Origin of the sequence: Eudoraea sp. (assembly GCF_049669105.1) — a bacterium.
Taxonomy (GTDB): Bacteria; Bacteroidota; Bacteroidia; order Flavobacteriales; family Flavobacteriaceae; genus Eudoraea.
This window is the reverse complement of sequence record NZ_JBATKE010000068.1, coordinates 115343-173013: the sequence shown is the minus strand read 5'-3', so window position 1 is coordinate 173013 and position 57671 is coordinate 115343. Positions and strand designations below refer to the sequence as shown.

Annotated in this window: 50 protein-coding genes and 2 tRNA genes (2 of these 52 running past the window's edge); 25 read left to right on the top strand and 27 right to left on the bottom strand. The window is 37.9% G+C overall.

Translation table 11 applies throughout. The features are described from left to right. A protein-coding gene (folE, locus tag WBM60_RS06280; RefSeq protein WP_424259310.1) for a GTP cyclohydrolase I FolE crosses the window boundary here: on the bottom strand, positions 1-228 show its 5' end (the start). The gene continues 477 nt to the left of window position 1, outside the view; only the first 228 of its 705 coding nucleotides appear in the window; its start codon is at positions 226-228; its stop codon lies off the left edge, out of view. Positions 229-619: 391 nt separating this feature from the next. Between folE and WBM60_RS06275 the strand changes: the two genes are divergently transcribed. Continuing rightward, on the top strand, positions 620-724 hold the full coding sequence (locus tag WBM60_RS06275) for a Lacal_2735 family protein (protein WP_424279054.1): 105 nt from the start codon (positions 620-622) through the stop codon (positions 722-724). Positions 725-1116: 392 nt separating this feature from the next. On the opposite strand, the gene WBM60_RS06270 is transcribed toward WBM60_RS06275, so the two are convergent. Continuing rightward, on the bottom strand, positions 1117-2229 hold the full coding sequence (locus tag WBM60_RS06270) for a glycoside hydrolase family 88/105 protein (RefSeq protein ID WP_424278146.1): 1113 nt from the start codon (positions 2227-2229) through the stop codon (positions 1117-1119). Further along, complete coding sequence (locus tag WBM60_RS06265) at positions 2226-3086, bottom strand: alpha/beta hydrolase (protein WP_424282865.1); 861 nt, start codon at positions 3084-3086, stop codon at positions 2226-2228. The genes WBM60_RS06270 and WBM60_RS06265 overlap by 4 nt, the downstream gene beginning before the upstream one ends. A 379-nt stretch (positions 3087-3465) precedes the next feature. On the opposite strand from WBM60_RS06265, the gene WBM60_RS06260 reads away from it, so the two are divergent. Further along, positions 3466-4083 (top strand): hypothetical protein, encoded by a 618-nt coding sequence (locus WBM60_RS06260; protein ID WP_424262408.1) that lies wholly within the window; start codon positions 3466-3468, stop codon positions 4081-4083. 353 nt (positions 4084-4436) lie between these two features. Beyond that, positions 4437-5513: a glucokinase gene (glk, locus tag WBM60_RS06255; RefSeq protein ID WP_424262410.1), complete on the top strand. Its 1077-nt coding sequence runs from the start codon at positions 4437-4439 to the stop codon at positions 5511-5513. Positions 5514-5654: 141 nt separating this feature from the next. On the opposite strand, the gene WBM60_RS06250 is transcribed toward glk, so the two are convergent. Then, the gene (locus WBM60_RS06250) at positions 5655-6215 is read right to left on the bottom strand and encodes a hypothetical protein (RefSeq protein ID WP_424282864.1); all 561 of its coding nucleotides are present in this window, start codon (positions 6213-6215) and stop codon (positions 5655-5657) included. A gap of 402 nt (positions 6216-6617) precedes the next feature. Next, positions 6618-8747, bottom strand: coding sequence for a glycoside hydrolase family 97 protein (locus tag WBM60_RS06245; protein WP_424262414.1), 2130 nt, complete (start codon positions 8745-8747; stop codon positions 6618-6620). 196 nt (positions 8748-8943) lie between these two features. Here WBM60_RS06245 and ggt point away from each other — a divergent pair, with 196 nt between their 5' ends. The 3 genes from ggt to dapB are packed head-to-tail and all read left to right on the top strand — an operon-like array spanning position 8944 to position 13719. Further along, positions 8944-10641, top strand: a complete 1698-nt coding sequence (gene ggt / locus WBM60_RS06240; RefSeq protein ID WP_424276834.1) for a gamma-glutamyltransferase — start codon at positions 8944-8946, stop codon at positions 10639-10641. 34 nt (positions 10642-10675) lie between these two features. Further along, a complete protein-coding gene (locus tag WBM60_RS06235; RefSeq protein WP_424278247.1) occupies positions 10676-12955 on the top strand; it encodes an aminotransferase class III-fold pyridoxal phosphate-dependent enzyme in 2280 nt (759 codons plus the stop codon). After that, positions 12952-13719, top strand: coding sequence for a 4-hydroxy-tetrahydrodipicolinate reductase (gene dapB / locus WBM60_RS06230; protein WP_424262419.1), 768 nt, complete (start codon positions 12952-12954; stop codon positions 13717-13719). Before WBM60_RS06235 ends, dapB begins: the two co-directional genes overlap by 4 nt. A gap of 14 nt (positions 13720-13733) precedes the next feature. Here the strand turns inward: dapB and WBM60_RS06225 are convergent, their stop codons facing one another. The 4 genes from WBM60_RS06225 to mutS form a co-directional block, all read right to left on the bottom strand. Continuing rightward, complete coding sequence (locus WBM60_RS06225) at positions 13734-14570, bottom strand: hypothetical protein (RefSeq protein ID WP_424262421.1); 837 nt, start codon at positions 14568-14570, stop codon at positions 13734-13736. A 460-nt stretch (positions 14571-15030) separates the two neighbouring features. Further along, positions 15031-15114 (bottom strand) — tRNA-Leu (locus WBM60_RS06220). Between the two features lie 55 nt (positions 15115-15169). After that, positions 15170-15242 (bottom strand) — tRNA-Gly (locus WBM60_RS06215). 276 nt (positions 15243-15518) lie between these two features. Continuing rightward, positions 15519-18101, bottom strand: coding sequence for a DNA mismatch repair protein MutS (mutS, locus tag WBM60_RS06210; RefSeq protein ID WP_424262427.1), 2583 nt, complete (start codon positions 18099-18101; stop codon positions 15519-15521). Between the two features lie 233 nt (positions 18102-18334). Here mutS and WBM60_RS06205 point away from each other — a divergent pair, with 233 nt between their 5' ends. Beyond that, positions 18335-18877, top strand: a complete 543-nt coding sequence (locus WBM60_RS06205; protein WP_424276858.1) for an RNA methyltransferase — start codon at positions 18335-18337, stop codon at positions 18875-18877. Positions 18878-19084: 207 nt separating this feature from the next. Here the strand turns inward: WBM60_RS06205 and folK are convergent, their stop codons facing one another. Beyond that, entirely contained in the window at positions 19085-20224 is a 1140-nt protein-coding gene (gene folK / locus WBM60_RS06200; RefSeq protein ID WP_424278248.1) for a 2-amino-4-hydroxy-6-hydroxymethyldihydropteridine diphosphokinase, read from the bottom strand. 171 nt (positions 20225-20395) lie between these two features. Here folK and sppA point away from each other — a divergent pair, with 171 nt between their 5' ends. The 3 genes from sppA (at position 20396) to WBM60_RS06185 (ending at position 25753) form a co-directional block, all read left to right on the top strand. Next, positions 20396-22153 carry a signal peptide peptidase SppA gene (gene sppA / locus WBM60_RS06195; RefSeq protein WP_424282863.1) on the top strand — a complete coding sequence of 586 codons (1758 nt, stop codon included), beginning with the start codon at positions 20396-20398 and terminating at the stop codon, positions 22151-22153. A 4-nt stretch (positions 22154-22157) separates the two neighbouring features. After that, entirely contained in the window at positions 22158-22868 is a 711-nt protein-coding gene (locus WBM60_RS06190; protein ID WP_424259474.1) for a queuosine precursor transporter, read from the top strand. A 131-nt stretch (positions 22869-22999) separates the two neighbouring features. Further along, complete coding sequence (locus WBM60_RS06185; RefSeq protein ID WP_424282862.1) at positions 23000-25753, top strand: AsmA-like C-terminal region-containing protein; 2754 nt, start codon at positions 23000-23002, stop codon at positions 25751-25753. Here WBM60_RS06185 and WBM60_RS06180 read toward each other — a convergent pair. Beyond that, the gene (locus WBM60_RS06180; RefSeq protein ID WP_424259476.1) at positions 25746-26540 is read right to left on the bottom strand and encodes a DUF2797 domain-containing protein; all 795 of its coding nucleotides are present in this window, start codon (positions 26538-26540) and stop codon (positions 25746-25748) included. The two genes, WBM60_RS06185 and WBM60_RS06180, sit on opposite strands and share 8 nt — an antisense overlap. A 79-nt stretch (positions 26541-26619) precedes the next feature. Between WBM60_RS06180 and WBM60_RS06175 the strand changes: the two genes are divergently transcribed. Together WBM60_RS06175 and WBM60_RS06170 are read left to right on the top strand one after the other, a co-directional pair. Next, positions 26620-28134: a GH3 auxin-responsive promoter family protein gene (locus tag WBM60_RS06175; RefSeq protein ID WP_424259477.1), complete on the top strand. Its 1515-nt coding sequence runs from the start codon at positions 26620-26622 to the stop codon at positions 28132-28134. 160 nt (positions 28135-28294) lie between these two features. Next, positions 28295-28861, top strand: coding sequence for a hypothetical protein (locus WBM60_RS06170; protein ID WP_424259478.1), 567 nt, complete (start codon positions 28295-28297; stop codon positions 28859-28861). On the opposite strand, the gene clpX is transcribed toward WBM60_RS06170, so the two are convergent. The 6 genes from clpX to WBM60_RS06140 all read right to left on the bottom strand — a co-directional run bounded on the left by clpX (position 28836) and on the right by WBM60_RS06140 (position 34321). Then, positions 28836-30071 carry an ATP-dependent Clp protease ATP-binding subunit ClpX gene (gene clpX / locus WBM60_RS06165; RefSeq protein ID WP_424259479.1) on the bottom strand — a complete coding sequence of 412 codons (1236 nt, stop codon included), beginning with the start codon at positions 30069-30071 and terminating at the stop codon, positions 28836-28838. The two genes, WBM60_RS06170 and clpX, sit on opposite strands and share 26 nt — an antisense overlap. 96 nt (positions 30072-30167) lie before the next feature. Next, positions 30168-30848: an ATP-dependent Clp endopeptidase proteolytic subunit ClpP gene (clpP, locus tag WBM60_RS06160; RefSeq protein WP_424259480.1), complete on the bottom strand. Its 681-nt coding sequence runs from the start codon at positions 30846-30848 to the stop codon at positions 30168-30170. 84 nt (positions 30849-30932) lie between these two features. Continuing rightward, the gene (tig, locus tag WBM60_RS06155; RefSeq protein WP_424282861.1) at positions 30933-32255 is read right to left on the bottom strand and encodes a trigger factor; all 1323 of its coding nucleotides are present in this window, start codon (positions 32253-32255) and stop codon (positions 30933-30935) included. Positions 32256-32350: 95 nt separating this feature from the next. After that, a complete protein-coding gene (locus WBM60_RS06150; RefSeq protein WP_424282860.1) occupies positions 32351-32701 on the bottom strand; it encodes a phage holin family protein in 351 nt (116 codons plus the stop codon). A 136-nt stretch (positions 32702-32837) separates the two neighbouring features. Beyond that, positions 32838-33608, bottom strand: coding sequence for an alpha/beta fold hydrolase (locus WBM60_RS06145; RefSeq protein ID WP_424259483.1), 771 nt, complete (start codon positions 33606-33608; stop codon positions 32838-32840). Further along, the gene (locus WBM60_RS06140; protein WP_424276855.1) at positions 33608-34321 is read right to left on the bottom strand and encodes a pyridoxine 5'-phosphate synthase; all 714 of its coding nucleotides are present in this window, start codon (positions 34319-34321) and stop codon (positions 33608-33610) included. Before WBM60_RS06140 ends, WBM60_RS06145 begins: the two co-directional genes overlap by 1 nt. A 93-nt stretch (positions 34322-34414) precedes the next feature. Here WBM60_RS06140 and WBM60_RS06135 point away from each other — a divergent pair, with 93 nt between their 5' ends. The 8 genes from WBM60_RS06135 (at position 34415) to murI (ending at position 42713) form a co-directional block, all read left to right on the top strand. Then, a complete protein-coding gene (locus WBM60_RS06135) occupies positions 34415-35071 on the top strand; it encodes a CBS domain-containing protein (RefSeq protein WP_424259485.1) in 657 nt (218 codons plus the stop codon). Between the two features lie 87 nt (positions 35072-35158). Next, positions 35159-36040, top strand: coding sequence for an NAD kinase (locus WBM60_RS06130; protein ID WP_424259486.1), 882 nt, complete (start codon positions 35159-35161; stop codon positions 36038-36040). Between the two features lie 114 nt (positions 36041-36154). Continuing rightward, the gene (locus WBM60_RS06125) at positions 36155-36841 is read left to right on the top strand and encodes a DUF6089 family protein (protein WP_424259487.1); all 687 of its coding nucleotides are present in this window, start codon (positions 36155-36157) and stop codon (positions 36839-36841) included. Positions 36842-36849: 8 nt separating this feature from the next. Next, positions 36850-37590, top strand: coding sequence for an isoprenyl transferase (locus WBM60_RS06120; protein WP_424259488.1), 741 nt, complete (start codon positions 36850-36852; stop codon positions 37588-37590). 4 nt (positions 37591-37594) lie between these two features. Next, positions 37595-40201 carry a BamA/OMP85 family outer membrane protein gene (locus WBM60_RS06115; RefSeq protein ID WP_424276854.1) on the top strand — a complete coding sequence of 869 codons (2607 nt, stop codon included), beginning with the start codon at positions 37595-37597 and terminating at the stop codon, positions 40199-40201. A 99-nt stretch (positions 40202-40300) separates the two neighbouring features. Further along, complete coding sequence (locus WBM60_RS06110) at positions 40301-41122, top strand: OmpH family outer membrane protein (protein ID WP_424259492.1); 822 nt, start codon at positions 40301-40303, stop codon at positions 41120-41122. 48 nt (positions 41123-41170) lie between these two features. Then, positions 41171-41680: an OmpH family outer membrane protein gene (locus WBM60_RS06105; RefSeq protein ID WP_424259490.1), complete on the top strand. Its 510-nt coding sequence runs from the start codon at positions 41171-41173 to the stop codon at positions 41678-41680. 244 nt (positions 41681-41924) lie between these two features. Continuing rightward, entirely contained in the window at positions 41925-42713 is a 789-nt protein-coding gene (murI, locus tag WBM60_RS06100; RefSeq protein ID WP_424259491.1) for a glutamate racemase, read from the top strand. 84 nt (positions 42714-42797) lie between these two features. On the opposite strand, the gene WBM60_RS06095 is transcribed toward murI, so the two are convergent. Together WBM60_RS06095 and WBM60_RS06090 are read right to left on the bottom strand one after the other, a co-directional pair. Further along, positions 42798-43298, bottom strand: coding sequence for a dihydrofolate reductase (locus WBM60_RS06095; RefSeq protein WP_424278345.1), 501 nt, complete (start codon positions 43296-43298; stop codon positions 42798-42800). Next, positions 43298-43681 (bottom strand): 2TM domain-containing protein, encoded by a 384-nt coding sequence (locus WBM60_RS06090; protein WP_424276851.1) that lies wholly within the window; start codon positions 43679-43681, stop codon positions 43298-43300. Before WBM60_RS06090 ends, WBM60_RS06095 begins: the two co-directional genes overlap by 1 nt. A gap of 61 nt (positions 43682-43742) precedes the next feature. Between WBM60_RS06090 and WBM60_RS06085 the strand changes: the two genes are divergently transcribed. Together WBM60_RS06085 and WBM60_RS06080 are read left to right on the top strand one after the other, a co-directional pair. Next, on the top strand, positions 43743-44828 hold the full coding sequence (locus WBM60_RS06085) for an aminotransferase class V-fold PLP-dependent enzyme (protein ID WP_424276850.1): 1086 nt from the start codon (positions 43743-43745) through the stop codon (positions 44826-44828). Between the two features lie 153 nt (positions 44829-44981). After that, complete coding sequence (locus tag WBM60_RS06080; RefSeq protein ID WP_424258638.1) at positions 44982-45278, top strand: isoamylase early set domain-containing protein; 297 nt, start codon at positions 44982-44984, stop codon at positions 45276-45278. Between the two features lie 52 nt (positions 45279-45330). Here the strand turns inward: WBM60_RS06080 and WBM60_RS06075 are convergent, their stop codons facing one another. From WBM60_RS06075 to WBM60_RS06040, 8 genes are all read right to left on the bottom strand, one after another. Continuing rightward, positions 45331-45612, bottom strand: coding sequence for a DUF427 domain-containing protein (locus tag WBM60_RS06075; RefSeq protein WP_424258636.1), 282 nt, complete (start codon positions 45610-45612; stop codon positions 45331-45333). Positions 45613-45614: 2 nt separating this feature from the next. Further along, positions 45615-46583, bottom strand: coding sequence for an L-histidine N(alpha)-methyltransferase (gene egtD / locus WBM60_RS06070; protein ID WP_424282859.1), 969 nt, complete (start codon positions 46581-46583; stop codon positions 45615-45617). A gap of 16 nt (positions 46584-46599) precedes the next feature. Further along, positions 46600-47760: an ergothioneine biosynthesis protein EgtB gene (egtB, locus tag WBM60_RS06065; protein WP_424258632.1), complete on the bottom strand. Its 1161-nt coding sequence runs from the start codon at positions 47758-47760 to the stop codon at positions 46600-46602. Between the two features lie 58 nt (positions 47761-47818). Next, positions 47819-48643, bottom strand: a complete 825-nt coding sequence (locus WBM60_RS06060) for a thymidylate synthase (RefSeq protein ID WP_424258630.1) — start codon at positions 48641-48643, stop codon at positions 47819-47821. A 109-nt stretch (positions 48644-48752) separates the two neighbouring features. After that, the gene (locus WBM60_RS06055) at positions 48753-50213 is read right to left on the bottom strand and encodes a NupC/NupG family nucleoside CNT transporter (protein WP_424258628.1); all 1461 of its coding nucleotides are present in this window, start codon (positions 50211-50213) and stop codon (positions 48753-48755) included. 18 nt (positions 50214-50231) lie between these two features. Beyond that, complete coding sequence (locus tag WBM60_RS06050) at positions 50232-50861, bottom strand: bifunctional nuclease domain-containing protein (protein ID WP_424258626.1); 630 nt, start codon at positions 50859-50861, stop codon at positions 50232-50234. 85 nt (positions 50862-50946) lie between these two features. After that, on the bottom strand, positions 50947-51915 hold the full coding sequence (locus tag WBM60_RS06045) for an electron transfer flavoprotein subunit alpha/FixB family protein (RefSeq protein ID WP_424258624.1): 969 nt from the start codon (positions 51913-51915) through the stop codon (positions 50947-50949). A gap of 59 nt (positions 51916-51974) precedes the next feature. After that, entirely contained in the window at positions 51975-52721 is a 747-nt protein-coding gene (locus WBM60_RS06040; RefSeq protein WP_424282858.1) for an electron transfer flavoprotein subunit beta/FixA family protein, read from the bottom strand. A 185-nt stretch (positions 52722-52906) separates the two neighbouring features. Between WBM60_RS06040 and WBM60_RS06035 the strand changes: the two genes are divergently transcribed. The 3 genes from WBM60_RS06035 to WBM60_RS06025 form a co-directional block, all read left to right on the top strand. Next, a complete protein-coding gene (locus WBM60_RS06035; RefSeq protein ID WP_299164159.1) occupies positions 52907-53884 on the top strand; it encodes a pyruvate dehydrogenase complex E1 component subunit beta in 978 nt (325 codons plus the stop codon). 159 nt (positions 53885-54043) lie between these two features. Next, positions 54044-56536 carry a DUF5686 family protein gene (locus WBM60_RS06030; RefSeq protein ID WP_424276848.1) on the top strand — a complete coding sequence of 831 codons (2493 nt, stop codon included), beginning with the start codon at positions 54044-54046 and terminating at the stop codon, positions 56534-56536. A gap of 87 nt (positions 56537-56623) precedes the next feature. Beyond that, positions 56624-57671, top strand: the 5' end (the start) of a protein-coding gene (locus WBM60_RS06025) for a sodium-translocating pyrophosphatase (RefSeq protein WP_424260696.1). Its footprint extends 1331 nt past the window's final position; the window shows 1048 of its 2379 coding nt (coding positions 1-1048); its start codon is at positions 56624-56626; its stop codon lies beyond the right edge, outside the window.

The following is a 57671-nucleotide window of genomic DNA, read 5'->3' as shown; positions in this document are numbered from 1 at the left end:
TCTAAGTGAATCATCACTCAGGTCCAAGCCCATAACATCCATAATTTGAGCAAATAATTGTGCAATACGTTCCTTTTTTGTTTCATCACTGATTGCAAAGGCGTTTGGCTTCATAGGAGTTTCTAATCCGGTGAAGAGGTGATCATCACCTATTTCTTCATGTGTATACCCGTTTAATAATTCTTCTGATTCAATTAGTGTATTTAATAGCATATCCTGATCTTTCATATGGTAGTATTATTAAGTAATTTCATTATCTGTTTTTAAGCAAATTTTTAGTTCTAAACGGGGGATTTATTTTTTAGAAACTCATTTACTTCAGTAAGGGTAAAGATAAAATTAATGTTTAAGAAAGAATGTTAAAGAATAAACAAAAAAATATCTCTAATAGAAGAGGGAGGGAGTAGTGGTAATAGAATATGAGATCTTAACAATAAATTACTGGATTAATAAGTTAGAATGTTTAAAAAAAAAGCATAAAAAATGAACGTTTATTACTTTTGTGCTACTCGTACAACAGTATCAAGGAATTGTTGTTTTTTCAAAAAACCCATGCTATTTTCGGAATCTTTAAAAAAAAACTCAAAAGCAATTACTTCAGGAGAAATATCGAAAATTGATGGAACACGTACATCGCCTGTCAAAATCGAAACGTAAGTTGAGTGATGACAAGGTTTTCGAGGCAGAAGAAGTTATGAAGGAAATAGAGAAGCTATTAGGATAATTTTATGCTTCTTTTATTAATGCTGCCAAATTAATCATATTTAGCTCGCTGAATGTATCACAGAACAAATAGGACCACTATCTTTTTCTTTTTAGCTTTTTAAAAAGGTATTTATTCAATATAAAGATATAATATCATCAACCCTCATCGGTTCAAGATAAATTCGCTTTGAGTTCCTCTGGAGATGTTCTGAAATAAAATTTAAAAGTTAGACCTTCTTTGCTTTTTTATTTCTTTTAGCTTCTTTTTTTTCTTTTGCAGTTAAGAGCGGTTCTTTTTTGACGTTTTTCTTTGAGTCTTTACCTTTTGACATAATTAAAGTTTCTTTTAATTATAAAGTTAGGGATAATTATCAAGCAGAATCAAACTTTATTTTGCGGCTAGGCCGGGTTCTATTTTCCTCCATACAATTTGTATACTTCTGAACCGGCACTTAAAAATGCTCCGGTTCCATATACTTCAGTCTTATCTTCCCAAGCCTTGCCGGGAGCTGCTCCAATGGGTTGGACAAAGCCTAGCATCCCATCTTTTGTTACATAGCTAACCATAGCTTCCCATCCTTTTTTTACTGCTAAGCCATAAGTCTCTCTATCTAAAATTCCCTTGTTTATACCCCACGCCAAACCATAGGTATAAAATGAAGAACCGCTTGTTTCAGGTGTAGGATAAAACTCCTGCCCCAATAAACTCATTGCCCAATGACCTGCCGGTGTTTGAATTTGGAGTATCTTTTTTGCCATTTTTCTATAAATCCCACGGAAATACTTGTACTCCTTACTCTTAGGATTCAACTCATTCATAATATTCGTTAGTCCGGCAAATACCCAGCCATTCCCCCGTGACCAAAATATTTTGGTACCATGGTCCAATTGGCCCATATAGCTTTCGTCCCGGTAATACAAATGCTCTTCTTTATCAAATAAAAAATCAGTGGTGGCTTTATATTCAGCCATCATAAAATCGAGATATTTTTGTTCTCCGGTAATCTTAAAAAGCTTTGCCCATACCGGAGGTGCCATAAACAAGGCATCGCACCAATTCCAGCGATCCTGGTGATACGGGGTATTCCACTTTAATGAAGTTTTTGCGGGGTGAAGCATGATAAAATTGAACTGTTCTTTTGTTGGTTCAATCATATTTGGATCCTGATACTTGCGATATAGTTCAAGATACATCTGACCTACAGTATGATCGTCTGCAAAGTATTTTCGAAAGTGCAATTTCCACTCATATTTTTCCCCGATATCTACAAGCCAATTGTAATACTTTTCATTATCAGCCATTGCGGCCCATTTCACCATTCCAACGTATAAGGCGCCATTGGTCCAATCCAATGGGTGATGGGGTTCTTCAGATCCACTGTATAAATCGGTGAAATGTGCAATCTGCCAATCGGCCACCCGTTCCATGATTTTTTTTACCTCATCGGGTTTTATTTCCTGAGCCTGACACAGGTAGGTCATTGTTAACAAAGTAAGGATTCCAAAAATTTTTAACGGTTTCATTTATCGGTGTTTTTCTTTTCAATAATTCTTTGAACTTCTTTTAGTAATAGTGGAAAAGCAGGTTCGGTCATCCCATGGCCATATCCGTCTAATTCATAGAGTTTGGTCTCTTTATGACCTGCAATTTTCATCATTCGCATTAGGTATGCATTTTCCTCATACCTTCCTAAAAGTTCCAAGTCCCTGTCGCCCGTAATTAGCAATAAGGGTGGTGCATCGGGACGAACATGATAAAGGGGAGCTAAACTGTCAACTACCGGCTGGAATCCGGGTATGCCCCTTTCCTCACGAATGGTAAAATGGGTAATAGCATGCCCGCTAAAAGGAATAAGTCCTGCAATACTATTGGCATCAATACCATGTTTGTTTAACCAGGATTTGTCCAGGCCAATCATACTGGCCAAATATCCTCCCGCCGAGTGACCGGAAACAAAAATCAATGATGGGTCACCACCCAAGCCGTTAATGTTATTAAAAACCCAGCTAACAGCCGCGGCCGCATCATCAATATATAAGGGGGCCTTTACTTTTGGATACAATCGATAATTGACAGCAACTATACAAACTCCTTTCTCCATTAATTGTCCGGGAATATCTTTGTTGCCACCGGTTAATCCGCCTCCATGGAACCAGACTATTGTGGGAAAATCCTTTGCATCCTTCGGGTAATAAATATCTAAAACACAACGCTCATTTCTGTACTCATCGGCCCGGTTAATCGCAGTATTGTAATAAGGAATATTCTGCTTGGTTTCATATTGAATTTCCTGTGAATAAACGGTCAGAACTAATCCGAAAGCTAAAATTGATAATAGCTTTATCCTGTTTTTAATAGCTGTTTTTGCAATATGAAACATTTTACACTTTTATAATAATGATCCTTCTAAGATAAAAAATCTTAGGTGTCTTTAGTATTTTAAATAATTGTAAGATTCAATGTCACGATTTTATCCAAAACGGATATGGAAATCGACCGGACTTTAAATTAACAAGATTTCGACAATGACGAATATTAGATAAATAAATAGACCCATTGGGACAAAAAATTGGAGGTTCCGTCACTTTCTGCTTGGTTTTTACTCAAATTAAAACTAGAATAGCACACTAATGAATATATCTTAATGATAAATGAGTCCTTCTGAGTTGAAATAATTTACGATATTCAGTAGATCTTGGAATATGTTCTATGTGTGTGATCTCTTGCTAAAATTCACGCCAATTTAAAATTACTTTTCAATGAATCTGGTAATTCTTATTTATGTAAACGTTTTAGTAAAAACCTTTTATACTTTGCAAGCCAAGGAGGTTCCAATTGAGCGTTATTTCAATTATGATGGACTTAGTGAATTGGTAACGTTACTACTGCTTTTATGTATTACATTGATTGTTGTAGTTACTCCCTTGTTCTTGCTATTATGCTGGATTTACTATTCTAAGGAATATGTGAAAAAATTCAGGTACCACAAAGATTTAAGCGGGTCTTTAACCAATAATAAACTTTCTTATAATAATGAATTAATAAAATCTTATAAAGTTGCGTATAGCAAAACATATAGCAGGATGTTTGGGTTTGGTTTGAGTATTATAGCCTATGGAATTTCCAGCAATGTCTATATGTTCCTTACATTTAGTGAATTCAAGGATGCCCTGATTAATTATTTTAGTTTTCCATTTAGAGTTTTCAGAAGCTTAAAAATCTTGGAAAGAATTCCCACGAACAGTATACCACTTACTGAAGTGTGGAGTGCTATGCTGATTATTGTAGGCATATCTGCTGCTGTATTTGTCATTGGGTATTTTATTGGTAAAATAATTGTAACCATGCGATTTGGTAAGGAACCACAGGTAGTTTAGTCTTTTCCTATTAAATTAGGAATTCCTCTGCATCACTATATTCTTTCGTAGTTCTATGATTTAACCAGAACATTCAAAAACCCCATTCCGGTTTTCTTTTGCCTTCTCATAACTTTGCTCATAGTATCCGTTTTCTTAGTTAGTTCAACCATGGATAGGACTTATTTTGTAATTGGTTAAACTTTGTACCTGATGACCTATATCATTTTAAAATTCTGACTTCGGGGAGATATTTGTATTTAAACAGGTATTGGCAATAGCTGTCCGGGGAGTCCTGACCAAAAGTGTTACCCGTTCTGAGGATCTTTGATATTTAAGACAAGAGCATTGCGATAACCCTTTAGATCACTACCATGAAAAAGCAGGAAAGTTTTTCGTTACCCTTAACCAATGAGTCCCAAATTCCGCTGGCTTTTTTGGGAAATAAAAATGCAGAAAATACCAGTGGAGTGATTTTAGCCGGGGATATTGGGGCAACCAAAACGAACCTGGCTCTTTTTGAAATTAATAAAGGACAACTTTCCTTGGTTAAAGAGAAAACATTTCACACCAGAGATTACAATGCTTTTACGGATATGGTCCGGTCTTTTCACAGGAATAAGTTGCCTGTCATAAATGGAATCTGTCTGGGTGTAGCCGGTCCGGTAACCAGGGGTAAAGTTAAAGGGACAAATTTTCCGTGGGAAATAGATAGTGAAGAAATTAGCATTGAACTCCGGGTTCATTCGGTCACGCTCATCAATGATATGGAGGCCAATGCCTATGGCCTGATGGCGCTTCCAAATTCAGACTTTGAAATTCTAAAAGAAGGATCTGATATACCAGGGAATGCCGTTATAATTTCCCCGGGCACAGGCCTTGGAGAGGCCGGACTTTATTGGGATGGGGCACAGTATCACCCCTATGCCACCGAAGGGGGGCATTGCGATTTTAGTCCCCGTAACGAGCTGGATTGGGAACTATGGAAATCCCTCCATCAAAAGTATGGGCATGTGAGTTGGGAACGAGTCGTATCCGGCCCAGGTATTTATGGTATCTACCAATTTTTAAGGGGTTACAGGGGAAACGCGGAACCCAAATGGCTTACCGATAAAATCCAACAGGGCGATGCCGCTGCTGTAATAACTGCTGTTGCGCATGAAAAAAGCGACCCGATTTGTATAGAGACCCTGGATTTATTTGTGCGGTACCTGGCTATAGAAGCTGCCCAGTTTGCCTTAAAGACCAAGGCTACGGGAGGGGTTTATTTAGGAGGAGGGATTGTTCCAAAAATACTCAGGATGATAAACCGGGAACTATTTACTGAAAACTTTATTGCGGCCGGACGTATGAATCCCCTGCTTCAACTAATGCCGGTACGGGTAGTTTTAAATGATAAAACCCCTCTCCTGGGAGCGGCTTACTATGGGGCTATGGCACTTATGAACTAGTGGAATGGTGTATTATGGATTGCCTTTGGATTTGCATATCTGTACACGAGACGGGGCTAAGCTGATGCGAGTCCCGGTTTGTACATCTTGAAAAAGAAGAAACCAGCGCATAGTACTGGTTTTTTGAATAGGATAAAAGAATCAGTATATGATCCAGCCAGTAGAGGTATGGGATTCATGACCCGTCAGCAAGTTAACGACCATATCATGATAATCGAACCTTCCTGTTGCATTCACGAACCTACCAGTACCGCCCGGTACTATATTGGAACCTCCGGTAATTGTAGCAATTGGGTCATTAGGATCAGTGGGAAAAGTAATTGTAATTTCTCCTTCGGTCTTTAATATGTCTCCGTTTGCCGCGTAGGTGGTATCATCTGAGGTGATTGTTAAAGTGCCATCGGTATTATAGGTACATGATGTATTAATGGTGGTGCCATGAACTTTACCAAGATGGCTCGTGGTACTATAGAAAACAGCTCTCCCGCCAGCAGGTGGGAAGTCACTAGGTGTACAGGTAAGTGGTGGAAGGTCTGTTCTAGGATCACTTTCAAGGGAATTCTTAATTGGTACGGCATGCTTTTTACCTTTGGCGCTGGTAGCGGTCAAATCTTCTGTGGTACCGTCTGTAACGCTTTCCTGGGTACAGGATAGGGCCAGTAAAAGAACGGTGGTAAGTGCTAATTTAAAAATTGTTTTCATAATTAATTGTTTTGGTGTTAGATGAATAATAGGATGCGTAAGCAATAAAGGGGGATAATATATCCGTCTTCTTTTAAAGATGGATTGGGAAAGAAATTTTACTAGGACCAAAAAACTGAAGTGAACGCCGGTACTTTTATAAAATCCCTTTGTGCTATATTAACGATAAAGAAAAAGTGTAGGTGAAATAGTTTTAAAGGACCAATGGCTCCTTTAAATGTCCCAGGGTTTATTTTTTATGTCCCAATGAACTATATTCTTAAAAATAGTTGGTATAATGGCCTCTTAATCAAGCAAAAAATGGAATGGCAGACAAAGGAAGATGCACCAATGCACTCTATTTTCAGGCGAAAAAGTTTAAATAGTCAACCAATTTAGTCAACAGCCTGGGCCATCACCGTATTATTCAACAGGCATCAAACTTATGGCCGCCCCACCTCCCGGTGCCAGTTGGAGTTTTAGTGTAGTTGTATGATCTACCTCTTTCTCCTCAATGGAAATGTCCAGGGGATTATCGTTCCAGTGCGCATTTTCCCCATCGGTGTACAAAATGGCTTTATACTTCTGAGATGGCGCTAAAAAATCCAGATTGATGGATACTTCACGCGCATTTTCATCGGTAATGGATCCGATAAACCAATTTTCGGTTCCCCTTTCCTGCCGGGCTATGGTTGCAAAGTCGCCTATTTCCCCATCAAGTACCTTGCTCTGTTCCCAGTCCACGCCTACATCCCGTATGAATTGAAAGGCAGCCTGCCCTTCATAATTTTCAGGGAGATCTGCAGCCATTTGTACAGGGCCATAGATAACCACATACAAGGCAAGCTGTTGTGCAAGGGTGGTGTTTATTTGATTATCCGCTTTATCCGGCGCCAGTTTTATTTTAAAAATACCGGGCGTAAAGTCTATAGGTCCGGCGAGCATTCGTGTAAAGGCCACAATAGGCAAATGTTCAGGTGGATTCCCGCCATCTGTTGCCCAGGCATTAAATTCCTGGCCCCGCAAACCTTCCCGCGCAATGGCATTGGGGTAGGTTCTCCGTATCCCGGTAGCTTTGATGGGCTCATGTGCATTGATGGCCACCTTGTGTTCTGCCCCTTTTAACAGGGCCCTTCTGTAATGGTTCACCATCCATTGCCCGTGGTGGTATTCCCCTTTCGGGATCAGTTTACCCACATAGCCAGTTTTAACGGCGTGAATTCCTAAGGACTCCATCAATTCATAGGCCGCATCCATTTGCTGATCATAGGTTCTTGGTGCTGCAGAGGTTTCATTGTGCATGATCAGATCTACTCCCTTTTCTTTTCCGTACCGCACAACCTCTTCAAGGTCATAGTCCGGATATGGGGTAACAAAATCAAAAACACCCTCTCTGTCTTCAAACCCTATCCAATGTTCCCATCCCGTATTCCAGCCTTCTACCAATACTCCTTTAAGCCCGTTTGCGGCAGCAAAATCAATATATCTTTTGGCATTTTCCGTTGTTGCACCATGATTACCTGTGGGCTTTGCATTGGAAAGATTCTCCCAGCTGTTCATATCCTGGGTGCCTGCATAGTCCCATGTACTCCTGCCAAGGTGCATCTCCCACCAGATGCCCACATACTTCATGGGTTTTATCCAGGAAACATCGCCCAATGCATTTGGTTCATTCAGGTTTACAATCAATTTTGACTCAATGAGGTCACCTGCTCTGTCGGCAATTTGAATGGTGCGCCAGGGGGTACTGAAAGGGGTTTCCCTTTTTACTTTGTATCCGGTAATGTCTGACCCTACCAGCTCACTTTGCATGGAAAGGTTGAGGGTGTCCACTTTTAACGTCATTCCTGCATAATCTGTAAGATTGGCTTCATGAAAACTCAGGTATAAGCCATTTTCCGTTTTCATGGTTACGGGTGTATTCACCGCATTTTCAGGAATGTAGGTGGCTGCCAGATCGGGATGATTCCGTTTACTGGTTGCATCAATCTTATTGAATGGCGTGGTACTGTAAAGTTGTTCATAAATGTCCCAATCTCCGGGTATCCACCAAACCATAGGATTGCCGGTAAGCTGAAACTGCGTATTTTCATCCATAATGATGACTTCTGAGAGCGCCTCTTGCTTTGGGAAATGATACCGGAAGCCGATACCATCATCATAGACTTTGAAAATCACATCAAATTTTCTTTTGGGCGCCACCTTTTCTTCCAGATGTATGGTCACCTCGTTATAATTGTTGACCACCTGGCGCTGCTCACCCCAGGGCATTTCCCAGATTTCATTTTGAGAAGCACTTTCAGCACTTACTATCTTAAGTCCTTTGGCCAGGGCGGGCTGGTCTTTTAAATCAAAACTTAAATAAGAGGTATCAATTACGACCTCACCATTGTGAAGAACCTGATAATACATGCTGCCCTGGTCGTCCAAAACTATCTGAACTTCATTGTTGTCTGAGGGTGATGTTACTGATATTAATGTTGTTGATTGTTGGCATCCATAAATGGTTGCCAGTAAAAGCAGTAAGCTTACGAAGGTGATTTTTCTGGTCATACCGCAAGATAATATTTTATAGTTTCCGATCAAAGTACCCTAATTTCCTTTTAAGGCAAATATAGAAGTTGAATTGCTAGGGGCCTTTGCATTTAACTTCCGGCTTTTATAAACAAGGATTTCATGAATATTTCATGGTATTCTCCTTGTATCCACTAACTTTTTTCCTAGTTTAGGGTGTTTAAAACTGATTCCTATGACAAAGCTTTTCTCACTATTTTTATTGGTATTCCTTAACAGCAATATTTGGGCACAGGACCGACTCACGGGGGAAACCTTCACAACCCGGTCTGAAATCCTGGCCCGCAATGGCATGGCAGCCACGAGTCAGCCCTTAGCCACCCAGGTTGCTCTGGATATTCTTAAAAAAGGCGGGAGTGCCATGGATGCCGCAATTGCGGCGAATGCAATGCTTGGTTTGGTAGAGCCTGCCAGTTGCGGAATTGGTGGCGACATCTTTGCCATTATCTGGGATGCAAAAGAAGAAAAGCTCTATGGCTTTAACGGCAGCGGCCGGGCACCAAAATCCCTCTCGATCGAATACTTTATGGATCGAGGAATTAAATATGTTCCCCTACATGGACCCCTTCCGGTATCTGTGCCGGGTTGTGTAGACGGCTGGTTTGCCTTACATCAGAAATTTGGAAAATTACCTATAAAAGAATTATTACAACCAGCTATTAACTATGGCCGGGAAGGTTTCCCGGTATCGGAAGTCATTGCCTATGAAATGGACTACGGTTCTGAAGGTATGGAAGACTTCCCGGGATTTGCCGCCACCTATTTGCCTAATGGTCGGCCACCCAAAAAGGGTGAGGTTTTTAAAAACCCGGACCTCTCCAATACCTATGAAATGATTGCCAAAGGTGGGAGGGATACTTTTTACAAAGGAGCCATTGCCCGTACTATTGATGCCTATATGAAAAAACACGGTGGCTTCCTTTCATATGAAGACCTGGCCAGCCACTCCTCAAATTGGGTGGAGCCGGTGAGCATAAATTACCGGGGTTACGATATCTGGGAACTGCCCCCAAACGGGCAAGGCACCGCGGCCTTGCAGATGCTGAATATTTTGGAAGGCTATAATATAGCCTCCATGGGTTTTGGAAGTACCGAATACCTGCATGTGCTTACAGAGGCTAAAAAGCTGGCCTTTGAAGACCGGGCGAAATTCTATGCGGACCCCGACTTTAATAAAATCCCTTTAGACCAACTTTTGTCTAAGGAGTACGCTGCCCGGAGACGTGCATTAATCAATCCTGATAAAGCAGCAAGTACTTACCCGGCAGGTGACCTTGAGATCGAGACCGGGAATACTACCTATTTAACGGTGGCCGATAAGGACGGGAACATGGTGTCGCTCATCCAGAGTATCTATTCGGAGTTTGCCTCCGGGATGGTGCCTGACGGGCTGGGTTTTGTCTTGCAGAACCGCGGACAGATGTTTAATGTACAGGATAAGAACCATGCCAATGCTCTGGAACCGTGGAAGCGGCCCTTCCATACCATAATTCCCGCCTTTATTACAAAGGATGGAAAACCCTTTTTAAGCTTCGGGCTCATGGGCGGAGCGGTGCAACCCCAGGGGCATACTCAAATAGTAGTGAATCTGATCGACTTTGGGATGAACCTTCAGGAAGCCGGGGATGCCCCGCGGATGAGGCATCAGGGGAGCTCTCAGCCTACCGGCTCGGTAATGACCAATGGGGGTACCCTGAATCTGGAGAGTGGTATTGATTACAAGACTATCCGTGAATTGCGCAAAAAAGGGCATCGCATCTCCTATGCTGTTGGGATTTATGGTGGCTATCAGGCCATTGGGGTAGATTTGGAAAACAAGGTCTATACCGGGGCTTCGGAATCCCGTAAGGACGGGCAGGCAGCAGGTTACTAAGTTCGGTAAACAAATAAATACATTTCAAGCTTCCATGAAGAGCATCCTACATGAACAATTTGGAATTAATGCCACAGAAGTCAAAAGACTAAGCGGATTAGACAATGCCAACTACCTTGTTGAAACCAAATCCGAACATTATATTTTCAAAACATATCCCTATACGCAGGATACACTTACTCTTGTTGAAGCCGAAAATGAAGCGCTTTTATTCCTGCAGAATGAGGGACAGAAAGGTACGCAAACGCCTATTCCATCTAAGAACCAAAACTATTCCGCTTTAGTACTAATAGATGGGCGGGAATGTATCTGTAGAATGTTATCCTATCTGGATGGGGAGTTTCTGGGTGGTGTTCCTCATACGAAAGAATTGATTCAATCACTTGGGAGATTTCTGGCCCGATTAGACCTGAATCTTCAAAATTTTGTGAATTACAGGATAGAAGCCAGGAAACTCAAATGGGACATTCTGCACCTGGATATGAGCAAACAATACCTTGAACACATTCCGGATAAAAAAGACAGAAGCATTGTTTACTATTATTTTAAGCAATATGAGGAAAATGTAGTGCCTTTTCTCCCGGAGTTAAGAACATCCATAATTCACAACGACGCCAATGAATGGAATGTCCTCGTTGCCGGGGAGGAAGTTTCGGGAATTATAGATTTTGGTGATATGGCACATACATTACTGATTAATGAATTAGCTATTGCCATTACCTATTCGTGCTATGACAAAGAAAATCCATTGGAATGGGCTTCAATACTTATAAGATCCTATCATGAAATACTAGCTGTTCAGGAGAAAGAACTGGAAGTGCTTTACTACCTCATAGCAGCCAGACTTTGTATAAGTGTCTGTAATTCTGCCTGTGCAAGAGATGAAAATGGTGATAATGAATACGCCTTTGTAAGCGAAAAATATGCCTGGCAGATGCTATATCGCTGGTTGGCGATAAACCCGATTGCAGCGGAAACAAGTTTTCGCAGGGCAGCGGGTTTTCCTGCTAAAAAGCCATTACCCGTTGAAAAGATGCTGTCAAAAAGATATGAGCATATGAGTTCCATACTTTCGGTAAGTTATGACAACCCTATTTACATGAAAGGGGCTGCATTTCAATACATGTATGATGCCTACGGGAATACCTTTTTGGATGCTTACAATAACATTCCACATGTAGGGCATACCCATCCTAAAGTAGTGGAGGCGGGACAACGGCAGATGGCAAAACTGAATACGAACACGAGGTATCTTTACGATTCCTTAAATGAATATGCCGAAAAGCTATTGGCAAAATTTCCCGACTCGTTAAACAAAGTGTTTTTTGTGAACTCCGGAAGTGCGGCTACAGATCTGGCACTGCGTATGGCTACTGTCCATACCGGGCACGAAAAAATAATGGTCATGGAACACGGTTATCACGGCAATACCCGGGCCGCTATTGACGTGAGCTACTATAAGTTTAATAATCCGAAAGGAAGTGGAAAAAAAGAGCACATAGTAGTAGCGCCTATTCCTGATACTTATAGGGGTAGGTATACGAATGATAATGGCAGTGCCGGAAAAAGTTATGCGGAAGAAGCCATTAACCTTATTGAAAATTCGGAGACACCTATAGGGGCATTTATAAGTGAGCCTGTAATAGGTTGCGGAGGGCAGGTGCCTTTGGCAAAAGGGTATTTAAAACACCTATATCCTGTAATAAGAAAGCAGGGAGGTGTTTGTATAGATGATGAGGTACAAACAGGATTTGGTCGTATGGGGGATCATTTTTGGGGCTATGAAGCTCAGGAAGTTGTTCCGGATATGGTAATTCTTGGAAAACCCATGGCGAACGGCCATCCTATGGGAGCCGTAGTTTGTACTTCAGATATTGCTGCATCTTTTGAAAAAGGAGTGGAGTTCTTTAGTTCATTTGGTGGTAATCCTGTGTCGTGTGCTATTGCTTTGTCGGTTCTTGAAGTTATTGAAGAAGAAAATTTACAGGAAAATGCTAAAATTGTTGGGGAATATTATAAATCATTATTCGCAGCGCTTCAAAAAAAGTATCCTTGCGTTGGGGATGTGAGAGGCTCCGGCTTATATCTTGGGGTTGAAATTGTTAAGGATAATAGCATGGATCCGGATACAGAGCTAGCACAGCACATTAAGAATGAATTGCGAAACAGATATATCCTTATTAGTACAGATGGTCCGTATGACAGTGTTTTGAAAACAAAACCTCCTTTATGTTTTTCTAAAGAAGACGCATTTATTACTGTGGAGCAAATAGATAAGGTATTGAATACACATTATAAAACAAAGGTATTATGAAAGTAGCAGTTTCGGGGGCATTGGGCCGATTGGGCAGTGCAATAGCACATGGTATTTCAAACACAAACGAACTTCAGCTTAGCGGAGCTTATGCGCCGGGTCATGCCGGTAAAACTGTGGCAGGGGTTGAGGTGGCTGATTCGCATGAAAAAATGGATGCTCAAATCATAGTTGAATGTACACATCCTGGAGTAGTGATGGAAAATCTTAAGAAGTGGCATGCCAAAGGAATGTGCGTTGTAATTGGTACCTCAGGGTTTACAACAGAGCGAATAGAAGAATTAAAATCTTTTTGGGGCGAAGATGATCCCGGTTGTTTGATAGTTCCTAATTTCTCAATAGGAGCAGTACTGATGATGCGTTTTGCCGAAATGGCTTCACCTTATTTTGGTTCGGCCGAAATCATTGAACGGCATGAAGATACTAAACCCGATGCTCCTTCAGGTACGGCATTGGCCACGGCCATGCGAATGGGAAAGCACAGAAGTCCATCAGAACAGAAAGACCGCTCAGAGGTGGTTAAAGGGGCCCTGGGAGGATTGGTTTCGGGGGTTCGCGTTCATTCATTGAGAATGAAAGGCATGTTATCTGATCAGGAAGTTGCATTTAGCAATAAGGGGGAAATGTTCTCCATACATCACAGCAGTACTTCCTATGAGTCTTTTGTCAATGGAGCCTTACTAGCCATTCGTTATGTAAAAACAATAAAAGGGGTGGAAATAGGATTGGATGCTGCTTTAGATTTTGAAGCAAAAAAATTCTAACTAGACAAATTCCTTTATTTCTCTAATGCTTCTACCATAGAGATGTAATCCCGTATTAACTTTTCCCAGTTCACCAGGGGGGTCATGGTATCACGGTGCATGTGTGTGGATAATCCCGGGAGGGGGGAGAAACACACCGAACTGGCCCGAAAACCTAAGCCAAATCGTCCAAAGAGCTTTCTGCTAATCAATCGATCCGCATTGCCCAAAGTGCCTTCTCCTGCTTTCACTGAGGATTTTTTGAACAGGGAGAAATGTTTTTTAATGGCGGAAGATTTTGTTAGAAACGTTAAGGTAATATTGGTCACTTGCCTCCAGTGACAATCGCTTGATACAAGAATTAAAGAATGCTTAAGGTATCTCGGTTTATATCGATCGGGATAGTCCGGAGGAAAAATAAAAAGGTCTTTATCTTTTAAATTTACGAGTGTGGATAAGTTGTTGAGTTTCTTTTTTTGGTTAAAAAGAGAATTTCGTTCATTTAAAAAATGATCAATAATTCTAAAGGCATGGGGAACATGCAAGTAGTCATCTTCACAAAAGTAAATCCACTCATCGTCCGGAATGGTACTTGCGATTTTTAGAGTTTCCCTGAAGGAGGCAGCGTTTCCAAAGTTTCCAAGATGCAATTCAACTTCAAAACGGTTAAAAAAGGTGATCATTTCTTCAGAGAGCTTATCACCCAGAACGATGATCTTAAAATCTACTCCTTTTAAGGATTCAACTAAGCTTAGAAAACAGATTTTTATCAACTGCGCTTTCTCCAAATTAAAAGGTCTGGGGTTCTTGTTAACGGCATTGACAATATAGCAAGCCCTGAAGATGATGTTGTATTTTCTTTTAGAGTGCATGGCTGATTGAATTATAGTAACAGTTACCAGTTTTTATAAAAATAGAGTTTTAGGAGCTATAATTTCGATTTTTTGCTTCGTTTTGCATCAAGGCAAAATGATGAGAAGTAATTATTAAAATTATTGCAACTTGCAGGAGATTTTAACGGCGGGAATTGGGCGGCACAATGCCTCGCGAGTCCCGCCCGAACATTTTGAGAATGGAAAACCAATCATTGTATGATTGTTTTTTGTTTTCGTTCCTTTGAGAAATAAAGAAGAGATTGAATATAATTTCCTATGGCGGGAATTACCTCTCCCGATAGTTATCGGGATCGGTTTGTCCCGCCCGAACGTGTTGAAAATAAAAACCAAGCCGAAAGGCTTGGTTTTTTAGTTACTCACTTCTTTGTCAAAACAAGTTTTACAAATCGTTCACAACCAAAAAACCAGTGCAACTGCACTGGTTTTTATCTATTCGTACTCGAGGCGGGACTTGAACCCGCACGGCCTAATGGCCATTGGATTTTAAGTCCAACGTGTCTACCAATTCCACCACTCGAGCCTAACTACCTTGGTAGCGGCTGCCTAAACACGGGCAGCACGAGGAGCTTTCTTTGAGCGAAAAACGGGATTCGAACCCGCGACCTCCACCTTGGCAAGGTGGCGCTCTACCAACTGAGCTATTTTCGCGTTTTTAGAAAATAGGCTTCAAAAGATCGAGTGCTAATTACTAAGGCAATGTGGCGCTCATCTCCCTCCCGATAGCTATCGGGATATCGGGAAGCTATTTTCGCGTGTTTTAAAGAACGTCGCATCCCAAAAATGGACGCGGACGCAAATTTAATACAATTCTATAAAAAGCAAAGAACTTTTATTTAAAAAGAATCAGGTTAATGACTAATTGGGATGAATTTATTTTAAACCGGAAATTGGAAGTTCAGGAATGGACTTATAAGCACGTTTAAATCAGGAAGAGGCTTTTTTATTTTTGTTGAGCATCCGCTTAATTTCATTAAGCTTCATCAATGCTTCAACTGGGGTTAAAGTATTGATGTCTAAATGCAAAAGTTCTTCCTTAATTCGTTCCAGTAAGGGATCATCCAGGTTAAAAAAACTGAGTTGCATTTCATTTTGTACGGCTTGTAAATTATCGGTGAGTTCCTCACTGCTGTGGGATTTCTCCAGTTTTTTTAAGATCTTTTCGGCTTTGTGGATAACCTGCTGCGGCATCCCTGCCATTTTAGCCACATAGATCCCAAAACTGTGAGCACTTCCCCCCGGAACTAGTTTTCTTAAAAACAACACCGTGTCCTTTAGCTCTTTAACAGCTACATTATAATTCTTTATCCGCTCAAAGGTCGTGGCCATTTCATTCAGTTCATGATAGTGGGTTGCAAATAACGTTTTGGCCCTGGCCGGATGTTCATGCAGGTATTCCGAAATAGCCCACGCTATGGAAATACCGTCATAGGTACTGGTACCCCTGCCAATTTCATCCAGTAGTATCAAACTCCTTTCAGAAAGATTGTTAAGAATGGATGCCGTTTCATTCATTTCCACCATAAAGGTAGATTCACCCAAAGAAATATTATCACTGGCACCAACACGTGTAAAAATCTTGTCAACATAGCCTATCTGGGCTGCTTCGGCAGGGACAAAACTTCCCATCTGCGCAAGCAAAACAATAAGGGCTGTTTGTCTTAATATAGCCGATTTACCACTCATATTTGGCCCGGTTATCATGATAATTTGCTGTGATTCCCTGTTTAAGACTAAATCGTTGGGAATATAGGATTCACCTAAAGGGAGTTGCTTTTCAATAACAGGATGCCGGCCATTTTTAATGGAAATTTCCGTACTGTCATTTAAAGACGGGGCCACATAGTTGTTTTCCATGGCTAATTGCGTAAAACCACAAAGGCAATCCAGCTTGGCAATCTGAGACGCATTTTGTTGTACCGGTGAAATATATTCCTGCAGCCATACAATCAATTGAGCGAACAATTGTTGCTCAAGGTTTAAAATACGTTCTTCAGCCCCTAAGATCTTAGTTTCGTATTCCTTAAGTTCCTCAGTAATATAGCGTTCTGCGTTTACCAGGGTTTGCTTGCGTATCCACTCTTCAGGCACTTTATCCTTGTGGGTATTGCGCACTTCAATATAATATCCAAAAACATTGTTGGAAGCAATTTTCAGAGAAGTAATCCCGGTCCGTTGTGTTTCCCTTTTCAGCATCTGATCCAGATGGTCCTTTCCGGTAAAAGCTAAAGCCTTAAGTTCATCCAGTTCTTCAGAATATCCTTTTGCAATAACATTGCCTTTAAGGATATTCACGGGAGCCTCTTCCTGCAGCAGTGCTTTAATTTTTTCCCGAACCAAATGGCAAGTATCCAGCTGATTTCCTATTTGACTCAGTGATTTATTTTTACTTTGCGTTATTAATTGCTTAATGGGAACAATAGCTTCCAAAGAATTTTTTAGTTGTACCGTTTCCCTGGGGTTCACTTTACCGGTAGCAACTTTGGAAATCAGCCGTTCAAGATCAGCAATATGTTTAATCCCATATTGCAGTTTTTGCAGTGAACCTTCATTTTCAATGAGATAAGATATTACCTCATGCCTGCTTCTAATTTTTTCAATATTTTTAAGGGGAAGTGCCAGCCAGCGCTTTAACATTCTCCCACCCATAGGTGAAATAGTCTTATCAATAACGTCTATAAGAGTAACGGCATTTTCATTGTGTGAATGGTACAATTCCAGGTTTTTTATGGTAAACCGGTCCATCCAAATATATTCCTCTTCCGCAACTCTTTGTATTTTGCTGATATGCTGTAATTGATTGTGCCGTGTATCAGATAGATAATGCATAACGACTCCTGAGGCAATTATGCCATACTGCAGCTGGGCTACTCCAAAACCTTTTAAGGTCGCAGTTTTAAAATGGTTGGTAAGCGTTTCCAGAGCATAATCTTCCTGAAAGATCCAGTCTTCCAGAAAAAAGGTATGGAAGCCTGTACCAAACGCTTCCGTAAAATCTGTCTTATGTGCTTTTGAAACCAGAACTTCATTAGGACTGAAATTTTGCAGCAATTTGTCTATTTGTTCCAGATTGCCTTCTGCAGTGAGGAATTCACCCGTAGAGATGTCTAAAAAAGAAACCCCGTGTATGTTTTTTCCAAAATGAACCGCACAAAGAAAATTATTGGATTTAGCACTTAGGATATCATCATTTAATGCTACTCCGGGGGTAACCAATTCAGTAACCCCGCGTTTAACTATGGTCTTGGTTAATTTAGGATCTTCTAATTGATCGCAAATGGCAACCCGCTGACCGGCCTTAACCAGTTTAGGGAGATAGGTGTTCAGGGAATGGTGCGGAAAACCCGCCAGTTCTGTCTTTTCACCCCCATTATTTCTATGTGTAAGCACAATCCCTAAAATTCCTGCTGCTTTTACGGCATCCTCCCCAAAAGTTTCGTAAAAATCACCAACCCTGAATAGTAGAAGTGCATCAGGATATTTTGTCTTGATGGCATTGTACTGCCTCATCAGAGGCGTTTCTTTCTTTATTTTATTGGAATTGGCCAAAGTAGTTTATTCTCCTATTTTTGTCAACTGGAGCGTAAACGAAAATACTATTTTTTGCAGGGATTGTCACACCTTGTTGATATTTTCGGATAACTTAGTCTAGCTTAGTTTGAAGAAAAGCTTACTGGATAGATTTAACTCCTCAAAACCATATATTAAAATAAAAATCTGCATTACGTAATCTCAGTCAGTTTATGCGAAAACTAAAAAACAGTGAATTAGACCGCTTGGATATTTATCAGTTCAAAAGCGCTTCAAAAATACCCCTGGTTCTTGTTTTGGACAACATCAGGAGTTTAAACAATATTGGCTCTGTCTTCAGAACCGCAGATGCCTTCCGGATTGAAAAGATTTATTTATGTGGTATAACTGCTGCTCCTCCACACAAGGATATTCACAAAACAGCTTTGGGAGCTACTGAGAGTGTGGCCTGGGAGTATAAAAAGAACACTGTAGATTTAATTGCGGAACTTCAGAAAGACTATATGTGCCTGGCGGTAGAACAAACAGAAAATGCCACTCCGCTAAATCACTTTATTCCTGAAACTTCAACCAAATACGCGCTGGTTTTTGGTAATGAAGTAAAAGGGGTTTCACAGGAAGTAGTGGATAGCTGTCAGGGTGTTTTAGAAATACCTCAGTTTGGAACTAAGCATTCTTTAAATATAGCGGTAAGTGCCGGCGTAGTTGTATGGGACCTTTGGTCCAAACTTCAACTTCTTTCAAAAAAGAAATAAATTTCATTGGGTATTTCGGCTTGTAACTGCCTGAAAATAAAAACCCTGACAAAAATGTCAGGGTTTTGGATATATAGTTTGAGTTAGTTAGTTTCTCAAAAATTGTGGTGCAATAAAGTAATTCCTTTTCAACTATGCAAGAAAATTGCCAAATATGTGTTAAAAAATTATTGCCTTCTACTTAAAAATCGGTCTTAAATAAAGGCCTTAATCTTTAAGTACCTGCTCCAGAATTTTATCGAGAATTAATTCGTAATCTGCTTTATTATCCACAAAATCAAGATCACCGATATCTATTATCAAACTTTGGCGATGAGGAAAACCCTTTAAAAAATCAAAATAGCCCCGATTAATTTTCTCCAGATATTCTCTATTTATTCCTTGTTCATAATTACGTCCCCTTTTTTTAATATTTTCTAACAAGCGTTCGGTACTCTGGTAAAGGAAGATATAGATATCCGGTTTTTTAACTTCTTTGTACATAAAATTAAACATTTTGCGATAGAGCTTAAATTCTTCTTTTTGAAGGGTTATTTGAGCAAAAATCAGCGATTTGTAGATATCATAATCACTTACCATAAAATTTTTAAAAAGATCAAATTGGGTGGTGTCATCTGTAAACTGCTGGTATCTGTCTGCCAAAAAAGACATTTCCAATGGAAAGGCATACCTGCTTTGATCATTGTAGAACTTGGGCAAAAATGGATTATCCGCGAAACGTTCCAATACGAGTTTGGCATTATGATCGCCAGCTATTTTCCTGGCCAGGGTGGTCTTTCCTGCACCAATATTACCTTCAATTGCCACCAAATGAAGTTGAGATAGGAGTAACTCCCTGCTGGCATATAATTTATAATTGGTTTGAATTAAGTTATTCCTGTCCTTACATTCCTGCAATAAATTTCTGGTATCCTTGCCTAATACAGGGTGATAGAATTGGGGTGCAATATCTGCCAGGGGTTTCAGGACAAATCGTCTCAAATGCATTTGAGGATGCGGTACGGTAAGCTCATCTGTTTTAATTATTTCGGAACCATAATACAACAGATCTATATCAATATTTCTGGATTGATAGCCCTCTTCCGTAACCCGTTTCCTGCCCATTTCCTGCTCAACTTTCAGGATAAAATGTAAAACTTCCACAGCTGTGTATTGAGTTTCAAGAGACAAACATGCATTCATAAAGTCCTCTCCTTCAAATCCCCAGGAAGGACTCTTATAAACTCCGGATATTTCAAGAATTTTTCCCAGCTCTTTTTTTAAAAGTAGGACAGCCCGCTGCAAATTGAAAAGTTTGTTTCCAAGGTTGCTTCCAAGCGAAAGATATATAGTTTTAGCTTCCTTCATATTGTGTAAACAAAGGTAAGCCAGATGATAAATAAATTACAATAAAGGCACCCTATTTATTATGTGCTAATTACTTCTTTAACTTAAGTTGAATTATGATTACCTAAAAAATAACTTAATTACATCATCCTAAGTTTGGTTATCTTTGGTATCTATTAATTAGAGAATTGTATGAAATTTTTAAGAAACCTCCTTGCCGCAATCGTCGGCACTTTGATAGCATTTGGTATCATGTTCTTCATGTTCGTCTTTTTTATAAGTCTTGTTAATACTGAAGAAACCGTAACCGTTAAGAAGAATTCCGTTTTGGAATTACAAATGAAATACCCCATCAATGACTATACGGGGAATAGTGAAGGGGATCCTTTTGACATTCTTTTTGATAAGTCGCAGGGCTTGGATCAAATTCTCCATGCAATAAAAGTGGCCAAAGAGGATGATAATATTAAGGGGATCAGCATTAATAACAATTATATTACTGCTGGAATTTCCACAACTCAGGCCATAAGGAAAGCCTTGTCGGATTTTAAGGAAAGTGGAAAATTTATATATGCCTACGGGGATTATTATCTTCAAAAAGATTACTATCTGGCCAGTGTTGCAGATAGTGTTTTTCTAAACCCTGTTGGTGCAATGGATTTTAAAGGACTTTCTGCAGAAGTCTTATATTTTAAGGAATTGCAGGAAAAGACTGGAGTAAAAATGGAAGTAATAAGGCATGGCAAATACAAGAGTGCGGTTGAGCCTTTTTTATCCAATGAAATGAGTGAGGCCAACAGAACTCAAATCAAGGAACTTATGGGCTCAATTTGGGGTTCAATTGTTTCTGAAATTGCAGTGGATAGATCAATTACTGAGGAAAACATAAATATTATAGCAGATACTCTGGGGGGCAGAAAACCAGAATATGCTAAAGCTTCTGGATTGCTAGATGACATAGTTTATTTCGACGAATATGAAAACCATTTAAAACAGGCCTTAGGTATTGGCAAGGAGGATAAACTCAATTCTATCTCACTGGAAGATTATACAAAGATTTCCCGCAAAAAGAAATTGCACAATGGCAAAGATAAAATAGCGGTCATTTTTGCACAGGGGAATATACTCTATGGAGAAGGAGGCCCAAATGTTATTGGACAGGGAATCATAAATAAGGCGATTATTAAAGCCAGAGATGATAAATCGGTCAAGGCAATTGTTCTGCGCGTAAATTCTCCGGGAGGTAGCGCACTTGTATCAGACATTATTTGGCGCGAAATTGAGAAGGCAAAGGAGAAAAAACCAGTAGTCGTATCAATGGGAGATGTTGCAGCCTCAGGAGGTTACTATATTTCAGCAGGCGCTGATAAAATATTTGCTGAACCCACCACCATTACCGGATCTATTGGGGTCTTTGGTACAATTCCAAACATTAGTGAACTGGCAGGAAATATCGGAATTAATGCGGAACAGGTGGGAACCAATAAGAATTCTGTTGATTATTCTTTGTTTGAACCCATGACTGATGAATTTAGAGGTTTTGTAAAAGAAGGCATTGAAACAACTTACCAGACTTTCCTAAGTAAAGTATCTGAGGGTCGGAATATAACAATCGCCCAGGCAGATAGTCTTGCCCAGGGGAGAGTTTGGAGTGGCACCGAGGCCAAAAAATTAGGACTGGTAGATGAATTGGGAGGTCTTGAAGATGCAATAGAAGCGGCAGCCTTACTGGCCAATGTGGATTCTTACTCCATTAAAAAATATCCGAAGTATAAAACTAGTTTGGAAAGATTTATGGAAGATTTTGGAGGTGCAAGTATTCTTAATAAAGAACATTTGATCCGGGAAGAAATTGGCATTGAATTTTACGAGGTTTATAAGGAAGTCAAGTCCGTAATGGAACAAAAGGGAATTCAGGCGCGCTTGCCGTTTACCTTAACCATTAAATAGCTGAATGACTCCCAAAGGAAGAAAAGAAGCATATCGGATTTATATATACCTGGGGGCACTTTTTATTACTTCCCTGGTGGTTTCCAATTTAATTTTCCAAAAATTCTTTTTTTGGTACCCTTTTGGAGATGTAACTGTTTTTGGAGCACCTTTATTTGAAATATCTGTTGGGGTATTACCTTATCCTATTACCTTTTTAATAACGGACCTTATATCAGAAATATATGGAAGAAAAAAAGCGAATCAGATTGTTACGACTGGTATTTTTGCTTCCTTTTTTTCCATGGGAATCATCCTGGTTTCCAATTTGGTTCCGGCAATTCCTACCTCACCCGTCGGGGATGAAGTTTTTAGTAGTGTTTTCGCATTGTCCCCCTTAGCTGTTCTGGCTTCAATGCTGGCCTATCTCTGTGCACAATATGTGGACATTGCTATCTATCATTTTTGGAAACGTTTGACAAAAGGCAAATATTTATGGCTTCGTAACAATTTTTCTACCTTCTTATCGCAGATTATTGACACCACAACAGTGGTGGGACTTCTTTGCATCTTTGGGGTAATTCCCTGGAAGATGTTTCAGGGGTTGGTTATTAGTGGTGTTATTTTTAAGATTTTTATCGCTTTTCTGGACACCCCTTTTCTTTATTTGTTCGTATATATCTTCCGAAAGCGATTTAATCTGGCCGTGGGTGAAGAAATAGACCTTGATGCCTAGTACAGATTAGTTGAATTGAATCTAAAGTTTGTCCTGTCGATTGACCTGCTTTTTAATTTTTTATCTTTTCGATAAAAGGTATACTAATACTCGCTTTTTTAAGTTTTAATCGGACTGAGCTCCAATATATTATGAAAAATAAAATTTTAAAAATTACCGGTCTGCTTCTGTTACTCGTCTTGGGTGTCCTGATCGCTGTGCCTTTTTTCCTCGAGGCTAAGATTGGCGACCTGATAAAAAACAACGTTAATAAGAACATTAACGCAACTTTGGATTTCTCCGAAGTTAATCTAAGTCTTCTGCGCAGCTTTCCGAAGGCCGAACTTAGAATTCAGGATTTGTATTTGTTAACCAAAGATCCGTTTGAAGGTGACACCCTCTTTAAGTCGAAATCTATCTCCTTAGAAATGGGCATTAAAGAACTATTAAAAGGGCCCGGGGAGCCAATAACTATAAATACCCTGATTCTTGACAAAGCAGTTTTAAAGCTCAAAACAGATAAGCAGCAAAATGCAAATTACGAGATAGCCAAAGAAGGGGGGGCAAAGTCTGAAATTGATACAGAAGCTGGTGGTTTTACTTTTAGTCTTGAGTCATTTCAGTTGATGAATTCTGGAATAATCTATGAAGATTTAAGTTCAGGAGTACTCCTGGAGATGACAGATATTGAACACACGGGCAAAGGAGATCTTTCTTTGGAAATAAGTGAATTAGAAACACAAACCAGTGCTCTTGTATCATTTGAATTAGACAGCACCCGCTATCTCGATAACACAAAGGTTAACCTGGATGCGTTAATAGGCGTTGATCTTAAAACGAATACCTATTCCTTTTTAAAGAACGAGGGCTTTATAAACCAACTTCCTCTGGTGTTTGAGGGATTTGTCAGGAATTTTGAAGAAAAACAGGAAGTGGCCATTAAATTTAAAACTCCCTCATCTGAGTTTGATAATTTTTTAGCAGTTATCCCTGAAATTTATTCCCAAAATATAAAGGATGTCCAAACCACAGGAATTTTCAATATAGCCGGAGAGCTAGCCGGTATTATAGATGATGAACATATCCCGGAATTTAATATTCAGATTGATGCCAGGGATGCTTCCGTTAAGTATCCAGATTTGCCAAAGGCCATAAAGAACATCAATATGGATCTTAGTATTAAAAATACTTCAGGTCTTGCTGAGGATACTTATATTGATATTACGAAGGCATCCTTCGCGATCGAAAATGATCGTTTTGAATTAAGCTCAAAGCTTACAGAATTATTAGGCAATACCAAAGTTCGTTCGCATATAGTATGCAATATGAATCTTGCTAATATTTCTAAGGCATACCCCATGCCCGAGGCGGTAGATTTAAAAGGTCTGCTCAATGCCGATATAAACACCTCTTTTGATATGGAATCCATTGAAAAAAAGCGGTATGAAAATACAGTACTAAACGGTCATTTAAAGGTAAATGAACTAAGATACAATTCTGATAATTTATCTGGTCCTCTTACAATTCATGAGGCAGGTATGGAATTTTCCCCGGCAAGGGTCCTACTCAACAATATGAATGGACAGCTTGGAAAAACGGATTTTAAAATTGACGGAATCATTAAAAACCTGCTGGGTTTTTTGTTTAACAATGAGAAAGTGACAGGTAGTTTTAAAATGAATTCTGACAATTTTGATTTGGGCGATTTTATGTCACAGGAAGATATTGCGAAATCGGGAAGTGATAAATCCGCATTAACGCAGGAAAGCACTAAGCTTAAAACAGAAAAAATTCAAATCCCGGCATTCCTTGATTGCACTGTTGATGCCCGGGCAAATTCAGTGGTTTATGACAACCTAATTTTAAGAAATGTAAAAGGGCAATTAAAAATTGTTGATCAACAGGCAATCCTTTCCAATTTCCAATCGTCCTTATACAATGGAACCCTTAATTTAAATGGGTATACAAGTACAAAAGGCGAAATACCTAGTTTTTCAATGGAACTTGATATGGGCAATTTAAATTTAGAAGAGACCTTTAAATCTGTGGAGCTTTTTAGGGTATTGGCTCCTATGGCTGCCGCTCTGGAAGGGAAACTTAATTCCGTTATAAAAATATCAGGAAACCTGCAGGATGATTTTACTCCAGATCTAAAAACAATTACCGGGAATGTACTTGCTGAAGCATTAGCAGTGAAATTGAATCCTGAAAACGCCAAAATTTTAAACAGCTTAAATTCCCAGCTAAATTTTATTGAAGCGGACAAATTTAATTTAAAGACCTTAAAAACTGCTCTTTCATTCAAAGATGGGATTGTAAATGTTAAACCATTTACAATAAAATATGAGGACATTGCCATTACCGTCGATGGTAGCCATTCATTTGATAAAAAGTTGAATTATAATTTAAATTTTGAGGTCCCCCGAAAGTACTTGGGTAAACAGGTAAATTCACTTATTGCACAGATTGATGAAAAAGAACTGGCCAATTTAACGCTCCCGGTAAAGGCAACTATTGGAGGCTTTTATGACGCACCGGAAATTAATACAGACCTTACAACAGGAATAAAGGACCTAACTTCAAGATTAATAGCTGTGCAAAAGCAAAAATTGATTAATAAGGGTAGTGAGAAAGCAGGAGAATTACTTGGAGGCCTTTTATCGGCAAATGATACTAAAAAGGATTCTTTGAGTGATAAGAGCGCAGAAAATGTAAAATTAAATGATGTATTGGGTGATGTGCTGTCAAACAATACAAAAAACAAGGATACAACCACCACAACTAAGGACTCGTCGGCAAAAGAAGATCCCCTGACTACAACGGCAAAAGGGATTTTAGGTGGAATTTTGGGTGGAAAGAAAAAAAATTCAAATAATTCAAAGAAACAGGAGGATACAATTAACTAATACCGAGAGAAACATACAAACCTTCATTACCCCTAATATTGAACACCGTATTATCCTCAAAAATTAAATATTGTCCCTTTATTCCTTTTAAGACACCCTTAAACTCTCTGGTTTTTTCGAGATTAAGGCTTTTCACTTTTACCGGATATTGCAGAACTGGAAATTCCATATGGGTTTCCTGATTGTTTTCTATATAATATATAGCAGCTTCTTCGGGGATGTATTTGCTTAACTTATTTCGCCATTGAATTAAATCTACGTCTTCAATTGTATTTGTGAGCATTTTACGCCAATTGGTTTTATCGCTGACATGTTCTTTTAAGGCCAGTTCCGTTATACCGGCCAAATAACGATTGGGAACCTCAACAATTTCGATGGCTTCATGTGCACCCTGATCGATCCATCTTGTGGGAATCTGCGATTTCCGTGTAACACCCACCTTTACATTACTGGAATTTGCCAGGTAAACAATATGAGGTTGTAATTGCACCTTTTTTTCATATTCCAAATCCCGGTCTTCTTTGTTTAAATGTGCCACACTAAGTTCTGGTCTCATTATCCAGTCACCCGCGGCAGGAGTTTCAAAAAAACAATTTTGACAATAACCTTGCCTGAAAATTGGCCTGTCTTCATTACAATTCAGGCACTGGTATTTTATAAAATTGAACTGCATTTCTTTGTCCAACACCTGATTGACATTTAAAAAGTCGTCATTAAATATCAAATAATACAGAATGGGTTGCCCCATTTCAGATTGCATCTTACGCAATACACCTTCGTAACCCATGAATGGCGATTTTTGTTAAAAATTCATTTGAAAATACTAACTTTAGCAGTTAGGTTTAAACCGCTAAAGATACCCAAAAATGCCAATACCTTTATTTAATTCCATTGCTTCATGGCTTTTGAAAAAGCGCTATCACCAGATAGAACTTTTTCTTAAGTACCCTGGTGAAGTACAGGAGGAAGTATTGTTTCAATTATTGGGAATAGCTGAAGATACAAAGATTGGCAGGGAGCATGAATTTGATTCAATTAAAAGCTATAAGACTTTTGCTGAACGTATTCCTATTGTTTCCTATGAAGAAATAGAACCTTTGATAGAGCGCACCAGAAGAGGAGAACAAAACATCTTTTGGCCAACTACCATAAAGTGGTTTGCAAAAAGTAGCGGGACAACAAATGCTAAAAGTAAATTTATTCCCGTAAGTGCTGAGGCATTAGAAGATTGCCATTATAAATCAGGGAAGGATTTATTATGCCTCTATTTAAACAATAATGAGAATTCTCAGTTATTTGCAGGTAAAAGTCTTCGCTTAGGAGGTAGCAAGGAGTTATACGAAGATAACGGTACATTTTTTGGGGATCTTTCAGCCATTTTAATAGATAATATGCCATTTTGGGCAGAATTGAGTAGTACACCAAGCAGTAGGGTCTCTCTTATGAGTGAATGGGAAACTAAAATGAATGCTATTATAAAGGAAAGCATACATGAAAATGTCACTAGTTTGGCTGGTGTTCCATCCTGGATGTTAGTTCTGTTAAATCAAGTATTGGAAAAAACAGGTAAGCAGGACTTATTTGAAATATGGGAAAACCTTGAAGTATATTTCCACGGCGGAGTGAATTTTAATCCATATCTGGAACAGTATCATAATCTGCTCCCAAAGAAGAGTTTTAATTATTATGAAATTTACAATGCGTCTGAAGGTTTTTTTGCCATTCAGGACAGGAATAATGCAGATGATTTATTATTAATGCTTGATTATGGGATTTTTTATGAGTTTATTCCTATGGAAACTTATGGAAGCCTGGATCAAAAAGTAATTCCATTATGGGAAGTGGAGGAGCATAAGAATTATGCCATTATAATTACTACCAATTCCGGTCTTTGGCGTTATAAAATAGGGGATACTGTTCGTTTTACTTCTACCAATCCTTACAGGATTAAGATTACAGGAAGGACCAAACACCATATTAACGCTTTTGGAGAAGAACTCATTATAGAAAATGCCGAAGAGGCTCTTAGAAATAGTTGTCAAAAAACCGGCGCTGAAATAATGGATTATACGGCAGCTCCCATTTTTATGTCAGGTAATGAAAAAGGGGCGCATGAATGGATTATTGAATTCAGAAAGGCGCCTGAGGAAATTGAATATTTTACAGAAGTATTGGATAATGCCCTCAAATCTATAAATTCTGACTATGAGGCCAAGAGATATAACAGCATGACTTTAAAAATGCCCAAAGTTCATATGGCCAGAAAAAACCTTTTCTACGACTGGTTAAAGTCTAAAGGAAAATTGGGTGGCCAACATAAGATCCCCCGATTGTCTAATGACAGGGTCTATGTAGACGAATTACTCGAAATGAATAAATAGGAATTACACCTAAACCTACCAGTTCTCACTTCAGACGGTTGTATATAATGCTAGTATATCGATGAAATGCATCCAATGAACAAAAAAATAGTGGAAATGGACAAATAATGATCATTTTGCCGCTCTAAACTTAACCAGCTTATTAATAAACTTTTCTTTTATGGCAGAACGATTGGTTGTTTTATCCGACATGTGGGGCGCTAAAAAGGGCATATGGATTACTTCGTATCTTGGCTATTTGCAACAATATTTTGATATTGTTTTTTATGATATCCGTCAACTTTCCGATATAAATCCTAAAAGTGATACAGTTGAACATGTCGGCGAAGCTCTTAATAATGGAGGCATGAATACGGCATTGGCTCAGCTTCTAAGGAAAGAAAGTGAAGAAAGCCATTACCTCACTTTTTGTGCAGGTGGCACTATTGCCTGGAATGCCGGTTTATCTGGGTTGCCAATAAAATCATTAACGGCAATCTCTCCAATGAATATTCATTTACTAAAAGAACAACCAGACTGTAAGATCAATTTACTTTATGGTGAATATCACGAGGATAAGCCAACACCGGAGTGGTTGTCAGAAATGGATGTGAATATGGAGATTATGCCTAAATTCGGCAGAGAATTATATAGCGACGACAAAGTAATCCAAAAAGTATGTATGGATTTACTAGATGCCTTATTAAAAAATACGATGAGTTTTAAGAAACGGCCTTTAGTTTCTTAATGGTTTCATAAGATAATTTATTCTCTGCATAAGGTTTGGTTACCTTAAATTCTGTTTCATCGCTGCTGGGCATTTCAAACATTGCATCTGTAAAAACAGCTTCGCATAAGGATCTTAATCCTCTTGCTCCTAACTTATATTCAATAGCCTTTTCCACGAGGTAATCCAATGCCTGTTCAGTAATATTAAAACTAATGCCATCCATGGCAAATAATTTTTCATACTGTTTAATAATGGCATTTTTGGGCTCTGTTAATATAGCTCTTAATGTTTTTTCATCCAGAGGATTCATATGCGTTAGTACAGGTAACCTTCCAATTATTTCAGGAATAAGCCCAAATTCTTTTAAATCTCTTGGTATAATATATTGAAGTACATTGGTATTATCTAAACTTTCTTCTTTCTTTGCAGCGCTATAGCCAATGGCCTGCATATTCAATCGTTTGGTTATAATCCGCTCTATTCCATCAAAAGCACCCCCTGCGATAAAAAGAATATTTTCAGTATTCACTTCTATAAATTTTTGATCGGGATGTTTTCTCCCACCTTTTGGTGGTACATTTACCATGGTTCCCTCCAATAATTTTAGTAATCCTTGTTGTACACCTTCTCCGGAAACGTCACGTGTAATAGAAGGATTGTCACTCTTACGAGCTATTTTATCAAGCTCATCAATAAAAACAATACCTCTCTCTGCCTTTTCTAAATTGTAATCCGCTGCCTGCAAAAGGCGGGTTAGGATACTTTCCACATCTTCGCCTACATATCCGGCCTCCGTTAATACGGTAGCGTCCACGATAGCTAGCGGTACATTAAGCATTCTGGCAATAGTTTTAGCCATCAATGTTTTGCCTGTCCCGGTTTGGCCCACCATGACAATATTACTTTTTTGAATCTCTATATCGTCATCTTTGGAATGAGGTTGCAATAGCCTTTTATAGTGATTATAGACCGCTACGGATAATACCCTCTTTGTGCGTTCCTGGCCAATGACGTATGTATCCAGGAAATCTTTTATCTCAATAGGTTTTTTTAAGATAAGTTCTGAAGACAGGTCATCATTCTTAGATTGCTTGGATTCTTCTGCTACTATGCCATGTGCCTGTTCTATACATCTATCACAAATATGAGCGTCCAAACCTGCAATCAAAAGATTGGTCTCAGGTTTTTTTCTTCCACAAAAAGAACATTCCAGATTTTCCTTAGCCATAACTTTAACTAGATTTCTAAACAATAACGAAACAAAAGCAATTTTGGTTCATTAAAATAACTCTATAAGACTATAAATATGGGTATTTCGTCGAAATTAATCCTTATCCCTTTCTAAAATTTCGTCAATCATACCATAATCTTTGGCTTCTTGAGCTTTCATCCAATAATCCCGATCGCTATCTTCAAATACTTTATCAAATTTTTGACCAGAGTGTTTAGATATAATTTGGTATAATTCATCCTTAATTTTAAGGACTTCGATAGCAGCAATCTCAATATCACTTGCTTGCCCCTGGGCTCCGGACATCGGTTGGTGTATCATTACCCGTGAATGTGTCAAACCGCTGCGTTTGCCTTTTTCTCCGGCGCATAGAAGAACTGCAGCCATGGAAGCGGCCATTCCAGTGCAAATAGTAGCCACATCCGGTTTAATAAATTGCATGGTATCATAGATGCCCAGGCCTGCATAAACACTACCTCCCGGAGAGTTAATATAAATCTGAATATCTTTTGATGAATCTGCACTGGCCAGAAAAAGTAATTGCGCCTGGACAATATTGGCTACCTGGTCATTAATTCCTGTTCCTAGAAAAATGATACGGTCCATCATAAGTCGCGAGAAAACGTCCATTGCAATGGCGTTCAATTGCCTTTCCTCAATAATGTTTGGGGTCATGTTAACCGGATACATACTACTAATAATACGCTCATAGTACATGCTATTGATGCCTTGGTCCTTAATGGCATAATTTTGAAATTCTTTTCCGAAATCCATATTTATAATAATATTTTTTTAAAAAAAAAGGTGCCGAAATTACTGCTTTCGGCACCGTAAAGATACTTAATTTATTTTTTAATTTTAACCGTAAACCTCTTTCACGAAATTATCATAAGTAACCTCTTTTTTCTTCAAATTCGCCTTTTCCTTATAAAGGGCAAGTAGTTTTTGACTCATTAGCTGTTCCGATAGTCTTTTTACTTCTTCCTGATTGCCCAAAACTCTGGATGCAATATTGTCCAGTTCTTCTTCTTGTGGATTTAACTGCCCGTATTGTGCCATCTGAGATTTAATAAAACCTTTGGCAAACTCTTTCAATTCATCAAATTGGATTTCAATACCGTTATCCTTAATGATTTTGCCTTCAATTAATTGATAGCGAAGTCCTTTTTCAGACTTCTCATATTCATCATTGGCCTCTTCTTCGGATAGGGATTTTTCCCCTGTGGTCTGAATCCATTTTTTAAGGAATCCGGCTGGAAGATCAAATTTTATAGTTTCAATAAGCCGTTCTGTAACATCATTCAATAGTTTCTGATCTGCCTGTTGTTCAAATTGTTTCTCCGAATCTTCTTTAATTCTTTCTCTGAGATCTTTTTCTGAAGTAATAGCATCTTTGCCAAAAAGTTTATCAAACAATTCCTGATCTAAATCCGCAGACTCCCTCTCATTGATTTCCTCTATGGTAAAACTTACTTCTATATTTAGTTTTTCTACCTTTTCCCTTTGAATTCCTAAAGCTCCGGATAATAAATAGTCTTCTTTAAAAAGGCCTTTGGTTTTCAAAATTACCGTATCACCTGCTTTTTTTCCCAGAAGACTGTCTATGGCTTTTTTACTTTTCACTTTAGACATTTCAAGGTTGGACTTATGATCTATTTCCTCTTCTTCATTTCTAAAAACACCTGTAAGTTCATCGTTCTTCCCAGCTTCAGATTTACTAATCAGTTTGCCGTATTGTTTTCTAATACGCTCAACCTGTTCATCTATCATCTTCTTATCAGCTACAATTTTATAATGAGTAACCGGTTTTTTTGTCTTTAGAGTTACTTCAAAATTAGGAGCAAGGCCCAATTCAAATTCAAAGGAAAAATCTTCTGCCTCCCAATTAAAATTATCCTGGTGTTTTGGTAGTGGATTTCCAAGGACATCTAATTTTTCTTCGGTGAGATATTTATTAAGGTTATCCTGTAAAAGTTTATTTACTTCGTCAACCAAAACGGCTTTACCGTACTGTTTCTTGATTAATCCCATCGGAACCTGACCTTTCCTGAACCCCGGAATATTTGCCTGTTTTTTATAATCCTTAAGAATTTTATCTACCTTGTCACTATAGTCTTCTTTCGTTATAGCTACTTTTACAATAGCATTTAACTCGTCTATCTGCTCTTTCTGAATATTCATTGATATCTCTTATTTGCTTTCTAAAATGGGATGCAAAAATAAGATATTTTATGAACTGGGACAAGTTTTTAAATAGCTGATTATCAAATCTTGAATCAGGAAATTTTATCCTCTTTTAAGAAGGAGAAAAAGAGAGATTCAAGAAAGGTTAATAGAAGACTGAACAATAACGCCCACCAAATAGTATCTACGGTAAACCCGGAGACAAACCTGTCTGCCAGCAATATAATCAGGGCGTTAATAATAAGTAAGAATAAGCCTAATGTTAGTATGGTTATGGGCAAGGTTAGTATGATCAAAACAGGTTTAACAATAAAATTTAGAAGGCCTAATACAATGGCCACTATGATCGCCGTGGTATAGGAGTCTACTCCAACACCAGGCAGGATATTTGCCAGTATTACTACGGCCAGGGCACTTAATAAAATTAGAATAATAAGTTTCATTTGATTAGGTCTTTAGCATTAATAAAAAGAGTGTCAAAATTAATTGGTACCCTTAAAAGTAGTTATTTTTTTTAATATTTATTATCCGGGCCCGCAGAACCCATAGAGTCAAGTCTATGCAGGTTAGCCCCTTTTTTTAAGCATTCAGAAAAACCATAGATTTTTCAATAAACTGTTGCGGGTTTTCGGCATGTAACCAATGCCCTGCATCATCGATTGTTTCAAGCTCGGCTTTCGGAAAATGATGCTTAATTTCAAACAGGTCTTCAGTAGTAATGTACTCTGATCTGCTGCCTCTTAAAAATAAGGTCGGGCCGGCAAAGGATTCTGTATGGCCAAGGGATTCCCCAATTTCTTCCATTTTTTGTGCCAGGACGTCGAGGTTGAAACGAAAGGCTAATTTTCCTTTTTCCTTCCAATAAAGGTTTTTTAATAAAAACTGCCTTATTCCCCAATCATGAATGTGTTTTGCAAGAAGAAAATCCGCCTGACTTCGAGAGGGAATTTCGTCCACTCTTAGGGTTGTTAAGGCATCAATAATATATTGATGATGAGGAGGATAAAATTTTGGAGCAATGTCGGCAACTATTAGTTTATCAACTGAATCCTGATACTTACAAGCAAAGGTCATTGCCGTTTTACCACCCATAGAATGACCCAGGATACAAGCACTTGAAAACTTATAATAGTTAAAATAGTGGTATAAATCCTCGGCAAGAATGGTATAATTAAACTCCTCTGACCAGAAGCTCTTACCATGATTTCGTTGATCTATAAGATGAACTTCATAACCATGTTGTGCATATTGGGTACCCAGCGTTTTCCAATTATCCAACATTCCCAAAAAGCCGTGAAGGATCATTAAAGGTTTACCTTCACCTATGATGTTTGAATGAAGTAATGACATTAGCGTAATTTGTGTAAATACATATTTATAACGTTTTCCAATCCCAGATATAACGATTCGCAGATTAGGGCATGCCCTATAGATACTTCAAGCAGATTAGGGATATTATCTTTAAAATACTTAATATTATTGAGACTTAAATCATGTCCGGCATTAATACCCAGACCTAGTTCATGAGCAGCAATAGCGGCATCAATGAAAGGTTGAATCCCAAGTTTGTTGCCTGCTTCATAGCTCTTTGCATACTCTTCGGTATAGAGCTCAATTCTGTCGGCACCAGTTTTGGCGGCACCGGTAATCATACTTATTTCGGGATCAACAAATATTGAAGTTCGAATATTTTTTTCTTTGAAAATTCCAATGATTTCCTTTAGAAAGTCTTTATGAGTTATAGTGTCCCAGCCGGCATTAGAGGTAATAGCATTAACTGAGTCGGGAACCAGAGTGACCTGAGCGGGTTGAACTTCGAGCACCAAATCAATAAACTTATCAATTGGATTCCCCTCAATATTCAATTCAGTAGTTACTATCTTTTTGAGCTTACGAGCATCCTCATATTTTATATGTCTTTCGTCTGGTCGGGGATGAATAGTGATTCCTTGCGCACCAAATTCTTCTATATCGGCAACTACTTTTAAGAGATTTGGAACATTTCCACCTCGTGAATTTCTTAGAGTAGCTATTTTGTTAACATTAACACTTAGTTTTGTCATTTTGCGATATTTATATTTTCCAGGGATCAAAAATACAAATTAGGCATACCTTTTGATGTTTAAAATTAGTATTTTGCGTAAGATTTTAAGCCCATGCAGATTCAATCTCATATAATTGATACAATTCCAGTTTTTAATTTGGAGGGAACGCTTAATGAGGTTATTCATTTTTTTAAGCATACCACCTATTCACATGTGGCTATAGTTGAGAATAATATTTTTTTAGGGGTCTTATCGGAAAATGATCTTGAAACCTTTGAGAGTGAGAAAAAAATTGAAGACTACAAATATAATCTTGAGTCCTTTTTTGCATTAAAAAGTACTTCATGGCTCGATGTTCTTGAACAATTTGCAAGGAATGAATGTAATTTGTTGCCGGTGTTGGATGACGAAAAAAAGGTAATAGGTTATTATGACCTTAATGATATTGTTGGTGTTTTTATAGATACGCCATTCTTTACAGAACCGGGGGGAATACTCGTAGTAGCAAAAGGTATAAAAGACTATTCTTTCAGTGAAATATCTCAGATAGTTGAAAGTAATAATACCAAGTTACTCGGAGCATTTATTACTGATATTCGAAATGATATTATTCAGATTACAATAAAAATTAGTACCGGTAATTTTAGTGAAGTGGTCCAAACCTTCCGGCGATACAATTACAATATTCTCTTTGGTAATAAGGATGATCAGTTTATTGAGAATTTAAAAGAAAGATCAGATTATCTCGACAAATACCTTAATGTTTAAATTCTATGCGGGGAAGTGTTCTGAAAAAAATGATTTCACCCTCATTGGCGTAAGTAATAGTAGGCTAATTTCGTAAACCATCCTAATATGAAAATTGCAATATATGGTCAGAGCTACGAGAGTGAGGCCTTAGATTGTGTTTTGGAGTTATTGGATGAATGCAAGAATGTTGGCGCTGAAGTATATATTGAATTGGATTTCTACACGCAATTATCCGTTTCAAGACAAATAGCAAATTACAGGACTTTCGATCGCAAAACCGGTTTGGATCCGACTTTTGAAATGTTCGTGAGCTTTGGAGGGGATGGAACTATTTTAAGAGCTATTACGTATATCCGCGATTTGGGGATTCCTATAGTTGGAGTAAATACAGGAAGACTTGGTTTTCTATCCACTTTAAAAAAAGAAGAAGTCAGAAGAGTAGTTACCGAATTTGCTTCCGGGGCTTATTCCATAGTCGAGCGCAGTTTGGTAGAAGTATCTGCCGATTTTGATATTCCTGAATTCAGGGATATGAATTACGCGTTGAACGAAGTATCTGTAAGCAGGAAGGATACTACTTCAATGATAACCGTGGAAACACATCTTAATAATGAATATTTAACTTCTTATTGGGCAGATGGCCTTATAGTAGCAACACCAACTGGATCTACAGGCTATTCTTTGAGTTGTGGAGGCCCCGTTATAATGCCGGGAGTACAATCTCTTGTAATTACCCCAATTGCCCCCCATAACTTAAATGCAAGACCCTTAGTGATCTCTGACGACACCATCATTAGATTAAAAGTATCGGGGCGCGAGGTGAATCATCTTGTTTCTTTAGATTCCCGAATTGCCACCATCGAAAATGGTCAAGAAATAATCGTTAAAAAGGCTCCATTTACTATAAAAATGATTACCTATACTTCCGAGAGCTTTTTGGAAACCATTAGAAACAAATTGCTGTGGGGCCAGGATAAGCGGAATTAGATACTTCCTTAAAACAATAAAAAACGGCAAATACTGTTTATCAAAAGTAAATAGGGGTATATGATAATAGTTGTAAAATACTATATTAATTATATTTGCAAACTTTTGAATTTAATGAGAGCGTTTATTGTTGTTATTCTTTTACTCGGATTTGGCTTGATAAATGCCCAAACTTATGAAATTGGAGTTTATGCGGGGGGTACCAATAATATTGGAGATGTTGGCAGAACAAACTATATAGCACCTTCGGGTCCGGCGATTGGGGGTATTTTTAAATGGAATAAAAGTAAACGTTATGCTTGGAGAGCCAGCGTGATTTATGGAAAGTTTACTGCCGATGATACAAAATCAAGTATTTCTTCCAGACGCCAAAGGGCCTATAAAATGGATAATTCTGTGATAGAGGCATCCGCAGGATTGGAATTTAATTTTGTAGATTACAATTTGCATAAATTGGGACCTGCGTTTACCCCGTATTTGTATACGGGTATTACCTATTTCAGATATGAGTATAAATATTTTGATGCCGGGCAGGTGCAGGATTTAGATCAAAAAGATGGTTCTTTTGCCATTCCAATGACTGCGGGCATGAAGATAAGGTTGTCACAGTTTTTGATTTTAGGTGCGGAAATAGGGGCACGCTTGACTTTTACTGACAATTTAGATGGCAGTAATCCGGAAGGATCTAATTTTGAGCAGTTTAAATTTGGAAATATTTTTAGTGATGATTGGTATGTTTTCTCAGGAATTACATTAACTTATACCTTTGGTAGAAAACCATGTTCCGATTGTTTTGAGTAACACTTATTATGGACACTATTGATGATATAAAAAACGGGAAACTTCCGAAGCATCTGGCTATTATAATGGATGGTAATGGCAGATGGGCTAAACAAAAGGGACGACTACGTGTTTTTGGTCATGAGCATGGTGTTAAAGCAGTACGCGATGTAGCTGTAAACTGTTCAAAGATTGGAATTAAGTACCTTACTCTATATGCCTTTTCTACAGAAAACTGGAAACGACCTAAAATAGAAGTTGATACCTTAATGAAATTATTGGTATCCTCTTTAAAAAAAGAACTTCCTACTCTGAACGAGAATGATATAAAACTAAATGCCATTGGCAATATTGAATCTCTTCCGGCCAGGGCACTTGCAGAACTTAAAGAAGTAATGGCCAAGACTAGTCAGAATTCAACAATGACCCTGACTCTTGCGCTAAGCTATGGTTCAAGAGAAGAGATTAAAAATGCGATTCAAAGCATTAGTGCCAAAGTTAAAAATAATATAATTTCTCCCGAAAATATTGATGAAACCATTATTAATAACCATCTTTACACGCGAAATTTACCAGACGTAGACTTGCTAATCCGAACCAGTGGTGAACACAGGATTAGCAATTTTTTACTTTGGCAGATAGCGTATGCTGAACTATATTTTACCGATGTATTTTGGCCCGATTTTAAAGAGCATCATTTGTTAGAGGCTATAAAGAATTACCAGCACAGAGAACGAAGATTTGGAAAAACTAGCGAACAACTCAACTAGCGATATGAAGAAGTTCATATCACTTGAACTTCTTATTTTATTTTTACTACTCCTTTTTACTACTTTCAGTTCTGCTCAGGAAACTTCGTATGGAAATGGCAAAAAGTATATACTCGGGGGAATTGAAGTTAAAGGCTTGCAAAGTTATAATGAGCAGACTGTCAAAACATTTACCGGACTTAGGGATGGCCAGCCGATTACGGTTCCAGGTGATCAAATTAGTGCGGTAATTAAAAAGCTATGGGATCTTGAATTGTTTAGCGATATTAATTTTTATATCTCAAATATTGAAGGGGATAAGGTTTTCCTGGAACTTGATATAGTGGAAAGACCAACCTTATCTAAGGTAACGGTTTATGGGATTAAGAAGAAAAAAATTGATGAAATAATTAAAGAAACAGACCTTAAAAAAGGAAAAAAGGTAACAGAGAGTTTTATTTCAAATACCAGAAACTATATTGAGAATAAATATAAAAAGGATGGTTATTTAAATGCCAAGGTTACAATTGCTACCGCCGTGGACACATCAGACACCAATGCGGAAAGCATGGTGGTTAATATAAAGACAGGAGATAAAGTTAAGATTAAAAATATTACTATTGACGGGAATAAAATGCTCTCGGACAAGCAGCTTCGAAAAGCACTGAAGAATACCAAAAAACAGCAATTCGGCAGGGTTTGGAAAAAATCGAAATATATTGAAGCTGACTATCAGGAAGATCTTGCAGCAATGGTCGACAAATATGCAGAGAAAGGTTACAGGGATGCCAGAGTTATCACAGATTCTATTACCATAGTTAATGCCAAGAAAATAAATATAGATATAAAAGTTGAGGAAGGGAATAAATATTATTTTGGGAAAATAGATTTTATTGGGAATTCAGTTTATACTGATGCTCAGCTAAATAAGGTTTTGGGAATTAAAAAAGGAGACACATACAACGGTGTACTCCTGAGAGAGCGTATTGCGGATGATTCTAAACCTGATGCTGAAGATATCACAAACCTCTATCAAAATAATGGTTATTTGTTCTCACAAATAAATCCGGTTGAAGTATCTGCTCAGAACGATACCATAAATTTTGAGATAAGGATTATTGAAGGGAAAGAGACTTTTTTAAATCACGTACTTGTTGAAGGGAATGACAAAACCAATGATCATGTTATTTATAGAGAATTAAGAACTCGTCCCGGGCAGAAATACAGTAAAGACAACATTGTTCGTAGTGTAAGGGAATTGGGGCAACTAGGCTTTTTTGATGCCGAACAAATAAAACCGGATATTTTAAACCCGGATCCCAATGCCGGGACGGTTGATTTGAAGTACAGCCTTGTGGAATCCGGATCGAGTCAGATAGAGTTACAAGGAGGTTATGGAGGCGGCGGATTTATTGGTACCCTTGGATTGTCTTTTAATAACTTTTCTATAAAAAATATTTTTAATGGTAAGGCTTATAAACCTGTTCCTATGGGAGATGGGCAAACATTTGCATTGCGTTTGCAAGCCAGCAGAACTTTTAGGGTTTATAGTCTTAATTTTTCAGAACCATGGCTTGGTGGCAAAAAGCCGGTAAGGTTTAATATGTCATTTTCCAGGACACAGCAATTCTTGGCATCTTTTGACAACTCAGGAAGGATTCAGGTAAATAAAGATCAGCAATTTTCCATAACGGGCGTTTCCGTTGGACTGGCAAAAAGATTACAATGGCCAGATGATTTTTTTACAATATCTCATGCATTGGGTTATCAATTATATGATTTTCAGAATTACAATTCCGGCCTCTTTAGATTTGGTAATGGGACGTCTAATTCCCTTGCCTATACTTTAGGAATATCCAGGAGTTCGGCAGGACCTGGAAGAATATTTCCATTAGCAGGGTCTATTTTTGAAGTGACCGCCAAGTTAACACCCCCATATTCTCTTTTTAGCGATAAAGACTATAAAGGTTTGCAGGAAAGAAGTAATGAGCTTAGTGAGATAAATCAACAACGTCCTTTGACCCCGGATGAAATATCGGAACAGGAGTCAATAGAACAGGAGAGATTTAAGTGGTTAGAGTATTTCAAAATTAAATTTAAGGGAGATTGGTATACGCAAATAGTAGGGAAATTAGTACTGCGCACAAATATTGAGTTTGGTTTTCTGGCAAGTTATAACAGCGATGTGGGAACAGTACCATTCGAACGATTCTTCATGGGAGGAGATGGTCTTGGGGGTAATTTTACATTAGATGGTAGAGAGACCATTCAATTAAGGGGTTATGAGAATAATTCCATTACGCCAATAAATCCTGTTACCGGGCAACAGGAAGGTGGAATCATATTTAATAAGTATTCCTTGGAACTTCGATATCCATTAACATTAAAGCCCTCTGCATCTATTTATGCCTTAACTTTTTTAGAAGCTGGAAATAATTTCAACAATTTTCAGGAATATAATCCGTTTCTCTTAAAACGATCGGCCGGAGTGGGTGTCCGGATATTTATGCCGGCTTTTGGTCTATTGGGAATTGACTTTGGTTATGGTTTTGATGAAGATGGCCGTCCACAGTCTGCAGGCGCTGGTCCAAGCGGATGGCAAACGCACTTTATTATAGGACAACAGTTCTAATCTAGGAATTTTCCAATAACGCTTTAAGTTAATCCACTCATTTTAAAATAATTAGTAATTTTGGCACGATATTTTCTATGTAATAAAATGAATTAAATGATGAAGACAAAAGTTCTTTTAGTAGCGGTAGGTTTATTGCTTTGGTCTAACACATTTTCACAAAGGGGTGTAAGAATAGGTTATGTAGACATGGAGTATATTCTAGAAAATGTTGAAGAATACCGAGATGCAAGCGAGCAATTGGAAAACAAAGTGCAACGATGGAAAATAGAAATTGACCAGAAGCAAAGCGAAGTCGATCAAATGAAGAAGGATTTGATGGCAGAAAAAGTGTTGTTGACAAATGAACTTATCCTTGAACGGGAGGAAGAAATTCAAATTCTGGAAAAGGAAATGATTGAATACCAGCAAAACCGATTCGGGCCTAATGGTGATTTGGTTCTGCAAAAGGAAAGGTTAATTCAGCCTATACAGGATCAGGTTTTTAATGAAGTACAAAAAATTGGATCAAATAAAAAATACGATTTTATTTTTGATAAATCGGCGGATGTTGTAATGTTGTACTCCCAAAAAAGACACGACATAAGTGAATTAGTGCTGAGAGGAATAGCGAGGACCAGGAAGGTAAGTGCGCCGAAGGCGAAGGCCAAAAGCCAGTTAGAAACCTTTGAAGGTGAACCGGAAGAAGAGGAAATTAGTGATGCCCTCCTCGAGAGACAAGCAATGGCAAAACAAGCGGAAGAAACAAGAATCAAAACTGCCGAGGAACGTAGGGAAGAGCAACTTAGAATAAGAGAAGAGCGAAAAAAGGCGTATGAAGAAAGAAGAAAGAAATTATTAGAGGAGCGGGAGGCAAAGAAGAAAGAAAAAGTAGAAGAAAGAAAAGAAGTAATTGAAAAGAAAGAAGACACTATAAACTAAAACTCAAAATCAAATTAAATTAACACTCAAAAAGTAAATTCAAAAATCATGAAACAGTTTAAAAAAGTAGCAATAGTCATAATTTTATTAGTAGCCGCTACTAGTTTTGTAAATGCACAAAGCAAAATCGCGCACATCAATGTAACGGAATTATTGGGCGAGATGCCAGAAATGAAGGCAGCACAGGCAGAATTAAAAAAACTACAGGAAACATACCGGGCAGATATTGAAAGTTCTATGACGGAGCTTAAGAATAAATATACTCAGTATTCCAATGAAGCTACTTCAAAATCTGAAGAAGAGAATCAAAAAAGAGCTCAGGAACTTCAGGGTTTTGAAAAGAATATTGGAGATGCTCAACAAGCTGCACAGCAGGAATTAGCCAAAAAACAAGCAGAATTGTTTGAGCCTATTTCTATAAAGGCAAAAGCCGCTATAGAAAAAGTAGCTGCTGCTCAAGGCTATGATTATGTGATAGATGCTACCCAAGGTGGTGGTTTAATTGTTGCAAAAGGAAAGGATCTTTTAGCCGAAGTAAAACAGGAATTAGGATTTTAATTTTTGTAATGTTATAACTTATATTAAAACTGTCCTTTTTTAAGGACAGTTTTTTTTGTTTAATTATTTTAAAAGCAACTAGACTTCAATTCTTTTTAGATCATTGACCAATTAGCAGGCAATATTTTACTAATAGCGTAATGGGGTGAAGGGGTTTTTATAATATTTTCTCAGGTACTGAAGCCTTGTTTTAGGAATGTATAACTTTGTTGTTGAAAATTATTTATAGTAAACCGCATTTTACATGAATGCAAAACCCATAGGTATTTTTGATTCTGGAGTAGGAGGTACTTCCATATGGAAAGAAATACATACGCTGCTGCCTCATGAGGATACTATTTATTTGGCAGATAGTAAGAATGCTCCTTATGGTCAAAAAACCAAAGAAGAAATAATTTCTTTAAGTGTCAAGAACACTGAACTTTTGCTCTCAAGAGGCTGTAAACTCATTGTTGTTGCCTGTAATACAGCTACCACCAATGCAATATCATATTTACGAGAAAATTACAAGGTCCCTTTTATAGGTATTGAACCGGCTATTAAACCGGCGGCACTCAATTCCGGAACAGGAACGGTGGGAGTATTAGCAACAAAGGGAACTTTAAGCAGCAGTCTCTTTTTAAAAACCTCTAAGGATCATGCAGGCGAAATAATCCTTGTTGAGCAAGAAGGGGTTGGACTTGTTCCATTAATTGAATCTGGGAAAATAAATTCTACAGAGACGAAACAATTATTGATTAACTATATTAAGCCTATGCTCGAGGCAAATATGGATCATATGGTTTTAGGGTGTACGCACTACCCCTATTTAATTCCGGTTTTAAGGGAAATATTGCCTCCTCATGTGAAAATTATCGATTGCGGTGCTGCTGTGGCCAAGCAAACCCTTGCAGTTCTTAATAAAGAAAATCTCCAAAACCCTAAAAAAACCCCGGGTGAAATTCAGTTTTACACAAATAAGGATACAAAGATCTTAACTTCATTTTTGGAAGATGTTGATGAATTAAAGCAAATCGCATATCTAAATTTTTGAAGCCAATGCCCGCAAAATAAATTATATATTCAATCTATAATTATTGTTTATACCAGGGTTGAAAATGAATAATTTAAATTTTTCCTAGGGTTTCCGTCTTTGATAGGTGAGATAAGTAAAGTTGTAATTATGTCTTTCATCACTTGCGTGAAATTCCTCTTTAGTCAGTTTCCATATTTTTTCATCTATTTCCGGAAAATAGGTATCAGCATCGAAAGATTCATGGACTCTTGTGATTTCCAAGACATTGGCATGGGGCATCCCCAAATCATAGATTTCTCCTCCGCCGATAATATAGGAAAGGGAATCATCCTGTACCAGATTCAAAGCTTCCCCCATTGAATGTACCACAATACAGTGGGGTAATTCAAGATTATATTTGAGGTCTCGTGTAATGATTATATGTGTGCGGTTTGGAAGTGGTTTTGGAAAACTTTCAAATGTTTTCCTGCCCATAATAATTTTATGACCAGTTGTTAATTGTTTAAAACGTTTAAAATCATCCGGAAGGTGCCAGAGAAGATCATTATCCTTTCCTAAGGCATTATTCCTTCCAATGGCAGCTATCATAACAATCTTACCCACTAATCTTTTTTTTTATAATTAGTCATCGGAAAATCGGTTTCAATTTCGTTTTGAAGTTCCTTTATCCGCTGCTTTTGTTTTACAATTAATTTTTCACGTTGTGCACGTTCCCAGTCAATTCCCATAAACTTTTGAGTGACATAGACATTTACTACATGCACAACAAACAAAAACGCCCAGAAAGTAATAGCCCATATAAACCAGTTATATTCCTCACCGTATTTTAGAATTTTGTTTATCAAAATAAGAAATACACTCCCTATAAGAAATAGCACAAAATGAACGTATAGGTCTTTTTTTTGCTTAATTCGTTTATGTGCATACTCGAGCTGTTCATGCTGTTCTCTATCTATAATGGATTCACTTTTATTTTTGGAAAACATTCTAATAGTTATCTTTAGATACAAAGATACAGCAAATCAAAAATTACAATGACTATCAAGGATGCTAAATAATAGAAAATCATATCCTGTCCTTAACCATTGTATTTATGCAAATACTGCGGCATATGGTCTTTTGGGGGAGGAACTTTTGGAGTGGCGTCAAAATCACGATTTGGATTACCTGATTGGAGGCAGTTCTATGAAAATTGAGAGTTTAGGCCTTATAAGCGAGGCAAGAGATATGGTTGGAACGTTTTTTAAGTGCAAGAGTGATCTGGTTGCCCTGGTTCCTAATTTTTCTTTAGGTCTGAACATGTTGCTCGAAGGACTAGATAGCAGAGAACATATTTTGTTACTTGAAAATGACTACCCTTCTGTTAATTGGCCTTTTGAAAGTAGAGGTTTTCAAATTTCTTATGCTAAAATAGATGAAAAGTTAGAACAGAATATTTTAGAAAAAGTCAGGACCAATTCTATAACGGTATTAGCTCTTAGTTTGGTTCAATGGATAAACGGAATACGTGTAGATCTGGATTTTCTTAAATCTTTAAAAGAAGAATTCCCACAGCTTATGATCATTGCAGATGGGACTCAATTTTGTGGGGCTTTTGAAATTGATTTTGAAAATTCGGGGATCGATGTGCTCGGGGCGAGTGGCTATAAATGGCTGTTGGCAGGAACGGGTAATGGATTTATGCTATTCAAAGATTTAGCCAAAGTAAGATTCACAATTAAAACCACTGGATTCAATTCTGCCAATGCCGTTCTCACTGCAAAGAATACAATACCTTTTAATAAACAGTTTGAGCCAGGGCATCTCGATAGTCTGAATTTTGGAAGCCTTAAATGTGCACTGGGCGTTCTGAATGATATTGGTATGAAAGAAATCACGGCTCATAACGAGAATTTAAGTAAAAAGGCTTGTAAGGGTTTTAGCGAATTAGGGCTGTTAAATAAAGATATTATCCATAGAAATCTGCATAGTACCATTTTTAATATTAAAGGCAATAATGCGTTATTTAATCATTTAATGGAAGAAAATATCGTCTGTTCCAGACGTGGAGAAGGTATTCGACTTAGTTTTCACCATTATAATACGGTGGAAGATATAGATTCTATTTTGGAGATCCTTAGAAAGATGAAGTAGAAATTACCTACTTGAGAAAAGAACCCAGACCTTTTTACTAAAGTGAGCTAAAAGACATGAATATTTTAAGAAATCAATAATTATGATTTTAATCATTGGAAATGAGGAATTTAATGTATTATTTTTGCACCGTAATCACATAAATTAAAAAACATGTCAATCGCAAAACAATATTTGAAAACAAAACCAATATGCAAGGTTACTTTTACAGTACCTGCTGAAGATGCAAAAAAAGTAGCTGTAGTAGGAGATTTCAATAACTGGAATCCCAAAGGAAGCATGTTGAAAAAACTTAAAAACGGAACTTTCAAAGGAACGTTTGATTTACCAAAAGAGAATACTTACGAGTTTAGATACCTCGTAGATGGGAATTATGTTAATGAGACAGAAGCAGATCGTTACCAGTGGAATGAATTCGCTGGTTCTGAAAATGCTGTATTAGAGCTGTAATTAACAGTTAGTATTAAAGAGACCGGGATGTTCATGGAATATCCCGGTTTTTTTATTCAATAATTTCTACACCCTTCCAAAAAGCTACAGAACCCTTAATTTGTTTTGCCAGTTCACTGATTTCAGGGTAATACCAAGCCGCATCTTTGTTTTCCACTCCATTAACCTCCAGGGTATAATACGATGCAATACCTTTCCATGGGCATGTAGTATGTGTTGTACTAGGTTTAAAATACTCTTTTTTTATGCTTTCAGAAGGAAAGTAATGATTGTTCTCAACTACAATTGTATCGTTACTTTCGGCTACAATTGTATTATTCCAAATAGCTTTCATATCTATTTTTTTAAAATATAATTTTTATAAAATTTATTCTCATCACTAAAAATTCTGCTTATTTGCATTCCTGCTTTGTCCGCTAACCATGAGACTATATTGTCGTCATATTTTTGCGAAATTTCTGTATGTATAGTTTCCCATGCATCAAAAGTTATGGTAAGATCAAGCCCGTTAATGTGCACTGTCTGATTTTCCCTGGCCACCAAGTAACTTTTGGCAGTACCTGTTGCCGGATCGTATACTTCCCAGTGCAAGAACTTATTGAGATCAAAATTGGCATCCAACTCGCTATTTATTCTTGCTAACAAATTTTTATTAAACCTTTCGGTTATCCCTGCAGCATCATTATAGGCATTTAGGATGGTCTGCGGATCTTTTTTTTGATCAAAACCAATAAACAAAAGATCATCATCAGTCATTAATTTTTGTATACTCATCAAAAATTCCACTGCCTGCGGATGAAGTAAATTACCAATATTTGAACCCAAAAACATAATGACTTTCCTCTTGTGCTGCATTTTGCAGAGGTTTTCAAGGGTTTCAAAATAGGTGCCCTGTAAAGACGCTACACGTACCGAAGGAAGTTCATTGTTGATTGAATCCTCAAGTTGAATCAGGGCATTCTCGCTAATATCTATCGGCACATACTGAAAAGGAATTCCCTCAGCCACAAGATGTCTTAACAGAATTTTTGTTTTCTTTCCATCTCCTGCACCAAGCTCAATAAGGTTAAATTCCTTTGAATCTTTAAAAAATGCTCGGCATATTTCATCTTTAAATTTATCAAGAATTTTAAACTCGCTATTTGTCAGATAGTATTCTGGCATATCCATAATTTCCTGAAACAACTTATCTCCTTTTGCATCATAGAAATATTTTGAAGATAAATGTTTAGGAAAATCAGTAAGTCCTTTATAGACGTCTTTATGGAATTGAGACGTTGAAATCAATGTTGTTTTTTGTTGCATGCTGATTTTGTCGGAATTATTTGGCCAACCTTAACCCGGTATACTGCCATCTTAGATGGGGGTAAAAAAAATTACGGTATGTGAGGCGCGTATGATTGGATGGCGTGGCGAATGATCCTCCCCGAAGAACTTTCTGACTTACCATAAATTTACCATTATACTCACCTAAGGCCCCTTCTTCTTTCTGATAACCAGGGTAAGGCAGGTATGCGCTTTCTGTCCATTCCCATCGGTCGCCCCATGGAAAATATTGCTGCGCTACTTCCCATTCAAATTCAGTAGGCAAGCGGCAACCTCTCCATTGTGCGAAGGCAAAGGCCTCAAAATATGAAAGATGAGAAACCGGAGTATTCGGATTAATTTTTTGTAGTCCTTCAAGGGTATAACTATACCAATCTCCATCAATAAGATGCCAGTAGAGGGGGGAAGAAATCTGATTTTTACAAACCCAATCCCATCCTTCGGCGTGCCAGAATTCAAATGAAGTATAACCACCGGCATTAACAAATTCCAAATATTCTTTGTTGGTAATAAGTTTATTTGAAATTTCATAAGTATGTAAATACACCTTATGCCTTCCTAATTCATTGTCAAAGCAAAATGTATCTAAGTCGTGGCCAATTTCATATATGCCGGCATCAATTGCGATCCAATCCTGTTGGTGACTTTCTTCCCTGTGTTCTTTAATTGAATCTGAATAGGCTGGTAAAAGCGGATTATTACCTAAAATGTATTTGATATCTGTTAATAATAGTTCCTGATGCTGCTTTTCATGATGTATACCAATTTCTAAAAGTTGAAGTAGATTCTCATCCGAGTTTTTATCTAAAAGTATTTTGATGGCATTTGTTACATAATTTCTATAGGCGTATACTTTTTGGACTGATGGTCTTGAAAGATTGCCACGGTCTGAGCGGATGACTCTTTTTCCCACAGTTTCATAATAGCTGTTGAATACAAATGAAAAGTCCTCATCGTAAACCTTATAATCCTTTAAATATGGTTTGAGCAGAAACTCCTCGAAGAACCAGGTTGTATGCCCAAGGTGCCATTTGGGTGGGGAAACATCTTCTATGGGCTGAACCACATAGTCTTCAATTTCCAGAGGGGCACATATGGTTTCACTTTCTTTTCTGGTGCTTAGGAATGTTTCCAGGAGTGTCTGGGTGAGAAGCATAACGCAGTTTTTCTTTTAAATATAAGAATTTATGCGCGGAGATGAAATTATTTAATAATTACACCGCTACGGCTCCTTTGATATGCGGATACGGATCGTAATACAACAGCTTAAAATCTTCAAATTTAAAATCAAAGATATTTTTGACTTCAGGATTAAGGACCATTTTTGGTAATGACCTGGGCTCTCTGCTGAGCTGGAGCTCTATTTGCTCTAAGTGATTGTTGTATATATGGGCATCGCCAAAAGTATGGATAAATTCACCAGGTGCATAACCGCATACCTGGGCTATCATAAGCGTAAATAAAGCGTATGAGGCAATATTAAATGGAACCCCTAAAAATATATCTGCACTTCGTTGATACAACTGACATGATAATTTCCCATCTGAAACATAAAACTGAAAAAATGCATGGCAGGGGGGCAATGCCGCTTTTCCGTTTGCGACATTTTCCGAAAAGGATTTTGAAGTATCTGGCAATACACTTGGATTCCATGCAGTTACCAGCATTCTTCGGCTATCCGGATTTTCTTTTAAGGTTTTAATGACTTCGGTTATTTGATCTATGTGCTCCCCATTCCAATTGCGCCACTGATGGCCATAAACTGGCCCTAATTCACCATTTTCATCAGCCCATTCGTTCCAGATCCTAACTCCATTTTCCTGCAGGTAATTAATATTGGTATCACCTTTTAAAAACCATAGCAATTCATAAATGATAGATTTCAAATGTAATTTTTTGGTAGTTATCATGGGAAATCCCTCGCTGAGGTCAAATCGCATTTGGTAACCAAATACACTATAGGTGCCGGTTCCGGTCCTGTCTGATTTTTGAGCCCCTGTTTTAAGAACATGCTTTAGTAGATCGTGGTATTGCTTCATAAAAAATAAACTTTCTGAGACGAATTTAATGAAAGATAGATTGGGTTGCTTTTTGAGTTTTAAAAACTTATTAACCAGGCGGGATTTCTAATTGACTTTTAAAAAGGATCTAACCCAATATCATCCCTGCGATTGTAGCGGACAGCAACGAAGCAATAGTTCCTCCTAAAACTGCTCGCATACCAAATTCTGATAGTGTTTTTCTCTGACCGGGTGCTAAGGAGCCTATTCCTCCAATTTGAATACCTATTGAAGCAAAATTGGCAAAGCCACATAACATATAGGTTCCCATGATTATAGATTTACTGTAGGCAAAATGAGTGGTATTTAGCACATTCTTCAGGTCTGCCAATTGCAGATATCCCACAAATTCACTGGCAGCCAGTTTAATACCAAGCAATTGCCCCATAAGCATAATATCTTCAGTATTCACTCCTATTAGCCACATTAACGGGGCAAAAATGGTTCCCAAGATGGCTTCAAGAGAAAAAGACTGATAGGAAGAATTGGCAGCGATCCAGTCATTTAAGCTGGTAAAATCTCCTACCCAACCCAAAATACCATTGATCATGGCTATAAAGGCAAGAAATACGAGTAACATAGCACCAACATTTACTGCAAGCTTTAAACCTTCAGTAGTTCCATTTGCAATCGCATCGAGCAGATTGGTTCCTATTTTATCTGAAGAAATTTGAATATCCTTATTAACTGCTTCGGTTTGCGGGTATAAGATTTTAGATACTACTATAGCTCCCGGAGCCGCCATCACAGAAGCGGCTAACAGATGTTTGGCGAACTGAAGTCTTAACAAGGGGTCATCACCCCCTAAAAATCCAATATATGCAGCCAGAACAGCTCCGGCAACAGTGGCCATTCCACCAATCATTACCAGAAGCATTTCAGACCGGTTCATTTTCTCTAAGTATGCTTTGATTAGCAAAGGAGCTTCCGTTTGTCCTAAAAATATATTGCCCGCAACACTCAGACTTTCGGCACCGGATATACCCAAGGATTTAGATAAAAGCCATGCCAGCCCTTTTACCACTTTTTGAATAATTCCCAGGTAAAATAAAACTGATGTCAGGGCGGAAAAGAAAATAATAGTAGGTAACACCTGGAATGCAAAAATAAATCCGAATTTATCCATATCCACAACAAGACCTTCAAACAAAAATTCACTACCAGCCCTTGTATAATCCAGAATACTTACAAATACTTTCCCAATTGCTTCAAAGGCCGATTGTATAATAGGAACCTGTAAAACACCAATGGCTATTAATAATTGAATAGAAAGTCCAATTCCAACAGTTCTCCAATTAATTCCCTTTCGGTTTGCACTAAAGATATAGGATATAAATATGAGTATAAACATCCCCAAGGTGCCTCTCCAAAATGAGTTAAATGAGAATCCCTGATTAGGAGTTATGATGTCCAGAGTCTGGGTGGAAATGTCATTTATGGTAGTGGTATCTATGGTAATCGACAGAGAATCGGGAATAAGAACTGTCTGAGCTGCTAAAGGAAATGAAAAAGTCAATAAAAATAAAAGAATCCAAAACCTAAGGTTCATAGAAGAGATGCTATATTATCAATTGCGTTTGGATATTTCATCCCTTAGTTTCGCAGCTTTTTCATAGTCTTCGTTGGCCACCGCCTTGGCTAACTCTTTGTTAAGTTCCTCGAGGCTTAATTCTTTATACGGAGTAGTAGTACCCGGATCTATTTCTACGGTTTCACCCTCCTGTAAAATTTCATCAACCACTATACTGTCATCACCCTCTTCTTTCTCCTTATCCTTGGATGAAAACTTAAGGAAAATACCCGCTTTGTCTAGAATGGTTTTATAAGTAAAAATGGGTGCGTTAAAACGAAGTGCAAGAGCAATGGCATCGCTTGTCCTCGCATCTATTATTTCTTCAATTTTATCACGCTCACAGATAATACTTGAATAAAAGACTCCATCCACCAATTTATGTATGATGACCTGTTTTACGACAATATCAAACCTGTCTGAAAAATTTTTGAAAAGATCATGGGTAAGAGGTCTTGGAGGTTTTATCTCTTTTTCAAGGGCAATGGCAATAGATTGCGCTTCGAAAGCCCCAATGACTATCGGTAATTTTCTATCCCCATCTACTTCATTTAAAATAAGGGCATAAGCCCCATTTTGCGTCTGGCTATAAGAAATACCTTTTATTTTTAACCTTACTAAGCTCATATCTATAAGTAAACCACTTAGGGCTTTTTAAATAAGGGTTATCCAGATATTTAAATAGCCCTTTAGGGGCACAAATTAACAAAAATTAAGCGTTTTGGGCCTTAAATTCTTTTAATTTTTCAATGAGTTCGGGTACTACTTCGAAGGCATCACCCACTATACCATAATCTGCAGCCTTAAAAAATGGTGCTTCGGGATCAGTATTGATTACAACTTTTACTTTAGACGCATTAATTCCGGCAAGATGCTGTATAGCTCCTGAGATACCAATAGCTATATAAAGATTACTGGCAACGGGTTTCCCTGTTTGTCCAACGTGCTCACTATGAGACCGCCAGCCCATATCTGAAACTGGTTTAGAGCATGCTGTGGCAGCTCCGAGAACTTCGGCTAATTCTTCGATCATACCCCAATTTTCGGGACCTTTCAGCCCTCTTCCTCCGGACACGACTATGTCTGCATCGGCTATAGTTGCCTTACCAACTACTTTATCAATATTAACTGATTGAACAGAGAAATCGGAATCAGTTAAGTTGGGTTCAAAGTTTTCCGCCTTAGGACTCACTTTATTTTCAAATATTCCATAGGCATTGCTAGATACCCCAATAATATTTATATCGGTTTTAAACTGCGTATGGGCAAAACCTTTGTTGCTAAAAGCAGTCCTTTTTACCACCAAAGGATTAGTGCTTAATGGCGGAGCAACCACATTAGTGCAATATCCCGCTTTTAGTAACCCGGCGAGTATGGATGCCATATATTTTGTGTCTGTACTTGAACTAACAACAATAGTATTAGCTCCTTCATTTTCCACTGCCTGAGCTATAACTGTTGCGACAGCCTTTGCGTTAAAAATGGAAAGTTTATCATTAGTAACTTTCAAAATTTTTTCAACTCCATAATTTCCAATTTCCTCAGAATCAGACGCATTAATAGATATTGCGGTAACTGAAGTGCCTAATTGTTCCGCTAACTTGTACGCATAAGAGGCAGCCTCGAAGGCATTTTTTTTGAATTTACCGTTATCGGATTCCGTATAAACAAGTACTGACATAATTTTCTTTTAAAGATTAATTTCAAAATTTCGATGAACTTTGAAACCTGATTTAATAATTAGATGACCTTCGCTTCATTGTGCAACAGATCAATTAATTGCGAAATATTATCTGCTTCCACTAATTTCACTGCACCTTTGGCTGCTGGTTTTTCGAATTTAATGTCTTCTGTTCCATGGTTAGCTTTAACTGGTTCCAGAACGTTTAGCTTTTTTTGACGCGCCATCATAATGCCCCTCATATTTGGTATACGAAGGTCGCTTTCCTCTACCAGACCCTTTTGCCCACCAATAATTAAGGGAAGGGTAGTAGAGATATTTTCCTTACCACCGTCAATTTCTCTAACGGCAGTAGCAGTATTTCCTTCAATTTCCAGCCCTATGCAGGTATTTATAAAATTAAAATTTAATATGGCTGAGATCATACCGGGAACCATGCCCCCATTATAGTCAATAGATTCTCTGCCAGCTATAATAAGATCATAATCGCCAGTTTTAATAACTTCGGCAAGCTGCTGTGCAACAAATAGACCATCCGTTGGCTCTGCATTTATTCGAACAGCCTCATCTGCACCAATAGCCAAAGCTTTTCTAATGGTTGGTTCAACGGCAGGTCCCCCTACAGTTGCTACATGAATAGTTGCGCCCTGTTTTTCTTTAAACCACATGGCACGGGTTAATCCAAATTCATCATTCGGATTAATTACAAATTGTACACCATTGGTATCAAATTTAGTATCTCCTTCAGCAAAATTGATTTTGGAAGTAGTATCCGGTACGTTACTGATACAAACTAATATCTTCATACTTATTTCGCGTTTTGTACATTCAAAAAGTAGCTGCTAAGATAGCTATTAATTTTCAAATTTACTATGCATGCATAGTAAATTTTGTATCTTTTTTTAATACACCGGCAGGGTTAATTGGTAGATATTTTCCTATTTTTGTGGGCATTTGTAAATGAATTATATAAAAGGGGGACCACAACTAGATGAAGACCATACAATTTAGGCAGGCAATTGCTGAAGCAATGTCAGAAGAAATGCGAAGAGATGAATCCATTTATTTAATGGGTGAAGAGGTCGCAGAATATAATGGTGCCTATAAGGCATCAAAAGGAATGTTAGACGAATTTGGTCCGGATCGTGTTCTAGATACTCCAATTTCTGAATTAGGTTTTTCAGGAATAGGTGTTGGATCTGCAATGAACGGTAACAGGCCTATCATTGAGTTTATGACCTTTAATTTTGCCTTGGTGGGTATAGATCAGATAATAAATAATGCCGCAAAAATAAGACAGATGTCCGGAGGTCAGTTTAATTGCCCAATTGTATTTCGCGGACCTACAGGTTCTGCTGGTCAATTGGCGGCTACCCATTCGCAGGCATTTGAAAGCTGGTTTGCCAATTGTCCGGGTTTAAAAGTGGTTGTGCCATCTAATCCCAATGATGCTAAAGGACTTTTGAAAACGGCAATTCGCGATGATGACCCGGTAATCTTTATGGAGTCTGAACAAATGTATGGGGACAAGGGTGAAGTTCCTGAGGGAGAGTATACTATTCCCCTGGGAGTAGCTGAAATTAAAAGGGAAGGTAAAGATGTTACTATTGTTTCTTTCGGAAAAATTATAAAAGAAGCTTACAAAGCGGCTGACGAATTGGAGAAAGAAGGTATAAGTTGTGAAATAATTGACCTTCGCACAGTAAAGCCAATGGATCGTGAAGCAATATTGAACTCTGTAAAGAAAACAAACAGATTAGTCATTCTTGAAGAGGCGTGGCCATTTGGAAACGTTGCAACAGAGATTACTTATTTGGTGCAATCAGAGGCTTTTGATTATTTGGACGCACCTGTTGTAAAAATTAACACTGCAGATACGCCTGCACCTTACTCTCCCGTATTGTTGGAAGAATGGATTCCCAACTATAAAGATGTGATTAAGGCTGTTAAGAAAGTGTTATATAAATAAGTTAAATGACTTTGTAAAGGTATCTTAGCTTCGTCAACCAAGGTTGAACGAAGCTTTTTTATAAAAGGAATTCTATTCGAAGTCAATTTACCTTAAACCGTAGCTGCAAATTTTTCATTTTCGATTATTTAGGATCGGGAATTGCAATATGCCATACTAATGAAAAGACTCCTGCTATTCTTTCTTTTATTAACGCCATTATTTATCTGGTCTCAGACAAAAGCTGGTGGTATTGTGGTAGATGAGGAAGGGGACCCTGTGGCATTTGCTAATGTTATATTTAAAGGCTCTACTGAAGGTGCCATAACTAACGAAGATGGTTTATTCTATTTGGAATCTTCAAAAGAGTACAACTCCCTGATCATATCATTTATTGGCTATAAAACCGAAGAATTGGAATTACCGCAAAAGGTAAACTATAATCTCAGAGTTGTCATGTTACAGGGCGAACAGCTGGATGAGGTTGTGGTCTATATGGGGAAACAATCTAAAAAGAATAATCCGGCAATAGATATCCTAAAGAAAATTTGGGCAAAAAAGAAGATTAATGGTCTTCGAATGTTTAATCAATATCAATACGATAAATATGAAAAGGTGGAATTTGACCTTAATTCTATTGATAGTGCCATGATGAAGAGTAAACTTTTCAAAGGAATGGAATTTGTATTTCAGGATCTAGATACTTCGCGAATTACAGGGAAAACCTATTTGCCAATTTTCTTAAATGAAACCTCAAGTAAAGTTTATGGTGACAATATCCTTGCTCAGACCAAAGAGGATGTTTTAGGGAATAAAAATTCCGGATTTAGCAATAATCAGGCTATAATTGGATTTGTAAAGGATCTTTATTCGGAATATGATATCTATGATAAGTATTTAAAGTTTTTTGACAAGAGTTTTCCCAGTCCGGTTTCCGAAGCAGGAATAGATGCTTATAATTACGTGCTTTCAGATAGTGCTTATATAGAGAATAAATGGTGCTACCATATTATTTATTACCCCAGGCGTAAAAATGAACTCACTTTTAAAGGTGATTTTTGGGTAAATGATTCAACGTTCGCCATAAAGAAAATTAATCTGGAGGTTACAAAGAGTGCTAATATAAATTGGGTGAAAGAAATCTATATAGAGCAGGACTTCGAGGTAGTTAATGATTCGGTCTTTTTACTAGAAAGAGATTATATGCTTAGTGATTTTAGCCTCTTTAAAAAAGAGGAGTCAAAGGGGATTTATGGGAAAAGAACTACAGTTTATGGTAATTATATATTTGATATTGAAAGACCAAAACAGTTTTATAAAAATAAGACAGACCCTTTTGATCCTATAACATTTGAAAGAGACAGCGTATTTTGGGAAAATAATCGACTGGAATCCCTAAACAAGGATGAACAGGGGATATATGACCTCTTAGATACTTTAAAGACTGTACCGCGTTTTAATACGGCTTATGACATTGCAAGTATTTTGGCATCGGGTTATGTGGAAATTGATAAATGGAATATAGATCTTGGAAGCATTTACAGCGGTTTTGGGTATAATGAAGCCGAAGGAATTAGATTAAGAGGGGGGGCAAGAACCTATTTTGGACAAAATGATCCCTGGCGAATTGAAGGTTATATGGCCTATGGCTTTAAGGATGAAAAATTTAAGCATGGTATTTCAGGCAAATGGCTGGTAGATAAAGAAACCAGACTAATATTATCCGGGGGTAACCGCAGAGATATAGAACAATTAGGGCTAAACCTCACTCAAACAACCGATGTACTTGGAAGAAGTGTAGCCTCTTCTGCCATTTTTACTGTGGGATCCAATGACAGGCTTACCAATATTAAGCTGTCTACATTTAATGTTGAAATTGAGCCAATTACCAACTTCAGGGTTCGTTTTGGGAGTTCTTATCGTACCTTAAGCTCTGCACTACCTGATGCATTTAGCCTGGATTATATAGATGCTACATCTCCCACGGGGATATCTTCTGAGATTAAACAATTTGAATTAAATACCATTCTATTATACACACCGGGAAAAAAAACTATTGGCAACGGGGTGGAGCGTAGAGATGTAAATGATAATTATAGTACTCTTTTATTAAATTACACAAAGGGGCTGAAAGGCTTATTTCAAAGTGATTTTGAATTTGATAAAATTCAGTTTTCTTATACAAAACCTTGGCAGATTGGAGGTTTTGGCAGATTGTTAAGTACAGTTGAGGTTGGTAAAACTTTCGGAGCCGTTCCACTTGGACTTTTAAGCGTAATACCTGGAAACCAGACCTTATGGACGATCTATAATACATTTCCAAATTTGAATTTTTACGAATTTGTAACAGATACTTATGCCACTGTTCATTTGGAACATAATTTTAATGGCCGGTTTTTATCAAGGATTCCAATTATTCGAAATTGGAATTTAAGGGAAATTGTAGGTCTAAGAGGAGCGTGGGGTACTTTAACCGATGAAAATATTGCACTTAGCAGCCCAACAAACATTCCGTTAATTGCTCCTTCTGATCAAATTTATTGGGAATATTCTTTTGGTATTGGTAATATCTTTAAAATTTTCAGAATTGACTTTAATTTCAGAGGCAATTACCTGGAGAATCCGGATGCCCGTCCTTTTAGTATTAAGGGAACATTTGGTTTTAGTTTTTAAATCTTTCAGGGAAAATATTTAGGCTTTTTTATTCTAATCCATTTTACTACTTTTGCACCCGTTTTAAATAGCTAATAACTAACTAATATGGAATTAATCGTAAACATTTTACCAGCTTTTGGTGTTTTGGCACTGCTTTTTGTATTAATAAAAAATATTTGGGTATCCAAACAGGAAGTAGGCAATGAAAAAATGGCAAGGATAGCCAAAAATATTGCTGATGGAGCAATGTCCTTCTTAAAGGCAGAATACAAAATCTTATCAATCTTTGTCGTGGCTGTGGCCATTTTATTGTATTTCAAGGGGAACGCTGAGGAAGGTTCAAATGGAATGGTGGCCGTTTCTTTTATTGTTGGTGCTATCTGTTCTGCATTGGCAGGATTTATAGGTATGCGCGTTGCTACTAAAGCAAACGTTAGAACAACACAAGCAGCAAGAAAATCCTTAGGTAAGGCTTTGGAAGTAGCTTTTGCAGGTGGTTCTGTAATGGGATTAGGTGTTGTAGGTCTTGGTGTTCTTGGATTGAGTGGGTTGTTTATGATTTACCAAATGATTTGGCCGGGAGCTGAAAATATTCCTATGGTACTAAATGTACTTTCTGGATTCTCCCTGGGAGCATCATCCATAGCATTATTTGCTCGTGTTGGAGGTGGTATTTATACCAAGGCAGCAGATGTTGGTGCCGATTTAGTAGGTAAAGTTGAAGCCGGAATCCCGGAAGATCACCCTTTAAATCCGGCAACCATTGCAGATAACGTTGGTGATAATGTTGGGGATGTTGCAGGAATGGGGGCCGATTTATTTGAATCTTTTGTTGGTTCTATTATTGGTACCATGGTCTTAGGGGCATTTATTTTCACCCCTGAATTCGGTGGATTAGGCGCAGTATATTTACCATTGGTATTAGCTGCAGTAGGTATTGTGATGTCTATTATTGGTACTTTCTTTGTTAAGGTAAAAGACGGTGGAAGCCCGCATAAGGCATTAAACCTGGGTGAATTCGGATCTGGTGCATTAATGATCATTGCTTCATATTTTATTATTACCAACATGTTGCCAGAAAATATTGAAGGTTTGCCTTCCGGAGCAATAGGTGTTTTTTGGGCGACACTTGCCGGTTTAGTTGCTGGTTTTG

Bases quoted from the DNA above. Each gene is read 5' to 3' on its own strand.
- glk (WP_424262410.1), top strand. From the start codon at position 4,437: ATGAAAAAGCAGGAAAGTTTTTCGTTACCCTTAACCAATGAGTCCCAA.
- WBM60_RS06145 (WP_424259483.1), bottom strand. From the start codon at position 33,608: ATGTCATTACTTCATTCAAACATCATAGGTGAAGGTAAACCTTTAATG.
- WBM60_RS06030 (WP_424276848.1), top strand. From the start codon at position 54,044: ATGAAAAGACTCCTGCTATTCTTTCTTTTATTAACGCCATTATTTATC.
- WBM60_RS06235 (WP_424278247.1), top strand. From the start codon at position 10,676: ATGAAGAGCATCCTACATGAACAATTTGGAATTAATGCCACAGAAGTC.
- WBM60_RS06110 (WP_424259492.1), top strand. From the start codon at position 40,301: ATGAAGACAAAAGTTCTTTTAGTAGCGGTAGGTTTATTGCTTTGGTCT.
- WBM60_RS06035 (WP_299164159.1), top strand. From the start codon at position 52,907: ATGAAGACCATACAATTTAGGCAGGCAATTGCTGAAGCAATGTCAGAA.
- tig (WP_424282861.1), bottom strand. From the start codon at position 32,255: ATGAATATTCAGAAAGAGCAGATAGACGAGTTAAATGCTATTGTAAAA.
- WBM60_RS06055 (WP_424258628.1), bottom strand. From the start codon at position 50,213: ATGAACCTTAGGTTTTGGATTCTTTTATTTTTATTGACTTTTTCATTT.
- murI (WP_424259491.1), top strand. From the start codon at position 41,925: ATGAATGCAAAACCCATAGGTATTTTTGATTCTGGAGTAGGAGGTACT.
- WBM60_RS06180 (WP_424259476.1), bottom strand. From the start codon at position 26,540: ATGGGTTACGAAGGTGTATTGCGTAAGATGCAATCTGAAATGGGGCAA.
- WBM60_RS06190 (WP_424259474.1), top strand. From the start codon at position 22,158: ATGACTCCCAAAGGAAGAAAAGAAGCATATCGGATTTATATATACCTG.
- WBM60_RS06075 (WP_424258636.1), bottom strand. From the start codon at position 45,612: ATGAAAGCTATTTGGAATAATACAATTGTAGCCGAAAGTAACGATACA.
- egtD (WP_424282859.1), bottom strand. From the start codon at position 46,583: ATGCAACAAAAAACAACATTGATTTCAACGTCTCAATTCCATAAAGAC.
- ggt (WP_424276834.1), top strand. From the start codon at position 8,944: ATGACAAAGCTTTTCTCACTATTTTTATTGGTATTCCTTAACAGCAAT.
- WBM60_RS06105 (WP_424259490.1), top strand. From the start codon at position 41,171: ATGAAACAGTTTAAAAAAGTAGCAATAGTCATAATTTTATTAGTAGCC.
- egtB (WP_424258632.1), bottom strand. From the start codon at position 47,760: ATGCTTCTCACCCAGACACTCCTGGAAACATTCCTAAGCACCAGAAAA.
- WBM60_RS06050 (WP_424258626.1), bottom strand. From the start codon at position 50,861: ATGAGCTTAGTAAGGTTAAAAATAAAAGGTATTTCTTATAGCCAGACG.
- WBM60_RS06090 (WP_424276851.1), bottom strand. From the start codon at position 43,681: ATGTTTTCCAAAAATAAAAGTGAATCCATTATAGATAGAGAACAGCAT.
- dapB (WP_424262419.1), top strand. From the start codon at position 12,952: ATGAAAGTAGCAGTTTCGGGGGCATTGGGCCGATTGGGCAGTGCAATA.
- WBM60_RS06060 (WP_424258630.1), bottom strand. From the start codon at position 48,643: ATGAAGCAATACCACGATCTACTAAAGCATGTTCTTAAAACAGGGGCT.
- WBM60_RS06245 (WP_424262414.1), bottom strand. From the start codon at position 8,747: ATGACCAGAAAAATCACCTTCGTAAGCTTACTGCTTTTACTGGCAACC.
- WBM60_RS06045 (WP_424258624.1), bottom strand. From the start codon at position 51,915: ATGTCAGTACTTGTTTATACGGAATCCGATAACGGTAAATTCAAAAAA.
- WBM60_RS06270 (WP_424278146.1), bottom strand. From the start codon at position 2,229: ATGAAACCGTTAAAAATTTTTGGAATCCTTACTTTGTTAACAATGACC.
- WBM60_RS06250 (WP_424282864.1), bottom strand. From the start codon at position 6,215: ATGAAAACAATTTTTAAATTAGCACTTACCACCGTTCTTTTACTGGCC.
- WBM60_RS06150 (WP_424282860.1), bottom strand. From the start codon at position 32,701: ATGAAACTTATTATTCTAATTTTATTAAGTGCCCTGGCCGTAGTAATA.
- folK (WP_424278248.1), bottom strand. From the start codon at position 20,224: ATGAAGGAAGCTAAAACTATATATCTTTCGCTTGGAAGCAACCTTGGA.
- sppA (WP_424282863.1), top strand. From the start codon at position 20,396: ATGAAATTTTTAAGAAACCTCCTTGCCGCAATCGTCGGCACTTTGATA.
- mutS (WP_424262427.1), bottom strand. From the start codon at position 18,101: ATGAGGCAGTACAATGCCATCAAGACAAAATATCCTGATGCACTTCTA.
- WBM60_RS06135 (WP_424259485.1), top strand. From the start codon at position 34,415: ATGCAGATTCAATCTCATATAATTGATACAATTCCAGTTTTTAATTTG.
- WBM60_RS06085 (WP_424276850.1), top strand. From the start codon at position 43,743: ATGCTAAATAATAGAAAATCATATCCTGTCCTTAACCATTGTATTTAT.
- WBM60_RS06140 (WP_424276855.1), bottom strand. From the start codon at position 34,321: ATGACAAAACTAAGTGTTAATGTTAACAAAATAGCTACTCTAAGAAAT.
- WBM60_RS06125 (WP_424259487.1), top strand. From the start codon at position 36,155: ATGAGAGCGTTTATTGTTGTTATTCTTTTACTCGGATTTGGCTTGATA.
- WBM60_RS06260 (WP_424262408.1), top strand. From the start codon at position 3,466: ATGAATCTGGTAATTCTTATTTATGTAAACGTTTTAGTAAAAACCTTT.
- WBM60_RS06120 (WP_424259488.1), top strand. From the start codon at position 36,850: ATGGACACTATTGATGATATAAAAAACGGGAAACTTCCGAAGCATCTG.
- WBM60_RS06225 (WP_424262421.1), bottom strand. From the start codon at position 14,570: ATGCACTCTAAAAGAAAATACAACATCATCTTCAGGGCTTGCTATATT.
- WBM60_RS06265 (WP_424282865.1), bottom strand. From the start codon at position 3,086: ATGTTTCATATTGCAAAAACAGCTATTAAAAACAGGATAAAGCTATTA.
- WBM60_RS06170 (WP_424259478.1), top strand. From the start codon at position 28,295: ATGGCAGAACGATTGGTTGTTTTATCCGACATGTGGGGCGCTAAAAAG.
- WBM60_RS06115 (WP_424276854.1), top strand. From the start codon at position 37,595: ATGAAGAAGTTCATATCACTTGAACTTCTTATTTTATTTTTACTACTC.
- clpP (WP_424259480.1), bottom strand. From the start codon at position 30,848: ATGGATTTCGGAAAAGAATTTCAAAATTATGCCATTAAGGACCAAGGC.
- WBM60_RS06205 (WP_424276858.1), top strand. From the start codon at position 18,335: ATGCGAAAACTAAAAAACAGTGAATTAGACCGCTTGGATATTTATCAG.
- clpX (WP_424259479.1), bottom strand. From the start codon at position 30,071: ATGGCTAAGGAAAATCTGGAATGTTCTTTTTGTGGAAGAAAAAAACCT.
- WBM60_RS06185 (WP_424282862.1), top strand. From the start codon at position 23,000: ATGAAAAATAAAATTTTAAAAATTACCGGTCTGCTTCTGTTACTCGTC.
- WBM60_RS06130 (WP_424259486.1), top strand. From the start codon at position 35,159: ATGAAAATTGCAATATATGGTCAGAGCTACGAGAGTGAGGCCTTAGAT.
- WBM60_RS06275 (WP_424279054.1), top strand. From the start codon at position 620: ATGGAACACGTACATCGCCTGTCAAAATCGAAACGTAAGTTGAGTGAT.
- WBM60_RS06080 (WP_424258638.1), top strand. From the start codon at position 44,982: ATGTCAATCGCAAAACAATATTTGAAAACAAAACCAATATGCAAGGTT.
- WBM60_RS06040 (WP_424282858.1), bottom strand. From the start codon at position 52,721: ATGAAGATATTAGTTTGTATCAGTAACGTACCGGATACTACTTCCAAA.
- WBM60_RS06175 (WP_424259477.1), top strand. From the start codon at position 26,620: ATGCCAATACCTTTATTTAATTCCATTGCTTCATGGCTTTTGAAAAAG.